58 protein-coding genes, 1 tRNA gene and 2 pseudogenes (1 of these 61 only partly in view) are annotated in these 57,671 nt (G+C 46.2%); 21 read left to right on the forward strand and 40 right to left on the reverse strand.

The genetic code is table 11. The features are described 5' to 3' along the window. Positions 1-70 precede the first annotated feature (70 nt). The 5 genes from MKY28_RS15770 (at position 71) to MKY28_RS15790 (ending at position 4,164) form a co-directional block, all read left to right on the forward strand. Positions 71-304: a hypothetical protein gene (locus MKY28_RS15770; protein ID WP_017689395.1), complete on the forward strand. Its 234-nt coding sequence runs from the start codon at positions 71-73 to the stop codon at positions 302-304. A 3-nt stretch (positions 305-307) separates the two neighbouring features. After that, positions 308-493 (forward strand): hypothetical protein, encoded by a 186-nt coding sequence (locus MKY28_RS15775; RefSeq protein WP_036609669.1) that lies wholly within the window; start codon positions 308-310, stop codon positions 491-493. A 213-nt stretch (positions 494-706) separates the two neighbouring features. Beyond that, positions 707-2,497: an oligoendopeptidase F gene (gene pepF / locus MKY28_RS15780; protein ID WP_036609671.1), complete on the forward strand. Its 1,791-nt coding sequence runs from the start codon at positions 707-709 to the stop codon at positions 2,495-2,497. 132 nt (positions 2,498-2,629) lie between these two features. Beyond that, the gene (locus tag MKY28_RS15785) at positions 2,630-3,010 is read left to right on the forward strand and encodes a LapA family protein (RefSeq protein ID WP_047842377.1); all 381 of its coding nucleotides are present in this window, start codon (positions 2,630-2,632) and stop codon (positions 3,008-3,010) included. Between the two features lie 113 nt (positions 3,011-3,123). Beyond that, a complete protein-coding gene (locus MKY28_RS15790; RefSeq protein WP_253507273.1) occupies positions 3,124-4,164 on the forward strand; it encodes a M42 family metallopeptidase in 1,041 nt (346 codons plus the stop codon). 121 nt (positions 4,165-4,285) lie between these two features. Here MKY28_RS15790 and MKY28_RS15795 read toward each other — a convergent pair whose 3' ends face one another. The 9 genes from MKY28_RS15795 to MKY28_RS15835 all read right to left on the reverse strand — a co-directional run bounded on the left by MKY28_RS15795 (position 4,286) and on the right by MKY28_RS15835 (position 13,735). Beyond that, positions 4,286-5,224, reverse strand: coding sequence for a hypothetical protein (locus tag MKY28_RS15795; RefSeq protein ID WP_036670128.1), 939 nt, complete (start codon positions 5,222-5,224; stop codon positions 4,286-4,288). Between the two features lie 163 nt (positions 5,225-5,387). Beyond that, positions 5,388-7,319 carry an ABC-F family ATP-binding cassette domain-containing protein gene (locus MKY28_RS15800; RefSeq protein ID WP_338708343.1) on the reverse strand — a complete coding sequence of 644 codons (1,932 nt, stop codon included), beginning with the start codon at positions 7,317-7,319 and terminating at the stop codon, positions 5,388-5,390. Positions 7,320-7,379: 60 nt separating this feature from the next. Then, complete coding sequence (locus MKY28_RS15805; RefSeq protein WP_036609680.1) at positions 7,380-7,958, reverse strand: TetR/AcrR family transcriptional regulator; 579 nt, start codon at positions 7,956-7,958, stop codon at positions 7,380-7,382. 12 nt (positions 7,959-7,970) lie between these two features. Beyond that, positions 7,971-8,780, reverse strand: coding sequence for a DUF92 domain-containing protein (locus MKY28_RS15810; protein ID WP_340937949.1), 810 nt, complete (start codon positions 8,778-8,780; stop codon positions 7,971-7,973). A gap of 227 nt (positions 8,781-9,007) precedes the next feature. After that, on the reverse strand, positions 9,008-9,781 hold the full coding sequence (locus MKY28_RS15815) for an ABC transporter permease (protein ID WP_076249908.1): 774 nt from the start codon (positions 9,779-9,781) through the stop codon (positions 9,008-9,010). Positions 9,782-9,798: 17 nt separating this feature from the next. Beyond that, entirely contained in the window at positions 9,799-10,575 is a 777-nt protein-coding gene (locus MKY28_RS15820; protein ID WP_076318414.1) for an ABC transporter ATP-binding protein, read from the reverse strand. 27 nt (positions 10,576-10,602) lie between these two features. Beyond that, entirely contained in the window at positions 10,603-11,658 is a 1,056-nt protein-coding gene (locus tag MKY28_RS15825) for an ABC transporter substrate-binding protein (RefSeq protein WP_340389977.1), read from the reverse strand. Between the two features lie 12 nt (positions 11,659-11,670). Continuing rightward, the gene (locus tag MKY28_RS15830; protein WP_076318412.1) at positions 11,671-13,119 is read right to left on the reverse strand and encodes an aryl-sulfate sulfotransferase; all 1,449 of its coding nucleotides are present in this window, start codon (positions 13,117-13,119) and stop codon (positions 11,671-11,673) included. A 58-nt stretch (positions 13,120-13,177) separates the two neighbouring features. Next, the gene (locus MKY28_RS15835; RefSeq protein ID WP_076318411.1) at positions 13,178-13,735 is read right to left on the reverse strand and encodes a MarR family winged helix-turn-helix transcriptional regulator; all 558 of its coding nucleotides are present in this window, start codon (positions 13,733-13,735) and stop codon (positions 13,178-13,180) included. A 389-nt stretch (positions 13,736-14,124) separates the two neighbouring features. On the opposite strand from MKY28_RS15835, the gene MKY28_RS15840 reads away from it, so the two are divergent. Further along, positions 14,125-14,532 (forward strand): hypothetical protein, encoded by a 408-nt coding sequence (locus MKY28_RS15840; RefSeq protein ID WP_074094439.1) that lies wholly within the window; start codon positions 14,125-14,127, stop codon positions 14,530-14,532. 122 nt (positions 14,533-14,654) lie between these two features. Here MKY28_RS15840 and MKY28_RS15845 read toward each other — a convergent pair whose 3' ends face one another. The 6 genes from MKY28_RS15845 to hemE form a co-directional block, all read right to left on the reverse strand. Next, entirely contained in the window at positions 14,655-15,287 is a 633-nt protein-coding gene (locus tag MKY28_RS15845) for a fumarylacetoacetate hydrolase family protein (protein ID WP_100529292.1), read from the reverse strand. 46 nt (positions 15,288-15,333) lie between these two features. Beyond that, on the reverse strand, positions 15,334-16,086 hold the full coding sequence (locus tag MKY28_RS15850; RefSeq protein WP_047842367.1) for a glycerophosphodiester phosphodiesterase: 753 nt from the start codon (positions 16,084-16,086) through the stop codon (positions 15,334-15,336). Between the two features lie 24 nt (positions 16,087-16,110). After that, positions 16,111-17,532 carry a CapA family protein gene (locus MKY28_RS15855; protein ID WP_340936356.1) on the reverse strand — a complete coding sequence of 474 codons (1,422 nt, stop codon included), beginning with the start codon at positions 17,530-17,532 and terminating at the stop codon, positions 16,111-16,113. A 184-nt stretch (positions 17,533-17,716) separates the two neighbouring features. Next, a complete protein-coding gene (hemY, locus tag MKY28_RS15860; RefSeq protein ID WP_340936357.1) occupies positions 17,717-19,141 on the reverse strand; it encodes a protoporphyrinogen oxidase in 1,425 nt (474 codons plus the stop codon). Continuing rightward, on the reverse strand, positions 19,141-20,091 hold the full coding sequence (gene hemH, locus MKY28_RS15865) for a ferrochelatase (protein ID WP_340936358.1): 951 nt from the start codon (positions 20,089-20,091) through the stop codon (positions 19,141-19,143). Before hemH ends, hemY begins: the two co-directional genes overlap by 1 nt. Next, on the reverse strand, positions 20,084-21,148 hold the full coding sequence (hemE, locus tag MKY28_RS15870) for a uroporphyrinogen decarboxylase (RefSeq protein WP_036609707.1): 1,065 nt from the start codon (positions 21,146-21,148) through the stop codon (positions 20,084-20,086). Before hemE ends, hemH begins: the two co-directional genes overlap by 8 nt. A gap of 204 nt (positions 21,149-21,352) precedes the next feature. Here hemE and MKY28_RS15875 point away from each other — a divergent pair, with 204 nt between their 5' ends. Then, positions 21,353-22,564 (forward strand): MFS transporter, encoded by a 1,212-nt coding sequence (locus MKY28_RS15875; protein WP_036670103.1) that lies wholly within the window; start codon positions 21,353-21,355, stop codon positions 22,562-22,564. A 106-nt stretch (positions 22,565-22,670) separates the two neighbouring features. Here MKY28_RS15875 and MKY28_RS15880 read toward each other — a convergent pair whose 3' ends face one another. Continuing rightward, positions 22,671-23,873 carry a cytochrome P450 gene (locus MKY28_RS15880; protein WP_076249917.1) on the reverse strand — a complete coding sequence of 401 codons (1,203 nt, stop codon included), beginning with the start codon at positions 23,871-23,873 and terminating at the stop codon, positions 22,671-22,673. 487 nt (positions 23,874-24,360) lie between these two features. On the opposite strand from MKY28_RS15880, the gene MKY28_RS15885 reads away from it, so the two are divergent. Then, on the forward strand, positions 24,361-25,572 hold the full coding sequence (locus MKY28_RS15885) for an asparaginase (RefSeq protein ID WP_047842361.1): 1,212 nt from the start codon (positions 24,361-24,363) through the stop codon (positions 25,570-25,572). A gap of 452 nt (positions 25,573-26,024) precedes the next feature. Here the strand turns inward: MKY28_RS15885 and MKY28_RS15890 are convergent, their stop codons facing one another. Further along, a complete protein-coding gene (locus MKY28_RS15890; protein WP_340936359.1) occupies positions 26,025-26,657 on the reverse strand; it encodes an O-methyltransferase in 633 nt (210 codons plus the stop codon). 239 nt (positions 26,658-26,896) lie between these two features. Between MKY28_RS15890 and MKY28_RS15895 the strand changes: the two genes are divergently transcribed. From MKY28_RS15895 to MKY28_RS15910, 4 genes and pseudogenes are all read left to right on the forward strand, one after another. Next, positions 26,897-28,051, forward strand: coding sequence for a THUMP domain-containing class I SAM-dependent RNA methyltransferase (locus tag MKY28_RS15895; protein ID WP_036609715.1), 1,155 nt, complete (start codon positions 26,897-26,899; stop codon positions 28,049-28,051). Between the two features lie 214 nt (positions 28,052-28,265). Beyond that, entirely contained in the window at positions 28,266-30,269 is a 2,004-nt protein-coding gene (locus MKY28_RS15900; RefSeq protein WP_340936360.1) for an LTA synthase family protein, read from the forward strand. A 75-nt stretch (positions 30,270-30,344) separates the two neighbouring features. After that, positions 30,345-30,778: pseudogene (locus MKY28_RS15905) on the forward strand (cytidine deaminase). An 81-nt stretch (positions 30,779-30,859) separates the two neighbouring features. Then, entirely contained in the window at positions 30,860-31,594 is a 735-nt protein-coding gene (locus MKY28_RS15910; RefSeq protein WP_340936362.1) for a DsbA family oxidoreductase, read from the forward strand. A 287-nt stretch (positions 31,595-31,881) separates the two neighbouring features. On the opposite strand, the gene MKY28_RS15915 is transcribed toward MKY28_RS15910, so the two are convergent. Together MKY28_RS15915 and MKY28_RS15920 are read right to left on the reverse strand one after the other, a co-directional pair. Then, on the reverse strand, positions 31,882-32,712 hold the full coding sequence (locus MKY28_RS15915) for an aldo/keto reductase (RefSeq protein ID WP_047842357.1): 831 nt from the start codon (positions 32,710-32,712) through the stop codon (positions 31,882-31,884). A gap of 174 nt (positions 32,713-32,886) precedes the next feature. Next, a complete protein-coding gene (locus MKY28_RS15920; RefSeq protein ID WP_047842356.1) occupies positions 32,887-33,168 on the reverse strand; it encodes a hypothetical protein in 282 nt (93 codons plus the stop codon). 149 nt (positions 33,169-33,317) lie between these two features. Between MKY28_RS15920 and MKY28_RS15925 the strand changes: the two genes are divergently transcribed. After that, entirely contained in the window at positions 33,318-33,716 is a 399-nt protein-coding gene (locus MKY28_RS15925) for a hypothetical protein (RefSeq protein WP_047842355.1), read from the forward strand. Positions 33,717-33,818: 102 nt separating this feature from the next. On the opposite strand, the gene MKY28_RS15930 is transcribed toward MKY28_RS15925, so the two are convergent. From MKY28_RS15930 to MKY28_RS15975, 10 genes and pseudogenes are all read right to left on the reverse strand, one after another. Then, a complete protein-coding gene (locus MKY28_RS15930; protein WP_017689421.1) occupies positions 33,819-34,040 on the reverse strand; it encodes a DUF1450 domain-containing protein in 222 nt (73 codons plus the stop codon). Positions 34,041-34,061: 21 nt separating this feature from the next. After that, complete coding sequence (locus MKY28_RS15935; protein WP_017689422.1) at positions 34,062-34,364, reverse strand: heme biosynthesis protein HemY; 303 nt, start codon at positions 34,362-34,364, stop codon at positions 34,062-34,064. A gap of 142 nt (positions 34,365-34,506) precedes the next feature. Continuing rightward, positions 34,507-34,764: a hypothetical protein gene (locus MKY28_RS15940; RefSeq protein WP_017689423.1), complete on the reverse strand. Its 258-nt coding sequence runs from the start codon at positions 34,762-34,764 to the stop codon at positions 34,507-34,509. A 196-nt stretch (positions 34,765-34,960) separates the two neighbouring features. Then, a complete protein-coding gene (locus tag MKY28_RS15945) occupies positions 34,961-36,172 on the reverse strand; it encodes a M14 family metallopeptidase (RefSeq protein ID WP_047842354.1) in 1,212 nt (403 codons plus the stop codon). A 228-nt stretch (positions 36,173-36,400) separates the two neighbouring features. After that, on the reverse strand, positions 36,401-37,210 hold the full coding sequence (gene racE / locus MKY28_RS15950) for a glutamate racemase (protein WP_036610949.1): 810 nt from the start codon (positions 37,208-37,210) through the stop codon (positions 36,401-36,403). Positions 37,211-37,431: 221 nt separating this feature from the next. Then, on the reverse strand, positions 37,432-37,809 hold the full coding sequence (locus tag MKY28_RS15955) for a YtxH domain-containing protein (protein ID WP_047842353.1): 378 nt from the start codon (positions 37,807-37,809) through the stop codon (positions 37,432-37,434). A 185-nt stretch (positions 37,810-37,994) separates the two neighbouring features. Beyond that, positions 37,995-38,909 carry a DUF4261 domain-containing protein gene (locus MKY28_RS15960; RefSeq protein WP_047842352.1) on the reverse strand — a complete coding sequence of 305 codons (915 nt, stop codon included), beginning with the start codon at positions 38,907-38,909 and terminating at the stop codon, positions 37,995-37,997. Between the two features lie 10 nt (positions 38,910-38,919). Continuing rightward, a complete protein-coding gene (locus MKY28_RS15965) occupies positions 38,920-39,381 on the reverse strand; it encodes a DUF86 domain-containing protein (protein WP_047842351.1) in 462 nt (153 codons plus the stop codon). Between the two features lie 173 nt (positions 39,382-39,554). Beyond that, positions 39,555-39,842: a Dabb family protein gene (locus MKY28_RS15970; protein WP_017689429.1), complete on the reverse strand. Its 288-nt coding sequence runs from the start codon at positions 39,840-39,842 to the stop codon at positions 39,555-39,557. A gap of 285 nt (positions 39,843-40,127) precedes the next feature. Continuing rightward, a pseudogene (locus tag MKY28_RS15975) lies at positions 40,128-40,511 on the reverse strand (phage holin family protein); the annotation flags it as partial. Between the two features lie 448 nt (positions 40,512-40,959). On the opposite strand from MKY28_RS15975, the gene MKY28_RS15980 reads away from it, so the two are divergent. Beyond that, the gene (locus tag MKY28_RS15980; RefSeq protein WP_017689431.1) at positions 40,960-41,556 is read left to right on the forward strand and encodes a helix-turn-helix domain-containing protein; all 597 of its coding nucleotides are present in this window, start codon (positions 40,960-40,962) and stop codon (positions 41,554-41,556) included. Between the two features lie 223 nt (positions 41,557-41,779). Here MKY28_RS15980 and MKY28_RS15985 read toward each other — a convergent pair whose 3' ends face one another. Continuing rightward, complete coding sequence (locus MKY28_RS15985; RefSeq protein WP_053061513.1) at positions 41,780-42,934, reverse strand: sn-glycerol-1-phosphate dehydrogenase; 1,155 nt, start codon at positions 42,932-42,934, stop codon at positions 41,780-41,782. A 158-nt stretch (positions 42,935-43,092) separates the two neighbouring features. Here MKY28_RS15985 and MKY28_RS15990 point away from each other — a divergent pair, with 158 nt between their 5' ends. Then, on the forward strand, positions 43,093-43,278 hold the full coding sequence (locus tag MKY28_RS15990; RefSeq protein WP_036609735.1) for a hypothetical protein: 186 nt from the start codon (positions 43,093-43,095) through the stop codon (positions 43,276-43,278). Between the two features lie 106 nt (positions 43,279-43,384). Here MKY28_RS15990 and MKY28_RS15995 read toward each other — a convergent pair. Next, a tRNA-Leu gene (locus tag MKY28_RS15995) sits at positions 43,385-43,468 on the reverse strand. Positions 43,469-43,693: 225 nt separating this feature from the next. Here MKY28_RS15995 and MKY28_RS16000 point away from each other — a divergent pair. Both MKY28_RS16000 and MKY28_RS16005 read left to right on the forward strand, forming a co-directional pair. After that, complete coding sequence (locus MKY28_RS16000; protein ID WP_047842350.1) at positions 43,694-44,686, forward strand: Gfo/Idh/MocA family protein; 993 nt, start codon at positions 43,694-43,696, stop codon at positions 44,684-44,686. A gap of 223 nt (positions 44,687-44,909) precedes the next feature. Then, a complete protein-coding gene (locus MKY28_RS16005; RefSeq protein ID WP_036609739.1) occupies positions 44,910-45,272 on the forward strand; it encodes a winged helix-turn-helix transcriptional regulator in 363 nt (120 codons plus the stop codon). A gap of 51 nt (positions 45,273-45,323) precedes the next feature. Here the strand turns inward: MKY28_RS16005 and MKY28_RS16010 are convergent, their stop codons facing one another. The 5 genes from MKY28_RS16010 to MKY28_RS16030 all read right to left on the reverse strand — a co-directional run bounded on the left by MKY28_RS16010 (position 45,324) and on the right by MKY28_RS16030 (position 49,939). Next, entirely contained in the window at positions 45,324-46,943 is a 1,620-nt protein-coding gene (locus MKY28_RS16010; RefSeq protein ID WP_047842349.1) for a sensor domain-containing diguanylate cyclase, read from the reverse strand. Positions 46,944-47,107: 164 nt separating this feature from the next. Beyond that, entirely contained in the window at positions 47,108-47,845 is a 738-nt protein-coding gene (locus tag MKY28_RS16015) for a spermidine synthase (RefSeq protein WP_340936365.1), read from the reverse strand. Positions 47,846-48,005: 160 nt separating this feature from the next. After that, the gene (locus MKY28_RS16020; protein ID WP_017689438.1) at positions 48,006-48,908 is read right to left on the reverse strand and encodes a LysR family transcriptional regulator; all 903 of its coding nucleotides are present in this window, start codon (positions 48,906-48,908) and stop codon (positions 48,006-48,008) included. Between the two features lie 59 nt (positions 48,909-48,967). Next, positions 48,968-49,705 (reverse strand): SDR family oxidoreductase, encoded by a 738-nt coding sequence (locus MKY28_RS16025; RefSeq protein WP_047842347.1) that lies wholly within the window; start codon positions 49,703-49,705, stop codon positions 48,968-48,970. 24 nt (positions 49,706-49,729) lie between these two features. After that, on the reverse strand, positions 49,730-49,939 hold the full coding sequence (locus tag MKY28_RS16030; protein WP_082219187.1) for an Atu4866 domain-containing protein: 210 nt from the start codon (positions 49,937-49,939) through the stop codon (positions 49,730-49,732). A 112-nt stretch (positions 49,940-50,051) separates the two neighbouring features. Between MKY28_RS16030 and MKY28_RS16035 the strand changes: the two genes are divergently transcribed. Continuing rightward, positions 50,052-50,987, forward strand: a complete 936-nt coding sequence (locus tag MKY28_RS16035) for an AraC family transcriptional regulator (RefSeq protein WP_340936366.1) — start codon at positions 50,052-50,054, stop codon at positions 50,985-50,987. A gap of 64 nt (positions 50,988-51,051) precedes the next feature. Here MKY28_RS16035 and MKY28_RS16040 read toward each other — a convergent pair whose 3' ends face one another. Further along, positions 51,052-51,486, reverse strand: coding sequence for a MerR family transcriptional regulator (locus MKY28_RS16040; protein ID WP_340936367.1), 435 nt, complete (start codon positions 51,484-51,486; stop codon positions 51,052-51,054). 171 nt (positions 51,487-51,657) lie between these two features. Between MKY28_RS16040 and MKY28_RS16045 the strand changes: the two genes are divergently transcribed. Next, on the forward strand, positions 51,658-52,506 hold the full coding sequence (locus tag MKY28_RS16045; protein ID WP_340936368.1) for an SDR family NAD(P)-dependent oxidoreductase: 849 nt from the start codon (positions 51,658-51,660) through the stop codon (positions 52,504-52,506). Between the two features lie 148 nt (positions 52,507-52,654). On the opposite strand, the gene tnpA is transcribed toward MKY28_RS16045, so the two are convergent. Beyond that, positions 52,655-53,128, reverse strand: coding sequence for an IS200/IS605 family transposase (tnpA, locus tag MKY28_RS16050; protein ID WP_100529447.1), 474 nt, complete (start codon positions 53,126-53,128; stop codon positions 52,655-52,657). A gap of 276 nt (positions 53,129-53,404) precedes the next feature. Between tnpA and MKY28_RS16055 the strand changes: the two genes are divergently transcribed. After that, the gene (locus MKY28_RS16055; protein WP_340936370.1) at positions 53,405-54,568 is read left to right on the forward strand and encodes an oxalate decarboxylase family bicupin; all 1,164 of its coding nucleotides are present in this window, start codon (positions 53,405-53,407) and stop codon (positions 54,566-54,568) included. Between the two features lie 79 nt (positions 54,569-54,647). Beyond that, positions 54,648-55,787 (forward strand): zinc-dependent alcohol dehydrogenase, encoded by a 1,140-nt coding sequence (locus tag MKY28_RS16060; RefSeq protein WP_340936371.1) that lies wholly within the window; start codon positions 54,648-54,650, stop codon positions 55,785-55,787. Positions 55,788-55,926: 139 nt separating this feature from the next. Here MKY28_RS16060 and MKY28_RS16065 read toward each other — a convergent pair whose 3' ends face one another. Next, positions 55,927-56,715 (reverse strand): class I SAM-dependent methyltransferase, encoded by a 789-nt coding sequence (locus MKY28_RS16065; RefSeq protein ID WP_047842341.1) that lies wholly within the window; start codon positions 56,713-56,715, stop codon positions 55,927-55,929. A 199-nt stretch (positions 56,716-56,914) separates the two neighbouring features. Further along, a protein-coding gene (locus tag MKY28_RS16070) for a PTS fructose transporter subunit IIABC (protein ID WP_340936372.1) crosses the window boundary here: on the reverse strand, positions 56,915-57,671 show its final stretch. 1,211 nt of this gene lie beyond the right edge of the window; only the last 757 of its 1,968 coding nucleotides appear in the window; its start codon lies off the right edge, out of view; the stop codon is at positions 56,915-56,917.

Here is a 57,671-nt window from a genome sequence, read left to right on the forward strand (position 1 = left end):
TCGAAAAAATTTGCTTTGAATCGTAGGGTACGGTATCATTTTACCAAAACCGTTAGTTTGGAGACTACCTATGATAAAAAAACATGAAATATACAAAACAGACAAGTGGAATATGATGACCGTAGAAGTTCAAGGCAAATATCTCGTACTGCGAGAAATTTCGGAAGAGTGGGGCGAAGAATGCCATACTTTCCTAAGTCGTCCTGCATTAATGCACTGGGCTGAACGCCGTTTTCCAAAAGCAGATTTTGAGAACCGTGAGGATGAATGGCGTCAATTGATGGCTGCCTTCAAAGGGGTCTAACCCATGCAGCTTGACTCAAGCAATGTCGTCATCTTTATTATCCTTGCCTTCTCCCTTGGTATTGTGCTTATACTGGGACGCAATTCCATCCCGGATCGATTAAGACGGGGAATGGCGCTTATTGCTACCCTGCTCATTTGTTTCGCCTTTTTCCTGATCGTTTATTTTCTGTATAACATGGGAGCCTAATCACGGGGACCCAGATGCTCAAATATTTCAACGTGCCTAAGGTCATACTATACGAGATTATTCGTATCGTAAGGAGGAAGGCCGTTGAAATACCAGAAATCGCTATCTGTTATCCTGGTACTTAGTCTGATTCCTTCGTCTCTCTCCGCACAGGCAAGCGAGACGAAGGCAGCTTCGTCCATACATTCATCAGATCATCAAAGGAGGATTTCCATGAGTCAATTATTGAAACGTTCCGAGGTGCCGGCTGAACATAGCTGGAAACTGGAAGATTTATTTGCCGATCAGAAAGCCTGGGATCAAGAATATGAAGAAGTATCGTCTTTGACCAAGAAGGCCTCCGAATTCCAAGGCAAACTGAATCAACCTGATGTACTCAAATCTTGCTTCGAATTCGAAGATGAGATCAGCCTCAAAATAGAACGCCTCTTTGTGTACGCACGTATGCATCAAGATGAAGACACAGCGAATCCTACATATCAAAACCTGTCCCAAAAAGCCCAGAAATTAGGCGTACGGGTTGGTGAAGCACTTTCTTTTGTCACACCGGAGATTCTTTCCCTGCCGGATGATCAGTTGGACGCATTTATTGCAAACGAAAAACTTTCTGCTTATACATTTACGCTGGAAGAGATGAAACGCGAAAAAGCCCACGTTCTTAGCCAAGCAGAAGAGGCTTTGCTTGCACAGGTAGGCAACCTTTCACAAGCACCACAGACAATCTTCAGCATGCTGAATAACGCCGATCTCAAGTTCCCAAGAATCAAGGATGAACATGGTAACGAAGTTGAGCTGACACACGGCAGCTACATTCAGTTCCTGGAGAACCCTAACCGTGAAGTTCGCGAACGTGCCTTCAAAGCGGTATACGAAACGTATGCCAAACAGAAGAACACAATTGCGGCTGCCTTGAATGCAAATGTAACCAAAAATATGTTCTATGCTAATGTTCGGAAGTACCCTTCCGTGATGGAAATGTCCCTATATGGAGATAACATCCCAACGGATGTGTATACCAATCTGGTAGACACCATTCACGAGAGCCTTCCGTTATTGCATCGTTATATGGACCTGCGCAAAAAGTTGTTGGGTGTGGATCAATTGCACATGTACGATCTGTTCGCTCCACTCGTAGACGAATACAAAATGGATATTACCTATGAGGAAGCGAAACAAACGGTTAAAGACGGTCTGAAACCACTCGGCAAGGACTATGCTGACGCATTGCAGACTGGATATGATAACCGTTGGATCGATATATATGAGAATGAAAATAAACGTTCAGGCGCATATGCCTGGGGCGCTTACGGCACTCACCCGTATGTCTTGTTGAATCACAAAGATAACCTGAACAGCATGTTCACACTCGCACATGAAATGGGTCACGCTCTGCATTCACATTACTCTGATACAACACTTCCGTATCGTGATGCCCAGTACACCATCTTCCTGGCTGAGGTTGCATCCACAACCAACGAAGCGTTGCTGATGGATTATCTGCTTAACAAATCAACAGATCCAAAGGAAAAATTGTATCTGTTGACCTATTATGCCGACCAATTCCGTACAACGGTATTCCGTCAGACCATGTTTGCTGAATTCGAGAAAATCATTCATGAACGTGCGGAACAAGGTGACGCATTAACACCACAATTGTTATCCGAGATCTATTATGATCTGAACGTTAAATATCACGGAGAAGGCATGGCTGTTGACAAAGAAATTGAAATGGAATGGGCTCGTATTCCCCACTTCTATAACAGCTTTTACGTTTACAAATATGCTACAGGCTTCTCCGCAGCAACAAGCTTTTCCAAGCAAATCCTGGAAGAAGGCCAACCGGCTGTTGACCGTTATCTTGGCTTCCTGAAGAGTGGTGGCAGTGATTACTCCATCAACATTCTGAAAAAAGCAGGTGTGGATATGTCTACACCACAGCCAATTCGTGAAGCTATGAGTGTCTTCAAGGAACTGATTGAACAGATGGAGCAACTAACCAAATAAGGTTGTCTTTCCATGTGACCTGCATCCCTTGCCCGTTTGGGCAGGGGATTTTATCATCATTGCAAGATGCAACATACCCGAATATGGGTAATGCATATCTAGTTCTCAATTGTTCAACAAGGAGGCAACACCATGAAAATGCAATGGGCACTCATAGCAGGTCTTGTTTTTGCACTGCTCACGGGAATCTTTGCGGTTATTAATGTGGATTCCGTACAAGTCAACCTGTTATTTAACACGGTACAAATCCCGCTGATCTTGCTGATTCTCGGCTGTACCCTGATCGGTGGAATTATTGTAGGGTCATATGGCATCTATCGCCAATACAGACTGCAACGCGAGAACAAACAATTGAAATTGCGTGTATCTGAATTGGAAAGTTCCGCGACAAGCAAATCTACGTTGGATTCTTTCAAATCGATGGATTCGCTTGACTCAAATGAATCCGACAGCCTATTGGAGAATGATTCGATCCAGAGTCAGCGCAAAGGAAACCCTACGGGAACACTGTAACCAATCAGAGACAGCCTGCTGGCGAGTCAGGAATGGTAGTATCACATTCTCTCCCCCAGACAGGCTGTATTTTGTTTCACACCATACCCATGATCCGAGGAGGAAATTACACAATGAGTTTTACAATTGATGAATCATACGTTCTGTCTTTTCTAAAAAAATTGTTGGATACACCAAGCCCAAGTGGTTACACACATCATATTATCGAGATGATCCGGAAGGAAGCAGCCGCACTGGGCATCGCTTGTGAGCTGAATAACAAGGGCGGTGCGGTGCTTACATTGCCCGGACAGGACTCTTCCAAGACAATCGCTTTAAGCGCTCACGTGGATACGCTAGGGGCCATGGTACGCTCGGTTACATCCTACGGCACATTGAAGCTTACCTCTGTCGGTGGCTTTTCGATGCAAAGTATTGAAAACGAATATTGCAGCATCCATACCCGGGATGGAAAAACATACACAGGCACCATTCTCTCCCTTCATCCGTCTGTCCACGTTTATCCGGATGCACGTACCTTTGAACGGTCCGAGAGCCATATGGAAGTTCGAATCGATGAGGTCGTCTCCTCCAAGGAAGATGTGTTGAAACTCGGGATCGCTGTCGGCGACTTTATCTCCTTTGATGCTCGCGCAGTCATCACGCCGAGTGGTTATATCAAATCACGTCATCTGGACGACAAAGCCAGCGTGGCTGCCCTCTTTGGCATCCTTGAGTCTGCACATCGTGAAGGCTGGAAACCATTACATAACGTCTCTCTGCTTATCTCGAACTATGAAGAAGTTGGACATGGCGCATCGTATATCCCTGCGGAAATTAGTGAAATGATCGCTGTAGACATGGGAGCCATGGGCGATGACCTGAGCTGTAAAGAAACCGACGTTTCCATATGTGCCAAAGATTCTTCTGGCCCGTATGATTACGATATGACCAGCCGTCTCATTGAACTGGCCAAACAAGATGGAATGGATTACGTCGTCGACATTTATCCCCACTATGGCTCAGATGGCAGTGCAGCTTTACGCGGAGGAAACAATATCCGTGCAGCACTGATCGGTCCTGGAGTTCATGCATCTCATTCCATGGAGCGTACACATAAGGATGCTGTCCTGAATACGGCACGATTGCTCGCAGCCTACATTACAACCAAGTAAAACAGAATCATTTTTCTACGAAATCATCATGGTGACATTCATATGTCTTGTCTAATCAAAAAGGCCCCTTCCAAGCACAACAATTCAGTGTGCTTGGAAGGGGCCTTTGTTTCCATGTCTTTTAATCTGCCTGTTCCACATATGCATGATATTTACGATCCAATATCTCTAACTCTGCCTTATGGTCACGCATTTCATTTCTTAACACATGCATGGTTTTCCGAACGGCACTCAGTCCATCCTTCACCTGACGTTCGGCTTTGCGAATTTTGTCCTGAACCATCCAATCTACGAAGAGGTTATCGAAGAAATAGTCTGCGAATGAAAGCAGACCTCCCAGATGCAGATCCGCGTGTACAGCCATCTCTACATCCTCCAGTTCCTTCTGAAAACGTCGTAGACGCTTACCTGCATCCATGATAGCGACCTGAGCATCATCCATTCGTCCTCGCTTGATATGTGTGGAGATCACCCCACCGCCCATCATGTCATATACACCCCAATTGCCTGCCGAAGCCAAAGCCTTCTCGGCACGTTCAAGGGCATAGAGCAGGTATTCCCCCTCCCGGAAAGCTTCATCCAGTTCCTGAAGCTCACTCGCCAGATGTTCCCGATTCTCAGCCATCTGTTGCAATTCCGCATCCTGGTCCAGCAGACGACCTTCCTTCTTCCCCCACAGCGCGTTGTAGTCGCTCTGCCAGTACTGATACTGCCGCCCGCCCTCCAACTCCTGCTCCACATGAATTCGTTGCTCCTGTACGTCTTGTAACATGCGACAAGCGGTGTCGTATGCAGCCTTGCTCTCCATGAGTTCCAGCTCTTCCTTCTCCAGACGCTCTGTCTTCTTGCCAATCAGTTGATAGAAAAATGCCGACAATGTCATACTGTTCAGTCGATCAACGTCCTTCTGCTCCTTCTGGAGATGCTCCAGACGACGTTTTACCTTTGCTTCCCATTCGCTTTCCTCCGTTTGAAGCTTCTCCAGACGTTTGGTCCATTTCTCGTAAATTCTCCCCTTTTCCTTGAGCGCTGCCAACTGTTGATTAATTTCTTTATACATAAGTGTGGTGTTCTCTCCCTTCTATGGAATTCTTTACTTATACAACGTAATGAACATACAGAACGTTTCACATAAAATCGCAAATTCGCAGACAAAAAAATCGCCCTTTTCTCCAATGCGACATAAAGTCACTGTAGAAGAAAGGGCGATGTTTAGTTATAAATCAAGACTTGCTCTGTTCAATCTGCTCTGCAAGTTCATTCAGAACGGTCCAGCGTTCCATCAATTCATCCAGATGACGCTCAGCCTCAACCTGCTCCGCCATCAACTCCTGCAGACGGGCAGAATCACTAAATGACTCTTCCATCTCTTTGTTAATCCGGACAAGATTGGCTTCAGCCTTCTCAATATTTTCATCAATCTGGTCGTATTCACGTTGCTCCTTAAAGCTGAATTTCAACTTCGGTTTAGCCGCTGACACAGCAGGCGTCGTTTTCTCCGATGACTGCTTCACCTTCGCTACTCCTGTATCACTCTCTTGATTAGTTCCAGGCGCATTTTTCAGCATCCATTCCGCATATTCACTGTAGTCGCCGACGTGTACACGTACAGCACCGTTGCCCTCAAAAGACAAAACTTTATCCACAGTACGATCAAGGAAATAGCGATCATGGGATACGACAAAAACAACACCAGGAAAATCGTCCAGATAGTCTTCAAGTACAGCGAGTGTCTGGATGTCCAGATCATTCGTCGGCTCATCCAGCAGCAATACATTTGGAGCAGCCATCAGCACACGCAGCAGATACAGACGACGCTTCTCTCCACCAGAAAGACGGGAGATTGGCGTCCACTGGGATGCCGGGGTAAACAGGAACCGCTCCAGCATCTGGGATGCTGTAATCAGAGAGCCATCGGCCGTTTTCACATTCTCGGCCACTTCCTTGATGTACTCAATCACACGAAGAGATTCGTCCATCTCCTGATGTTCCTGTGTGAAATAACCCAGATTGACCGTAGGACCAACGTCAACCACACCTGCATCAGGTTCCAGCTTGCCAGATATCATCTGTAGCAACGTGGACTTACCACTACCGTTCGGTCCGACAATCCCTACCCGATCTCCAGGTACGGCAATATAACTCAGATCTTCGATCAGCGTGCGGCCACCCACGGATTTGGAAAGATGCTCGATCTCCAGAATCTTTTTACCCAAACGAGTGGAGCCAACGGATACTTCCAATGAACCCGAGCGCTGGACTCCTTGTTGGTCTTTGAGTTGTTCGAAGCGATCAATTCTCGCTTTTTGTTTCGTCGTCCGTGCCTTGGCACCACGACGAATCCATGCAAGCTCCGTCCGAAGCAAGTTCTTACGCTTCTGTTCCGAAGAAGCTTCCCGTTCTTCGCGCTCCGCCTTCAGTTCCAGGAAACGTGTATAGTTCGCTTCGTATCGGAACAAACGTCCATGATCCAATTCCAGCATGACATTCGCCACACGATCCAGGAAATACCGATCATGCGTAATCATAAGCAGTGCGCCGCGGCGCTTCTGCAAGTACTGCTCCAACCAAACGACCGAATCATTATCAATATGGTTCGTAGGCTCATCCAGAATGAGCAGTTCACAAGGATGAATCAGTGCAGCAGCAAGTGCTACCCTTTTGCGTTGTCCACCAGACAATGTGCCCATCAGTGCATCGAATTGACGAATACCCAATTTGGACAAAATGCTCTTCGCTTCACTCTCCATCTGCCAGAGCTGAAGCTGCTCCATTTGCTGATTCAAACGTAATAACCGCTCTTGCAACGCTGGATCGGACGAATTCAGTTCCAATAATTCCATCGTTTCCGTATATTCACGCACGGTTCTCATTTCCATGCTGTCACCTTCGAATACTTGTTGCAGTACCGTATTATCCGGATTGAAGTCCGGATTTTGCGCCAGGAACTGAATACGTACGTCATTACCGATCGAGATCTGTCCCGCGTCTGCAGGTTCCATACCAGATATCACACGCAAAAACGTGGATTTACCGGTTCCATTTACCCCAACGACACCAATCTTGTCCTGATCAGCCATGCCAAATGAAGCATCCTTGAACAATATTTTTTCGCCATAACTTTTTGCAATTTGCTCTACCGTCATTATGTTCATTGCTCGTACCCACTTCTCTGTGAATTAAAATTCAATATTACGTACATCCGCGCACTTACTTTAAACTTGTAAAAAAGAACGGCATCCATCCAGAAACAATGCTGCTGCAAAAGCAATTCGTTTGTTCAGATGTTCCTCATTAAACTCTGGATTTAACATGATATCCATCTTCAGCCGGTCCAGAATTCCGATATATGCTTCAGCGAGCAATACAGGCTCAGGTACACTTGCACTCTCCAGTACCTCACACACCATACTCATGTATTGATTCATGAATGCCTTCATGAATTTCATCAGATCCGGATCATTATTGGGTGCCATAAAAAAGAGCTTGGTATGATTGCGACGCTCATAATAATACGTAAGGTGGGTCTTGGCTATTGCTCCAAGTTTATCACCTGTGTTCTCATACGAGTTCAAAGCATATTCAAGACGGCTGATAAAACTGTTACAATCCCGCTTGGATACTGCGATAAATAATTGTTCCTTGCTTTTGAAATATAAATAAATGGTGCCTTTTGCGATGCCGGCTTCGTCTGCAATATCAGACATTTTGGTCTCATAAAAACCTTTCGAGCCAAAAATACCATAGGCCGCATCCAAAATAGCCTCCGATTTGTCTCCCTGTACAGTGCTCAAATGTACTCCCCCTTACAACGCCAAAATGTTACCTAAACCAATCGCCACACATCCGCCGATCACCGAGCTAAGCACGTTCACCAGGTCGTTACTCATCCATGCCCAGCCACGAGCCCGCACCGTTGGATGCCCGCAATGTTCATGTACCTCAACTTCACGGCCACACACAGTACAACGATACATCATCTGCACCGTTGCGCCCAGATAGGAATCGGCAAAAGCCCCTGCCAACCCGCCTGCAAGACCGACAAAAGTCCAACTAAACAGACTAAGCCCTTCTATCCCGGCGATCCAGGAAAACAAGAATGCTCCCGCACCAATCAGAGCCCCGCCTACGGCTGCAGCCACGGTGCCAAGAAGTGAGACACCTCCTGAAGCACCTGCCGTAAGTACCTTCCACGTGAGAACAGAGCGTGGCGGCTTGCGACTGAGACTCCCAATTTCGGTTGCCCATGTATCCGATGTAACGGTAGCCATTACACCTATGAAAGCATACACCCATGCCGGATGTGGAAATATCCAGTATCCCAGACATAGGAACATACCCATTCCACCGTTAGCCATCACTTGCCCGGCATCCCGATTTCCTGACTTGGCATAGGATTTCTCCAGCTCCTGCTTCCGATCTTTACGAAACCTGGAGAGCAACGTTGAAGTAATGAAAAACAACAATAACGTGCCAAACCAGAACAGGTTACCCGCTCCGTAATATATCGTTCCCATCATGATGGCTGCCAGGCAGCCAGACAAGGTTAGCGACTTTTTCGCATAGGCAGCACCAGCCACCATAGAAGCGCATACGGCGCCAATAATCCAATCCATAATGTCTCCTGCATGCAGCGTATGTACAGCCCGCATGACGTTTATTGTATTTTTGAAATTCAATTATACCACGGTTTGATCCCAATGCCGAAACTCCTTACGCCAGCACACAAAAAACCTGTTTTGGCCTCGTGTAGAAGTGCCAAAACAGGTTATTGATCAAACGTTAAAACAAGATAACTTCCCTTTCAAGCAACGTCTGGAATTCGGTGTTCCCAGGTTCTGTTTCAGGCCCGCTTCGCTCCTCCAATGACCCCATATCGGTAGAGTACTCTGCGACCAAACCAGTTGAACAATCGATCCGTCAGGAATCCCATAAAACCCAGGGAAATCAGTCCGACAAAGATCCAATCTGTTCGGAAAAAGAGTCTGGAATTCCAGATTAAGTAACCCACCCCCTCATTCGAGGCAATCATCTCAGCACCGATTATGGCCATATACGAGGTTCCCATCGCCAGTCGCACACCTGTAAAGATATACGGGGTTGTCGCCGGAACAATCACATGCAGCAGAATCTGCCGTTCATTGGCTCCCATACTTCGGGCCGACCGGATTTTATCTTCTTCAACGGAGAGCACACCTGTCAGTGTATTCAATACAACAATGAAGAAAGTTGCGTACATAATAAGCGCAATCTTGGATTGCTCTCCAATTCCGAACCACACCAGAAATAAGGTAATAAAGGCGATCGGCGGGATAAAACGTATAAAGTTAAGGAACGGTTCCGCGAACAGCCGGATGAGATGAACTTTACCAATAATCAGCCCTACCGGAATAGCAATGATGCTTCCGAGTACCCAGCCTGCCAGTACACGTGTGAAGCTGATTCCGATATACTCCATTAGCGTACCGTCAGCAATCAGTTCGCGTGCTCCCAGGATCGTGTGCCACGGACCAGGGATTACGTCAGGCCCATAGATAAGGGCACCAAGCTGCCAGATTAAGATGACCGTTACCCATAGAAGCGGGATAGACACCCATTTTTTCTCCAACCATTTCATCTTGTATATCACCTCAATTATTCTTCAAAGTGGCCTTGAATTCGGTCATACAAAGTGTTGAACTCAGACGAGGCGATGTTCCTCGGGTAAGGTAACGTGTTGTGGTAAATATCCGTTATATTCGAAGACGGACCTACAGACATAATGCCTATGCGCTCACCAAGCAATAACGCCTCCTGAATATCGTGAGTGACAAAGATAACGGTTTTATGGGTTTCTTTCCAAATATTCACCAGTTCTTTCTGCATGGTCCGCCGCGTCATTGCGTCCAGCGCACCAAATGGCTCATCCATCAGCAAGATCGCCGAGTCATTCGCAAGTACCCGGGCCAATTGAACCCGCTGCTTCATGCCACCCGAGAGTTCTTTCGGAAATTTCCCCTCATGAGCACTCAGTCCCACAAGCTGGATGTATCGATCAGAGATCTCACGTCGTTTTGTCTTAGGCACCTTGGACATTCGAAGTCCGAATTCAACATTTTCCCTCACAGTTAACCATGGAAAGAGAGACGAATCCGCCTGCTGGAATACCATTGCCCGATCCCTGCCCGGTCTGTCGATCTCCTTGTTGTCTACCTTGAGCTGTCCACCCGACTTGGAGATAAAACCAGCGATCATGTTCAGCAGCGTTGACTTCCCACACCCACTGGGACCAAGCAGGACAAAGAACTCTCCTCCCTTGATAACCAGATCGACATCCTTAATGATATAATGCACATCCCCATTGGTCGGGGCATGATACGTTTTCCGTAGCTGTTCAATATGAATGGTATGCTGAGTTGCAGGTAAGGACATAACGGACACCTCCCATTTCCATAAGAATTATTTACTATATGTCACTTTATCCGGCAGAGCCTGCTGGAGAGAAGTCAGATCGAGTTTGGTGTTGAGATCAAAATCCTGTTCGATGATTCCGGTGTCCACCATATATTGCTTCTGACCTGCCAAACTATCATAAGCAGCCTGCGTAAATCCAACTTCCCATGGATTGATCGGAAGGTCTTTTAATGTGGCATCTTTAGGCTGTTTGGTCTCTTGATACATCAGATCTGCAACCTCTTCAGGATGCGCTTGAGCATACGTGGAAGCTTCATCCAGCGCCGCAAGGAAGTCACTGATCTTTTCAGGGTTTGCCTGGATGAATTCATTACTTGATACCAGTCCCATACCAAGGCGTATAGGCGTCTGAGACATATCCGTCAGCTGGTGTACTCCTTCGAGTGCATCGAATTTATCGGTTAACGCGGAACCTATGACCCAAGCGGCATCAAGGTCTCCCTGTTTCAGTGCGATGTAGGCCTCATCAAAAGCCCCCTGACCAATTTGCGTCACATCACTCAGCGCCACCCCCTGATCTTTCAAATATTCATCCCATAGATATGGAATAAATGTGCCTCGAATGAAACTCACTTTCTTGCCCTTCAAATCCGCTCCACTCTGAATATCCTCCTTTGCATACAGCTTCCAGGCGGCTGCCGCTTCATCCGTAGTCTGGCCTGCAGAAGCGATGACTGAATATTCCCCTTTAGACAAAGCATTTAATACAGGGAAGTCCGCCCCGTACGCAATATCTACCTGTTTGATAAATAGTGCATTTACACCTTCAGCCGGTGAGCCAAACGTAATACTCTCTGCATCAATGCCCCTGTTTTCAAAAAAACCTTTGGCAATGGCTACCCTGAACGTTGGGTTGGTACTTGTATCTGCGATTCGAATTTTTACATTATCGGTATTTTTACCGGTAGCGTCTTTTGCTCCAGATCCTGCTGCGTTTGAACTGCATCCGGATAATAGGAGTGCCGTTGCCAAGAATAATATCAATACGCCGGTTACTATGGATGGTTTTCTCACAATATACACCCCATTCGATCTAGTCATGATTCTTGACGCTTAACCGCCTGACTTGCCTTCATCCGACGTTGCCACACAGGCTGCACCCTCCACAAATGGAAGAGTTGTCTCTACGCTCACGATGGATGCAGAACCTTTGGGTGCTGCTCCCGGGACCCTGTAGGTGGAGACATCAATGGCTTCGATGGCAACTTCCTGCGGTTTCTCCAACTGTGGAACCCACTGATAAGGAACTCGATATGAGCGATAGACCATATTGGTATTCCGCCCATCCATGTAAGGGGAGACATACTCCCAGACCAGCTCATGCTCCGCAGTCACTTCGAACAATCTGCCATTGGAACCCTCGGTTATTAGGGTGTTGCCGTTAGGTAAACGCTGGGCGGAACTGATGTATGGGCTATAAAATTTATAAGAATCCGTCGGAACTGAGAAACCTGCTTCTGCCGATGTATACTGCCAGACAATCTCCAGAGTGACCGGGTTAATCTCCAGTACACGGGAGTGATCCCGAATCGCATGTTTCAATCCAAATGGAGAAGCCGGATTTGGAAGGCCGTAACCTGCCCAGCCGCCATTGTCGAATACGAGCAAGTTGCCTTCTCCTGGTAGACCTTGGGGAATGATATGTGCATGATGCTGTCCGATAATTGTGCCGATGTGTTTCGCTTCAGTTGAAGTATAGTCTGGCCCTAATCTCCACACGATCTTTCCACTCTGTCTGTCTGTAATGGCAATAATATTGGCCTCTCTGGCATCCCAGATAATATTGTCGGGGTGGAACCGTTCGTCTCCCTCTTCATAGAAACGGTTGGGTCCGACATAAGAGGCAGAATTAATATGTAACCAGTCACCAACGCCACCACCCAGATGACCGAAAGAACGTGTATTTGGATCACGGAACAGGACATTTCGAGCAGCTTCATCAAAACCTAATTCTTCAAAGTGTTCGTTAGGCAGCCACTCCCAGAGTACCTTCCCCTCCCAATCCACTTCGATAATGGCATCATCAAGCAATGGCTTATCTGAAATTTGCGGGTTACTCACATTTTTGTGAGCCAGAATAAGTGTTTTACCACTCTTCGTCTTTGGCGCAAGGCCAGGTGCATAATAACCTACCGGATTCCCCTCACGCTGATAATCATGATGCTGGCGGGCATACCATAGTGGCTCATACCCCGGATCTTCGATGTGTTCGTAGCTATTGTATTTCCATACAATGTTGCCGTCCCAATCCACTTGGACCAGATCGACATTATCCTGAATACCGAACTTCGGATCTCTCCGACCCGTGCTGCCCAGCACGTAGCCGCCAGGTAATATTTTGGCCGGAAAACCTAATAATCCTTTCCACAGGTGAACCTCCTTGCCATTCATATCGATCAATACTACGCCTTCTTCACCTGCCTGATAAACGGTATAACCGCCCCAAGCCTTATCCGGATTGTATAACGTCGCTCCAGTTGGATATATTGTTGAGTGTCCCATTGATCATCTCTCCCTAGAATGTTTGTGGTATATCAAATGTCGTTACATTGACCCAACCTCAATAACTGAGATAGTTCCTCTTCCCGGCATTGTCCCGCTGCTTCTGCTCAAGGTCACTTGTGGAGGACCGATCATGTTCTTGTATCCCGTTGCTCTCCGCCAATTCCAGCACCGTGTCCGAGAATCCCTCCAGATTCGCTACTACCCGCTCGTAGAATTGACTTTGCTGCTCCAGTTCCTCACTCGTAAAACCCTCAAACAGAAGCGTGATACATCGGGCACCGATGTTGCTGTTTCTCGCATACATCTCCCGCCCGCTGGATGTGATGTCCAGTAAAACCGTCCGGCGATCGTCTTCCTTTCGTCTGCGGATGGTGAGTCCCTTTTTTTCCAACTTATCGGTTAGAGCAGTAATGGCACCGGATGTAAAGTCCAACTGTTCTGCCAGATCTCCAAGCCGCTGTTCTCCCTCACGAATGATTTTGTGCAGGATAAGCATGCCTGGCAGGCTGATACCTTCTACAGAGATGCGATCCCGCTCTTTGACAAATCGTCTGACCATTTTGCGAAATAACCAATCCGTCCGCTCCAACGCTTCCCAGTCTCTATCACTCATTTCATAACCTCCTTGATCGTTTGAAGCTTCAATAAAGATACGAAAAAAGGCCCCCGAGGACATTCCTTAGAGGAGTAGTCCCGGGAGCCTTTGGTGGTCCAATCAGCTCAATGCAGTTTTCAGTTCAAATTAGTTCACTGTTCATTTAATGAGTATTAAAATAATTGAGATTATCATATAACCAACTAACCCAACCTGTCAAGTGTGAATTGTATTAGTGATCTTTTCTTGTTGCGGTCGTTCTCCGCTAGGTTGAAATTACTTATCCTGTTTTAAGTTTCACTTCAGGTTTCCCGTTTACACTATTCTCAGATCGAAACATCTACAACTACATCAACGACAAGCTACGATTCAGTTCGTACTCAACTACAGAAATGAGGATTATCCATATGAATATGAAAAGAGTCATTATTATAGGCACAATGATTGTCACCATGTCCTTCGCCGGAACAGCATGGGGCCAATCCGCCATCTCTCCCATACCTACTGCTAAATGGTCCATCGTTGACTTGGACACTCGTGAGGGAAGCAGTGATGAGCTGCTCGACGCTCTGAATCAGGCTTCAGAAGCGGATCTGTATCAGGAACTGTACAGCGGCAAATCACTGAGGACAATTACGGAAGAAAATAACGGGAATTTGGATGAGGTCATTGCTATACAAGTAAGACAGCTCAGAGAGCAGTTGGATGAACGGCTCGCAAATGGAAGTATCAGCTCGGAGCAACATGCTGCACAACAAGCTGAACTGGAAGAGTTGGTCACACAGAGCGCAAATACAGCATACAGCTTGGCGTAAATTAGTAGCGTATCCGTACGATGAAGGTATAAACATATATCCACGATAGCACGACAAAAAGGAGCGTATACACGCCCCTTTCTTGTAACCTATTCATTTCAAGCAGGTATGATGTGTAATCCTTATTGCACTGCCCCAATCGTGCAGGCACCCAAGGATTCGCCGTCCCATGCCAGTTCGAGCACATCTCCTGCTTGTGTTGGTCCAACACCTTCCGGTGTTCCTGTAAAAATGACATCGCCCGGCCCCAAGCCGTAATGATGACCTACATAATCCACAATATCCTGTAAACTAAAGATCATGTTACGAATATTACCACGCTGGACTTCCTCACCATTTTTGGTCAATGTAAAGTCTTTCTCCAGTAATGCTGCCGCACCCGGGAATGCCTGAAATGCAGTAACCGGAGCGGAATTTCTGAACCCTTTGGCCGCTGTCCACGGGTGGCCTTTTTTCTTAATCACGGTCTGTACGTCACGTAACGTAAAATCAATACCAAATGCATACGCATCCACCAGCTCATCTACCGCCATACCTGGCTCATAACTCCGGCCGATTTGCACGACCAATTCAGCTTCATAGTGAACTTCACCCTTGGTAGCAGGCAATCCAAGGGTTTCACCATTCAAGGGCACGACTGCATGGGAAGGTTTCATAAAGATCATTGGCTCATCCGGAACCGCGTTACCCAATTCTTCCGCATGAAGTTTATAATTGCGTCCTACACAGTATACATTGCGAATGTTAGTCAACATGGGTATATTACCACCTTTATCGGATTCATTAGTGCATATAGTAAAGTTAAGGTCTGAAAAATCGGCTGCTCGTCTCCTGAAATGCCAGCTCCCATACGTCAGGACGGTTCGTACATAACATGAGTTCTGGATCAACTGCCGCCAGTTTCTTCATAATGGTCTTGTCATCCACTGTCCAAGCCATCACCCGAATACCTGCACTCCGCATCTCGTTCATTAAGGATTTGTCTACATTGGTGTATCCAATCGATAGGAATGTACAATTCATCTGCCGCAACGCGGTTAACAGATCACCTGGTCGTGCATCGATAATTAGCCCCGTCTGGATCTCCGGTGCAAGTTTCTTCACTTCGATCAGAGCGGCTGGTTCAAATGAGGTGATCACAACATCATTTTGCATATGTCTTTTTCTCACTTCATGTATAACAGCCGCAGGCAGACCCGGGTACATGTCTCCCTGCGTTTTCAGTTCAATGTTCAAACGCACTCTGCCGCACGAGCGATCTAACAATTCACTTAGCGCCGGAATCCGTTCTCCTTTGTAAGACTTGTTTTTCCATGCTCCGGCATCCAGACGTTGCAGATCAGCCCAATCAGTTTCCCGAACCAGACCCTTGCCATTCGTCGTGCGATCCACTGTAAAATCATGAATGACCACTGGTACACCATCACGCGACAACTGCACATCCAGCTCCATCCACTGAACTTCAGGCCGCTCCATGGCCATCAGGAATGCAGCCATCGTATTCTCTGGTGCAATAGAAGAAAATCCACGGTGTGCTACACAAAGGTTGTTCATTCGATTCCCTCCTCAAAAAGGTTTTTAATTAGGCGAAGCGACTCCATTCCCATCATATCGAATACCCGGGGAGAGCTTAGCCATCTGTTCCAACAGCAGTTTGTTCGCCTCATCAATCATTGGAATGGCCTGACCTAGCCCGGCCTCATAAGGGATAACTTTCATGCTGCAAGCTGCATCTTGACTACAGCGAGCCTGAAATACCGCCGTTTTCCACGTCTCTTCGGTTGTTGATCTGGAGAAAATGAAATTTCCCGTACTGTATGCAATCCACTTCCCCTTATAGTACTCCAACCCTTGCAACACATGAGGATGACCACCTATGACCAGATCAGCGCCAGCATCTACAAACTCATGAGCCAATCGGGTCTGGTCACTATTTGGAGTACTTACACGTTCTTCTCCCCAATGTGCAACCACGATCACCAGATCAGCCTTCTTACGTGCCTCCTGGATCGCTTTGACTGCTCCTGTGGAATCATAGGCTTCAGCCACGCCAGCCCGATTGCCTTCAGCCTTCCAACTCGTTTCCGGTACAACTCGGGAGAACCCAAGCAATGCAATTTTCATGCCTTTGCGTTCCAGATATGCTGGTGCATAGGCCTCATCCCTGTTCATACCTGCCCCGGTGTGAGCTATGCCATATTCCTTAAGATAAGTTAACGTATCCACCAAGCCCTCTACGCCCTGATCCAGAATATGATTGTTTGCCAAATTGACAGCATCAAAACCGGCTGAAGCCATTGCCGCCAATGCTTTGGGCGATGATTTGTAGACATAGGTTTTATCAGTTGCACTGGTACCACCACGAGTTATTGGTGTCTCCAGGTTACCGATGGTAAGATCATCATCCTTGAATAATCTGCCGAGTTTGGCAAAGGGATAATCATAACCGTTTTTATCCAGCAGTTCAGCAACTTTGCCCGAAAATTGAATATCACCAACAAAGTTAATCGTGACATCCTTCGCTGAATTGGAAGGTTTCGACGTCCCTGATTGCTGATCCACACCTGCATTTCCCTTGGTGCTGGATGGTGTTGAAGTTGCCGTAGGTTTTTTCGTTCCGGATTCTACTTTCTCACTATTGGTATTGCTTGAAGTGTCAGGTGTCGCTACTCCAGATGTCTTATCTGCATCCGCTGTTGTCTCTTCATCCGTAGCTTCGTGTTCTTCTTCCGAAGTCTCATCGGATTCCGAGTCTGGATAAGTTACTTGATCGCCGCCTTTGGCATCGTCTCCAATGGAAGGCTGATCCTGATCGACGATTTCTTGTTTCACCGGCTGGTCTGCCTGTTGCTGACGTGTATTAATGACATAAAAAATGCCCACCAGACCAATTGCCATGATCAATACAATATTAACTGTCCAGATGATTGTGATTGTATTGCGGGTGCGTTTACTACCTTTTTTCTTCTTTACACTTCGCTCTGATCTTGGGGGATACATAAGCAACTCCTCTTCTTCTTCACAGCCATACATACCATTATATCAGGCATATTCTGGATTTCCATCATTCCTTGGAACTGTATCGATTGAAAGGGTATGAACTCAGTTAGCTTCCAGATCTTCACATAAAAAAGCCATCTCTCCAGTAGATAATTCTACGTTTGAGACAGCTCTCTTGCTGTACTTAATCTGCTGCAAGCTCTTGTGTAGCCTGAACAGACATTTCCTTCGCTTGTCTGATGCAATCAGGCAAGCCTACGCCCTCATAACCTGCACCTGCAATGTACACCCCAGGTAATTTGCTGCCAAGCTCCTCACGGAGGGCGGCAATATGTTGGAGGTGTCCAACTGGATACTGTGGCATGGATTTACGTAGCCTTGTAATCTCGGAGAAGATCGGCACTGCTTCGATACCCATGGTCTCTCTCAGATCCTTGAGAACGAGATTCGTCAGCGCTTCATCCGGAAGCTCTACGTTCTGTTCGTCACCGGAGCGACCAACATAACAGCGAAGCAGCACCTTATCATCCGGGCTCGTATGCAGCCATTTCGTCGATGTCCACGTGCAAGCCGTAATATTACGGCCCTCTTTCCGCGGAACGAGGAAACCCGACCCGTCGAATACATGCTCCACCTCTTTTTTCTCAAAAGCGAGCACTACATTGGCTACAGACACATAGTTAATCGCATCCAGTGCCGCTGTATCGACGTGAGGCTTCAGCAGCTCCGACGCAACATATGTTGGCACAGTAACCACTACATCATCCGCTTCTAGCTGTTCACCATTCTCCAGTTCAACACGGTATCTGGTCTCCGCTTCGTCAAGACGTTGCAACGACTTCACTGCGGTGTTCAGACGCTGATCCACATCCTGCAACTCATGGACGAGTGCATGAACAAGACTCTGGAGTCCCTGACGAAAGTTCAAAAAAGCACTTCGTTTTGTTCCCGTATGCGTCTCAGCCGGTTTCCGGCCAGTCATCATGCCCCGAATCAAACTGCCGTAATCGCGCTCTACTTCTCCGAACTGCGGGAAGGTAGCCTGGAGGCTCAATCGCCGCATATCACCTGCATAGATTCCTGCGAGCAGTGGTTCCGTCAAGTTCTCCAGCACTTCTGCTCCAAGACGGCGTTCAATCATATAACCGAGCGATTCATCCTCTGTTGTACGACGCGGCGGGATGAGAAAATCCATCAACGCCCGCAGTTTGCCTGCCGGAGAGACCAGACCACTTCTCAAGAATGGTCTTAGTTCTGTCGGGATACCGAGAACAAGTCCTGCTGGCATAGGATGAAGCTTGCCACGCTGCATGATATACGTTTTCTTCGACTCCGGATTCTGACTGACCAATTCATGATCAATCTCCAATTCTTTGGCAAGATCAATCATTGCTGTTTTGCGAGCCAGGAAAGAATCCGGCCCTTTTTCAATCACAAATCCATCCCGGTGCAGTGTCTCAATCATGCCTCCCATGGACGAGCTTTTCTCGACCAAAGTAATCACGGGTTCAACTCCTGCTTCCCGGTAATGCTTGCGGATATAAAATGCCGCGCTGAGGCCGGTAAGGCCACCGCCGACAACAACAACACGGCGTTTCTTATCACCCATTACTCATCCGACCCTTGCTGCCATTGGCTTATAATAACGTCGCTTAACGTCTCCATGTATAGAGGATCGCTATTGAGAGAATCAATACGCATCAGGCGCATGTCGATCTCTTTGGCAATCGATTTGGCCTCAATATCAAGATCATAGAGCACTTCGAGATGATCCGAGACAAACCCGATTGGTGCCACAAGCACATCCTCTACCTGTTCACGAGAAAGCTCCTGTAACGTATCCAGAATATCCGGTCCAAGCCAAGGCTCAGCTGTTCGTCCGGCACTCTGCCACGTAAATTGCCAATTGGTTATGCCTACCCGTGATGCAATCACTTCCGAAGTCTCCAGCAATTGTTGCGGGTATGGATCACCCATCTCCACAATACGCGCCGGCAGACTGTGCGCACTAAACAACACCTTAACATCTCCGCGTTTTGCTCCAGCTTCTTCGAACGCATCCAACTTGGCACTGACACGTGTGGACAACGCCTGAATTAACTTCGGATGCAGATGATAACTCTCAATAAAGGACATATGAACGCCCAGCTCTTCTGCTTTTTCACGCGCACGTTTGATATAACTGCCTACACTCATCGTGGAAAAATGAGGAGCCAGTACAATACCAATCGCTCTCTGAATTCCATCCTTCGCCATCTGCTCCACGCCATCCTCAATAAACGGATAGGCATGCTTCAGTCCTTGATAACAACGGAATTCCACATCAGTGCCACGCTCATCGCGGTTTAATGTCTCTTGAAGGGCCTTGACCTGATTGTCTGTGTTCTCCCGAAGTGGGAAAACACCGCCAACAATGGCTTCATAACGATCCGTCAGTTCTTTCAATTGCTCTGGTTCAGGCGGACGTCCTCTGCGGATATGTGTGTAATACGCTTCAACACTCTCCATATTTTCCGGTGTGCCATACGACATCACCAGTACACCTACAGTATTAGTCATTGGTTACCGTCACCCCACTCTTCATTGCTTCGGCAGAATATTCATGAATATACGCCGTTAGTTCTCTGAGCTTTTCTAGCGATGCTTCAGGAAATAATCCGTGTCCGAGGTTGAAAATATAACCCGGCTCCTTGATTCCTTCGTCAATAATCACTTTGGCTTGCTCTTTAATCAGTTCCATCGGGGCAGTCAGCAAATATGGGTCCAGGTTACCCTGTACTGCAAATTTGCCGCCAAGACGTTGACGCCCTTCCGAAATGGATACTCTCCAGTCCAGTCCAATCACATCGGCTTGCAAATTATGCAGTGCTGGCAACAACTCACCGGATGCAACACCAGGGAAATAAATCTTCGGTACATTCAAATCCGATAATTCGGTAAAGATACGGGTAATCGTAGGCAACACATATGTTCTGAAGTCTTTGGGAGAAAGTGCTCCAACCCAGCTGTCAAACAACTGGAATGCCTTACCGCCATTCGCAATATGCGCACGGACATATGTAATAACCATATCACCAAGCTTCTGCATCAACTTGTGCCACACCTCAGGCTCGCTGTACATCATCGTTTTGGTGCGGATATAACCTTTCGAAGGTCGTCCTTCAATCAGATAACTCGCAATCGTGAATGGTGCGCCCGCAAACGTAATAAGAGGCACATCAAGCTCCTTATCCAGAATTCGAATGGTTTCCAGAATATGTGACAGATCTCCTTCTACGTCGATGGGACGCAACCGATCCACATCTGCAGCGGACCGAATAGGATTATCGATAACTGGACCAATATTTTTTACAATGTCAAAATCAATGCCCAGAGAGGCAACCGGATTCATAATATCGGAATACAAAATAGCCGCATCTACACCAAGTTTGCGTACCGGCATGAGTGTAACTTCAGCCGCCAGCTCGGGTTGTTTGCAGATTTCTAGCAAGGAGTACTTTTCTTTAATTTTGCGATATTCAGGATCGTAACGTCCAGCTTGACGCATGTACCATACCGGGACACGGTCTACCTGTTGTTTGAAACTTGCCCGAATCAGTCGATCATTATAGCTCATGTAAGAAGCCTCCAATAGTTTTTGGACTCATAATTACCATTATGCCCTTTTTAAACAGCCGTAACAACCACATGCAGATGCGTTCTACGTGACAATACTATGACATTCCTTACACCCATCCCTCATATGCCAATTATGTTATAATGAAAGAATGGTGTTTTTTTGAGAATTACAGAAATATCTTTGAAAGGAAGTGAAAGCACTTTGAAAACGTGGAAAGTAAACCTCATTGTGCTTTGGTTCGGACAATTTTTGGTCAATTCGGGCATGACCATGATTACCCCATTTTTGTCTCTTTATCTCGCAAGAGATCTGGGCGTTGTTGGCGAACATGAAATTGGCATATGGGCGGGATTTATTTTTGCAGCCAATTTCCTCACCTCATTTTTGTTCCAACCGCTCTGGGGCAAGTTATCGGACAAGTATGGCCGTAAAGTTATGCTGCTGCGGTCGGGATTCGGGATGGCCATCGTAATTGCCCTTATGGGTCTGGCACAGAATCCTTGGCAGCTTCTCTTATTGCGTTTGCTTAACGGTACCATCTCCGGTTTCAATCCTGCAGCTGTTGCACTGATATCGGGTACCACTCCGAAAGACCGCATGGGTTTTGCCATGGGAATCAGTCAGTCCGGGCAGGTTGCCGGCACCATCCTGGGTCCACTCATTGGTGGCTTGTTAGCGGATGCGGTAGGCTTCCGCCCCATTTTCTACATTACAGGTGGATTGATCTTTGTTGCTTCCATGCTCGCCATGTTCCTGGTGAGAGAGAAGTTTGACCGTCAAGAAGCAGCCAAACTACCGGCACAATCCGTATTATCCGGTCTGAAGGAGTTGAACAAGTCACCTCAACTGCCCGCACTGTTTGCTGTGACGTTTCTGTTGCAGTTTGCGATGATTAGCCCCATGTCACTCTTGCCGCTGTATGTGCAAAAATTGCATGCTTCGGATGTAAACGTGGCCTTCTGGGCAGGACTTGTCGGTGCAGTTACGGGACTATCCAATATGGCCATGTCTCCGATTCTCGGGAAGCTGAGTGACCGGATTGGTCCTCACAAGGTGCTGACGTTCTCTCTCATAGGAACAGGACTCATGCTTATTCCGCAGGCATTTGTTCAGACCGTGTGGCAGCTCATTCTTGTTCGTTTCATGATGGGTGTGTTCATGGGTGGCTTGCTTCCGAGCGTAAATGCCCTGATCCGTTCCTATACATCCGATAGCATGATCAGCCGTGCATTCAGTTTTAATACGAGTACTCTGGCGCTGGGCAACATGCTTGGAGCGATCATTGGAGGATTTATGGCAGGATTCATCGGGATCGAAGGTCTGTTTATCGTCTCTGGCGGACTGCTGCTGCTTAATATGGTTTGGGTCCGATTCAAATTGTATAACAAACCTGCTTCTATTCGGGAATCCTGATTCCCTATCCATTTCTTAAATAGTCCATCTTAATTTTTCATTTGAAAAAGCCGCTTCCAGCGCCTAATTGGCCTGAGAGCGGCTTTTGTCATTCATGCGCCATTCATCATTTATTTATTAGATTGAATTCTATCGGATAATGTTTCACACCAAATACAAAAGCACTTTGTATCGGTTGCAGAGCCGTTCCAGACACAAGTTGAATGTTTCCCATGTGCTGAAGCAATGTATGAAGAACTACCCTTGCCTCCAATCGAGCGAGTGGTGCACCCAAACAAAAATGAATGCCAAAACCAAAGCCCATATGCCTGTTAGGTTTGCGATCAGAGATGAAGTCTTCCGGGTTTTCAAATTGGGCACTGTCCCGATTGGCTGCTCCAACCCAGGAAATCACCTGCTCTCCAGCTTGAATCGTCTGACCATTCAACTCTACAGTTTCCTTGGCGACCCGCCCAATCGCCACAATTGGCGGATAATATCTCAACGTCTCTTCAATCGCAGAAGTAATCCGCTCAGGATGTTCGCGCAACTCCTGTTGTAGCTCGGGTTGTTCAGACAGAATACGAACCGCATTGGTAATCAGGTTGGTTGTTGTTTCATTACCGGCAGCAAGTAAGAGAATACAGAAGCCTACCACTTCATCTGAAGTCAATTGCTGACCATCAATCTCCGCAGCAAGCAGTAATGAGATCAGATCATCTTTTGGCTGCAACCGACGTTCTTCCATAATGCCAGTGAAATAGATATGCAACTCCTGCATATTTCTTTTTTTCTCCTCCAATAACTCCTGGAAGGCCTGCTCACTATCATCACGCGCGCCTTTCACCAATACATCAGACCAGTCTTTGAACTTTTGACGATCCGTCGCAGGGACTCCGATCAATTCCGCAATGACAATGACGGGCAATGGTGTTGCAAGGTCATCAATAAGTTCCATATGTCCTTCTGACAGGTGTGGAGCAATTAACTCATCTGTGATTTCCTGAATACGCGGAGCCAATGCTTCAATTGCCTTGGGTGTAAACGCCTGGTTCACCAGATCACGCAGCTGTTTGTGTTTGGGAGGGTCTGTCGTCAACATGCTCGTATTGGCACGATCACGTGCAGAAGAGAATAGTTTCGGATTTTTCAGAACGTACTTCACATCTTCATAACCAAAAACATCCCAACATTCTCGATGCTCATCATAGCGGACTGGAGTGTTATCACGAAGTTCTGCATACACCTTGAAGGGAGATAACCTCTCTTCCAAAGTCTCCAGTTCCCGAATCGGAATGTAATTTGCATACTTTCTCGGTGCCTGTTTCATCGTTTCTCCTCCAATCAATATTATATATTTATTTACATATGTTGATCCCCCCTATTATAAACATAACTCTATTACGAAACCACTCTTTAGACCGTAATTGAGCCCCATTACCTAATATGTGTTACTATCATCCTCTCATTCTGTTACCTACTTCTGATATGAGTCCCAATTCGACATTTTTTTATTAAAACACTTCGTTTTATCAGGACAAAAGACTCATTATGTAATATTAACTAACATTAAAAGGGCTTATTTTCCTTCAAAAATACTAAAACCGCTTCTTTTCTATCTCTAATCAAAATGAATAATCTTTCGTAATTCCTTATAAATAATCATTTTACTCTCATTATCTATGAATGTAACCGATTACTCTATTGTTATCTATATTTGTCATATTACTTAACATAAAATACAATCAATTTGAAATGGTATACATATTCTTCTTAACAAACTTAACATCACACTTACTTGAAGGAGAGTGCTATTCATGAGTAAAACATCCAATCTTCGTCCCTGGGCCGTATGGAGTACCGCAGCTTTAACAGCATTGACCATCTCGTTGTCCCCCATTGGAACCTACGCCGCGCACGCAGCTACGGTAGAGGTGAAAGGCACAACAGGTGCTGTTCAGACAGCAACTACTACTCCGGCTCGCAATACTTCCATTCCTGCAATACCAGACTCTTCCAAACAATCTGCACTTCCTAATGTATTGGTGATTGGAACTGGCGGAACGATTGCCGGTCAATCCGAGGATGCCACCAGCTTCCAGAATTACAAGGCAGGTACACTTCCCATTGGAGAGATGGTAGACGCCTTACCGGATAAACAGAAGATTGCCGATGTTAGCACGCTCCAATTCGGAAACTCAGGTTCAGGTTCCTATAGCATGACCGACCTCTATGACTTGTCGCAGACGGTAGACAAAGCTCTAGCAACGTATGACAGTGTTGTCGTTACCACGGGTACAGATACAATGGAAGAAATCGCTTATTTCCTCGATATGACTGTTCAGAGTGACAAACCTGTCGTGATCACAGGCTCCATGCGTCCATGGACCGTCATCGGTTCTGACGCTCAAGCCAATCTGTACAACGCCATCAAACTTGCAGGCAGTGGTCGTACCACTTCATTTGGCACAGTACTCATGTTGAATGACACAATCCAGCTTGCTCGCGGTGTAACCAAGACAAATGATTATCGGACAGATACGTTTGAAACGCCGATGCTCGGCGCTGTAGGATATATTGATGAAGAAAATATCCGAATCTACCGTGCTCCTGCACGTGCCTTGAAACCTGAAGGCACAGCAAAGCCCGTATTTGATCTAAGTAAAATCACAAAGGCAGATCTGGCCAAAGTAGAAATTGCGATCTCGTATCAAGAAGCTGGCGGAGGAGCCATTGAAGGATTCGTGAGCAGCGGTGCCAAAGGAATTGTGACTTCCGGTACCGGAGCTGGCGGTATCTCCAGAGCTATGGGACAAGCTCGTACCAAAGCCATTGAAGAAGGTGTCATCTTTGTGACCACCACTCGGACGGGTTCAGGAAGTGTATATGGCGGTGGCAAAGGTATCATTGCAGGCGACAACCTGAGTCCACAACAAGCTCGTGTATTATTGATGCTGGGCCTGTCCTTCAGTGATGATTTTGACACCATCAAAAAATGGTTTGAAACTTACGGAACACCTGAAGTATAAATAAAACTACTACAACAATATCTGTAAATACAAAGAAAGAGACGATACTCCCTGTGATTCAAGGTGTGTCGTCTCTTCTTTGTGTGTTTTCAGATTTTATGATTATTTTTTTAGTTAAATAAAACCTAAACAGATAAACAACAAAGAAAACTAGGGTTGCAATAAGTACAATATAAACTGGCAGTATTAAAAAGGGCGTGTATACGTTAAGAAAATGAAATACGAAACCTGAGATCAGAAGCAAAGAAAGAAAAATAAATAAAGGTCTCAATTCAACACCTCCATATATAGAAATTTATAACTTCTTATATACAATATTACCATAAAATTACCTGAAAGTTAGTTATGATCTCTTCTTCACTAAAAAAACTCCGATGGAACACGCCCCCTCACAAATATAAAAGCGTGAGATCGTGTTTCATCGGAGTTTTATCTTTAGGAAATTTTCCCTTTCACTTCACCCAGGCAAGTACCAGCCCATCGTAATCCGGCAACATGGTCGTCACCAGGCGCGGGTCACTTGCCATCTGTTCATTGAAACGACGAACAGCAAGCACGGCCGGGCCCTGCTTGTCCGGATTCAGTGTACGACCACGCAGGAAACAGTTATCACCAACAATAACAGCACCTGGCCGAGCCAGCTTGATGGCATAATCGAGATATACCGGATAATTCTCCTTATCTGCATCAATAAAGAAGAAATCAAATGTGCGACCTTCCTGCTCCAATTGCTCCAGGCTGTCTGCCGCCGGGCCAATACGGTACTCTACCTTTTCGCCAAAACCGCCTTCCTCCAGATGACCACGCGCCATTGCCGCATATTCCTCTTTCAGTTCCAGCGAAGTCAGGGTTCCATTCTCACGCAAACCACGCGCAATGCAGATCCCACTGTAACCGCCCAGCACGCCGATTTCGAGCGCAGCTTCTGATTTGGATGTCTTCGCTAGAAACGTGAGCAATCGTCCATATGCCGCCGCAACCGAAACTTCCGGCATACCGTTCGAACGGATGGCCTCTTTCACTTTCAGCAAAAGCTCATCCTCTTGAAATAATTGATTTACATATTCATCAGGGGTCAGATTCACCACTAAAATCCTCCTTGGACACTTGGACTGCTTTCCATATGGATGCCAATGTTCTATAATAAATGTTTGTTATCAACACAGGCGGTTGACTGGTGTATCACCTCGAAAGAGGAATGCATACGTTCACCGCATTTCTCATTGTAAGTTTTTTCACGGAAAGCGGCAAGGCCGCACCGTCACTATACAGCAGAGAGAAGGATTTCCCTTCTCCAGCTTGAAATGGAGTTGAAATGAATCACATGGCTCAATTGCAATTGATTGCAACCTCGGCGATGGGACTCGAGGCTGTTGTTGCCCGGGAACTGAAACAACTGGGGTATGAAGATGTTACGATCGATAATGGCCGGGTTTTCTTCACAGGAGATTATATTGATATTTGCCGTTGTAATCTGTGGCTGAGAAGTTCGGATCGTGTATTGGTGAAAATGGGTGAATTCCCTGCCACGACTTTTGACGAATTGTTTGAAGGCACCAAAGCGTTGCCTTGGGAAGAGTGGATTCCAGCCGACGGCGAATTTCCTGTAGAGGGTCGTTCTCAAAAATCTCAATTAAGCAGTGTGCCTGCATCACAAGGGATCGTAAAGAAAGCAATCGTAGAGAAACTGAAGCTGACTTATGACACAGAGTGGTTCCCAGAGGATGGGTCTCGTTATGTGATTGAGGTCATTCTGCTGAACGATCGCGCCCTGCTTACTTTAGATACAACGGGACCAGGTTTGCATAAACGGGGTTATCGTAAACTCGTCACTGAAGCGCCACTGAAAGAAACGCTTGCTGCAGCTCTTATTCAGCTCAGTCGCTGGAATGTATCCCGTCCATTTTATGATCCATGCTGTGGATCAGGCACAATGCTGATCGAAGCCGCTATGATCGGCTGGAACATTGCACCAGGACTTCGTCGGACCTTCAACTCTGAGGACTGGGCTGTCATTCCTGAAGAATTGTGGGAACAGGCGCGCGAAGAAGCATTTGATGCTGTACGTGACGATGTCCCGTTACAGATTTCAGGTAGCGATATTGATCCTGAAGCGATTGAAGTTGCTATGGCAGCGATCAAAAGTGCTGGGTTCGCCAAAGATATTGAAGTCAGCGTCCTGCCCGCTCATCGCGCTAGACCACAGGGTGAATATGGTGTCATCATTACCAATCCCCCATATGGTGAACGTTTGAGTGAAGAAAAAGAAGTTCAGAAGTTGCTCCGCTCATTAGGGCGCAGTTACCTCGACATGCCAACATGGTCCTTTTTTGCAATCACGTCAACCAAAGCTTTTGAGGAGTATTTCGGTCATAAGGCAGACAAACGTCGCAAGTTGTTCAACGGACGAATTGAAACCCAGTACTATCAGTATTTGGGCCCACTGCCCCCACGAAATAAAACACCACAATCTTCATAATTATTTCGAATCTAAAGTGCTCCTGCCATCTATGGCCGGGGCGCTTTTTTTGTGCGCTTTTCTGGTCATAAGAATTCACCGACTTCGGTCTTCGGCTGGACAAGATTCAATTCTCCCTGAGGCATAGTTGAAAACACATGAGGCCACGCTATAATGGATGGAGCCCTATTTTACATTCCGATAACAAAACAACAAAAGCAAGGGGGACATACATATGGTTGTCACTCGGCCTACGCGCAGCTCCATGCCACGCGGGCTTTTAAATCATCCATTAACGTTATATCTTATTTTTCTTGTGCTCATGCTGCTCAAACTCATGTGGCTCCATCACAATCTTCACGCTTATAACATTACGATGGGACTGCTGGATAAAGTCATTGCTATTGGATCTTTACTACTCTTGTCCTTCTGGACCTGGTTGTTGCCACGTAGAGGAATGATCGTGTCTCTCGTGGTGCTTAACCTGCTGCTTACCGCACTAATCTACGCCGATATGGTGTATTATCGCTATTTCCAGGATTTCTTGACCATCCCGGTATTGTTGCAAGCCAGACAAGTTGACGCATTAGGGGACAGCATAGCTACACTAATCTACACAAGCGATCTCTGGTTCTTTGCTGATTGGCTTGTCGTTATTCCGTTCGCAGCTATCGTACTATTCAACAGACGTTACCGTTCGAAGCACACCAGTCCGTCTGTTCATGGCTATGGGAGGTATTCGTACAACGATGGCAAGGCACGGTTGCGCCGCCGTCTCACGGCTGGCAGCATAGCCCTTGTGCTGGGACTTGGCCTCGCGGTCGGCCCGATTTATTTCTACAGCAAAACATGGGCCAAAGGCCTGTTTGATAACAACTGGTGGAATGTATCCATGTATAATGTGACCGGACTGCTCGCTTTTCACGGTTATGATCTGTACAACTATGCCAAAGACCACATCGGCTCCGGGCCGCAGGCTGATCCCGCTGATGTTGAACAAGCAAAGGCGTTTTTCGCCGAAAGGCAAGGAACTGCCCCGCAGAATGATGCCTTGTTTGGCAAATATAAAGACAGCAATGTCATCATTGTTCAGGGTGAGGCTTTTATGAACTTCATGATTGGCCAGAGCATTGGCGGTCAGGAGATCACACCCCATTTTAATGAACTGATGAAGGAAAGTCAGTATTATAGTCACTTTTACCACCAGACCGGTCAGGGCAGAACGTCAGATGCCGATTTTGGCGCAAATATTTCCCTGCATCCACTTCCGGTTGGATCAGCCTTTGTACGATATGCAGACCATACGTATGATTCCCTTCCTTCCATCCTGAAGGATAACGGGTATAGCACCAACGTATTTCACGCTTATGAGAGTGGATTCTGGAATCGGTATACGATGTATCAGAACATGAATTATGACAAGTTTTATAGTAAAAATGATTTTGCACAGGATGACCCGCTTGGCTGGTCCCTGTCTGATGAATCCTTTTTCCGCCAATCCGTTGAGAAAATGAGTAGTGATGTGACCGAACCGTTCTATTCCTTCCTCATTACACTTAGCAGTCACCATCCATATGCCCTGCCTAAAGAGAAACAGCAACTGGATGTAGGAGAGTTCCAGGGGACCATGTTTGGTAACTATCTGCAATCCGTTCATTACGTGGATTCAGCACTCGGTAAGATGGTAGAAGATCTGAAAAATCGGGGATTATGGGAAAATACCATTTTTATGTTCTACGGAGACCACGACAACTCGATTAAGGAACAATCACAATACGAACAGTTCCTGGGACGTTCGCTGAACGAACTGGATATGGCACAGATCATGAACGAGGTCCCCCTGCTCGTGCATTTACCGGACGGAGCAGCTGCCGGAACCATCAACGAACCTTCGGGACAACTGGACATCACGCCTTCCGTATTGCATTTGCTAGGCTTATCCGACCAGTCCTATTATCACATGGGTAACGACGTATATGATGACGGGTCTGGGCGTACGGTTGTGCTGCGTAATGGCACATTCTCGGATGGTTCTGTATTCTATATTCCATCGGATGATTATATCTATGAGAGCGGTGCTTGTTATGACCTGTCCACACGCGACAAAACGGACATCAATGCTTGCCGCCCCAGTCATGATGAAGCAACCAAGCGATTGCAAGTCTCGGACACGGTCATTACTTATGATTTGATTCAGCACTTTCGAGAGGAAGACAATTCAACAGCAACATCACAATGAGCGATATCGTACTGACAAGCTAAACAAATACACGAAATGAATTGAATTGGATTTAAAAAGGAGAACTTGCATTACATGACATCACACACTGAACCACTCAATATTGAACAGCAATTGTTCAATGCAGCCGCAAAATTTGTGAAGCAACGATATCCTCAGGGATGGGGCGGGGCGGGGCGGGTGCCGTCTATACCGAAGCTGGCTCCCTGCTGATTAGTGTAGCTCCAGAGGTCATCAACGATGCCACGCATCTATGTATGGAAACAGGAGCTTATCTGGAAGCCCACAAATTGAACGAACGTGTCACCCACTCCCTCTGTATCGCTCGTGATGACGAGCATTCAGAATTCAAGGTCCTTGCACCTTGTGGTGTATGCCAGGAACGATTATTTTACTGGGGCGAAGAAGTCAAAGCTGCCGTATACGATCCTTCTGGTCAACTGCTCTTTAAGAGACTGGATGAGATTCAACCGTACCATTGGTCCAAGGCATATCGGGATAATAAGTAATCTCCTTGCGAATTATAGAAAGTGGCTTTATAATTGTAACTATATTAGTTTCAACTAAAAGGATAATGGAGGTTTAACATAATGAATATTGAGATATGGTCTGATTTTCTCTGCCCTTTCTGTTATATCGGTAAACGCCGCCTGGAGAATGTACTGGAACAGTTCCCACACCGTGATGAAGTGAAGCTGCAATTCAAAAGCTTCGAGCTTGATCCAAACGCTGCATTGAACCCAGGCAAAACCAATTCGGAATATCTGGCTGCCAAATATAATATGAGCGTGGAACAGGCCAAAGGTATGAATGCCCAGATGAATGCCAATGCTCGTACGGCAGGACTGGAATACAATATCGATGCCATGATCCCTACAAACTCCTTCTCAGCTCACCGCTTGACACACTGGGCAGATACACAAGGCAAAGCGCTTGAACTGAGTGAACGAATCTTCCAAGCTGTGTTTATTGAAGGTAAACACTCCGGCGACACTGAAGTGTTGGCTCAGTTAGCAGAAGAAGTCGGCTTGGATCGAGATGCAGCTACGGCAGTGCTGTCCAGTGATCAATTCACCGACAATGTCCGCGCTGACCAAGCAGAAGGTGAGCAACTCGGTATCCGCGGTGTACCTTTCTTTGTATTCGACCGCAAGTTCGCCGTATCGGGCGCTCAGCCTGACGAGGTGTTCCTGGATGCCATTCAAAAAGCATGGGACGACCGTTCCCCTTTCACCATGGTTGAATCCAACACAACAGAAACAGACGCCAGTGGCATCTGCACAGATGACGGATGCGAAGTCCCACCATACGATTCGAATAAATAACACACAAAGCAGCAGGATCAGGGGATACTCCCTGATCCTGCTGCTTTTTTTATATACTACACACCATTCTAGCTCATTGTATATATTTGTGTTTGATGAACAGTTACTGTGGAGGGGACGGAATCGATTCTGAAGAAGCGAAGCGTTCGCCTTTGTCTCCAAATTTTATCCTCTGAAAAGAGGAATCAAAAAAATTTGGAGACAACAGCGATCAAAAGAACGATTCCGTAACCGGAACAACCACCAGTAGTTCATCAAACAATTATATTCAATTAGCGTCTACCCACTTAATCCCAGAACAGTTGATCCGGATGTGGACCCGTCCGCTTATCGGAATCAAGTGCATCAATCTGTCTCAACTCATCCGGTGTCAATTCAAAGTCAAAGATGTCCGCATTCTCACGAATACGCTCCGGGGTAACCGACTTCGGAATCGTCACAATCTGATTCTGAATGTCCCAGCGCAGAATGATCTGTGCCGGTGTTTTCCCATATTTTTGGGCCAGTGCTTTGAGGGTGGACTCTTGGTTCAGCTTACCTTTCATGATCGGGCTCCAAGCCTCCAGTTGAATTCCCTGCGCCCCGCAGAAATCTTGCAGTTCTTGTTGGATCAGACCCGGATGCAGCTCTACCTGATTAACCGCAGGCACCGTGCCACCCTCATCTATGATATCTTGCAAATGATGTACTTGAAAATTACTCACACCAATCGCACGGATGCTTCCTTCGCTATATAGACGTTCGAATGCTCTCCACGTCTCCTTGTACTGATCTCTGCCAGGCCAGTGAATTAAATAAAGATCAATCACATTCAGTCCAAGTGCCTTCTGACTGACTTCAAACGCTCTCAACGTTGAATCAAACCCCTGATCCTCATTCCAGAGCTTGGTCGTCACAAACAGTTCGTTACGGGCAACACCACTGCTTGCAATAGCTTGTCCCACTTCTTCCTCATTGCCATAGATGGACGCGGTATCAATACTACGATATCCAACCTCCAAAGCGGTCTCAACCGCCTGTTGTACTTCCTTACCTTTTGCTTTATATGTTCCAATTCCTAGCCATGGCATCGTTACTCCGTTGTTCAGAATCGTACAATCTGTAATATGTTTTGTCATTCTGTACCTCCCGTATGGAATTTTGCCTGCTCTTGTTCTATTAACCTTCTCACAAAATTTTAAGCGACCATTCGACATACTGTCGGAGTAAACCCATGGACCCAGAGTCTTTGCAAAAGATATGAAAAACCCGCAAAGCATTGCTGCCCTGCGGGTTCTGATGTGACAGGAACGTTATAAATTCCCTTGACCGCGCTGACTCTGGATTGAATTCAATCTTCTCTTCTCCTCGATGAACATTTCCTCTGCCAACTCAACACCTTGCCCTCCGAGTGAAAGCTCTGCTTGTCGCATCGCCTGCTCCGTGTGTGCCAGACGTCGTTCCGCCTGTACAATGGTCTGTGCCGTCGGATGAGACATGGCCTGAGATACAGCATAATGAAGCTTGTTCACCGCATTTTGCGCCTGAGATACAGTGGTATCGGCTTGCAAACTGGAATCATAACGCTTCGGCATGAGTATTCCTCCTTGGGATTATCATGTTCCTGTTACCCCTTTAGGATGGATAACACAAGCCTTCCTTATTCTTCTTTTGTGTTTTTATCGTAACTTTAGTTGATCACGCTACGTTTATTAGATAATCATGTGAGTCGGGAGGAATTTAATTGAAGAAAATATTACTGACACTTTGCATGTTGCCCTTGCTCATTTGGGTACAAGGTTGCGCTCCTGCAACATACGAGATAGAAGGATATACAGCGTCATCCATGAACCCAGACATCCCGGTTCCAACCAATGCAAAACTTATTGAAAACATAGCTTATTCCGATCATCCCACTCTTAAAGAAGGTGTTAAGTATGAGCTGAAACATATTGGGGGTGAGCAAGGACTCTACCCGCCAATGGATTATTTTCAGAAGCTAGCGGATACAGGATGGGTGGAATTAGAGGAAGAACGGCTAGGACATGTACATTTTCTGAAAAAGGATACTACCGTCATTGCCATTGAAATTCGAGAAGATACCTTCCAAATTACTGAGTTGGTCAAAGGTGCTATGGAGTAACACATCCTTTCACTGCTACCCAAACGCAAAAAAAAGGAGAGGCACGTAGCCCCTCCTTTCTGATGTGTGGACAGTTTTCTCCACTCACCTTGTTATATCCTATTACTTCACGAACTTTGCGACTTTGGCGAGCACTTCTTCTTCTGTCGGCGCACTGATGTACCGACCGTTGATAAAGACAAACGCACGTTTCGCGCAAGGACCACAATAGGATTTGCACCCAATCTTGATCTCCGTGTCTGGAGCCATTTTTTGCAACTTGGGCACAATCGATTTCAGTCGGACATGATTACACTTTTCGCATACACGGATATCGTTAGCCATGAGTTCCCCTTCTTCGCGCCCTTAGTGGTCGCCGTGATTACCTTGGGACGGATTCGTAATAACAAATCCCTCTTCCGGGAAGTAGAGGTAGTCAATTTTAACACCGTTCAACAAAGGCTGATCATTCGCGAGAATGACATCAATCTCTTTATCGGTAGATACAACTGTATCATTTTCTTTTGGTGTGTCAATATCCAGGCCGTAGTGAGCATGGTCACCATGTGCATGTGTGATGACAACGCGCAGGTTTTTTCCTTCGTTCTCCGGCTTGTCCAATTCAAGCTTCAATACTTTAGCAGCATTACGCGTAATTTTGCAGTTCATTCTCTTCATCTCCTATATTGTAATTGCAGGTTTCAACAATTTCAGCATTCTTAAACTACAGCATCTATTGTAAAGAAAGTTACCGCTCTTCGCAATAACATTGATGCGAATTCATTGTTAAACCTCTCCATTTAGGCACAAATTAAGAAGGAGCCCCTTCCTGAAGCACAGGATATTTGCGTTCTGCCCGGCTTACAAACCAGTTCATCAGAATCAAAGTGACCCCGATATCATCGATGGGCATAAAGGGCATTACGTCAGGAAGTACCCAGTACAACAGCGCTGGAATAATAAACAACAGCTTTTCTCCCAAAGGAATCTGCGGAGCCCGGAGCAGCCGGGGGAGCCTTTTGAAAACTTGTGTCCATCGTTTGAACGACAGCAGTCTTCTCCACTTCATTTGAATCCCTCCGTATAATTATATATGTCGCCGAAAAGGCACATCCATCATTACCCGTTCGAAAACCATTCAGAACGAATGACGTAACATGCCATTATCAAAAATAATAAAAACGGAACGTCGCTCATGGCGTCCGTTCCTGTTATACGAATGATCTACTGTTAAGTTTCACACCTTCGTAATTCGGGGTCTTGCCTCATTGTCCATTGGATAAAAGTTCAGCCAGCAACATTCCCACTTCTATACAAATATCATCAAACTGTTCTACGGGAAGCGGATTAACACCCAATCCAACTTCTACCGTGAAGCCCGGTCTACCGAAATCTTGAATAAACCAGTCCTTGTATCCGGCATCACTGCCACCGAGCTTCACCGCCTTGTAGCCGGAAGCTTTGGCGAGTCTACGCGACAGCGGTCCACTCTCTCTGGGTTCCAGATCACGGTAGTTCCAATAGATCTCCTGTCCCTGACTATGCAGGGAGACAACCGCATCAAATGTATGTTGCTGCGTCCACTGCGCAAGCGCCTGTGCCTCCGGTTCTGTCAATGGCGCTGCCCCCGCATAATCCCTGGGGCCAGGTGAGGTTATACCTCTTCTCGCTGCTTCTTCATCCCAATGGGCTGGAAATTGATCATTCAGATCCACCCCTCTGATGTTGGCCTTCCAATGGGTAAAATGTGATCTGTTGGCATTCCAGGCCAACAACTGCTGTGCATGTGGATGCTGATTGACCACACCTTCCTGAACCAGTTCGACCCCGTCCGGATTAACCATCGGCACGGCCCAAAGTGTCGTCTCTTGCATCCAGCGTTCTGTCTGGTATTGATGCCATGTCCTATGCGAACTATACGCCTCGGCATACTCTTCGATAAACTTCATCAGAACTGCTGTTGTCAACCACTCATTCGCATGAACGGAAGCGTTAACATGGATATGTCTCGACCCTTGCCCAATACGCAAATAAGGCAGCGACTTCCCCATGACACTTGTTCCAATGGACCCTGTTTCAATAAACGGGTATTGATTCTCCAGCTTGTCTATATCCCTGATTAATTCTCCATAACCATACTCTCCCTGAATCTTTACAATAGTTTTTCCATTCGAAGCCGGAATATGAATACAGCGACCAACCCAGTCGGTTATATTGGTGATTTCGGGATTGGCCTGGCGCAACACCTCTTCGTCCAGACCAAATCTCCCTGCAATCTCCCCTACACGTTCTCCAGGCGGTACAGCGTATCTGCGACCTGTCCCGGGGGCAATACGCAGCATCTGACCTGCCAGCAAGTATGGCTGGGAAGCCACTTCCGGGTTTAGTGCAGCAAGGAACTCTTTGGTCATATGGTGTGCTGACGCAATTCGCGGCAACGTATCTCCCCGCTGAACAATAATCCACTGTAGATCCATGTTGTTCTCCTTTCCACAGGAAAAGACAGGTCTCCTGTCCAGTTCTGACCGATTTCGTGTCTGTACCATATGTATGCAGGTCAGGTTGTCCGTCATGTGACAAGAATCATGTTTATCTCCGGTTAATGCATAATGACGACAAAAAATCCCGGAACTTCACAGTTCCGGGATAGTCCACAACCAAAATACATTAATTAAAAGTCTTATTCATGCATAATTTGAGTATAACTATGATAATTGCGTTACCTGCCAGACAACAGGGGTCTTGGAGATCTGCTCCCCCAACCATCGACGGGTGATATTCTGGAACATTCTCGGGTCACCCGTGCAGAAAAATTGATGCACCGGAGTCTCATCCCCACTGGCCAGCTTTCGTTTGTCATATAAAATCGTACTGATTTCACGTGCCGTTTCATCTGCTGAACTGATTAACTTCACTTCCTGTCCCATAACTTCCTGAATCGTGTCCATGAGAAAGGGATAATGCGTACAACCCAGAATAAGACAATCGATTGGCTGTTGTTTGATCTCGCCCAATGATTGTTCCACCGTATGTGTCGTGTGCTCGGAACGAAATTCACCTTGTTCCACCAACGGCACCAGCGCCGGACAAGCCTGACTGACCACATCAATATAGGGGGACAACTGCTTGAGTGCCGATGTATAAGCCCCACTACCTATGGTACCCGTGGTACCAATCACACCAATACGTCCTGTACGTGTCGCTGTGATTGCGGCCCGCGCACCCGGATGTATAACACCAATGACCGGCATATTCACCTTGGCACGGATATACTCCAACGCTGCTGCTGTTGCTGTGTTACAGGCGATAACGATAACCTTCGGATCGAATTGGATCAAGAAATCAACGATTTGTTCCGTAAATTGTTTTACTTGTTCGGACGAACGGGGTCCGTACGGTGTCCGGGCAGTATCCCCAAAATAAATGATCTTTTCCCGCGGGAGCTGACGCATCACTTCCTTGGCGACGGTCAATCCCCCCACACCGGAGTCTAATATAGCGATTGCTTGCTGCACGAACACACCGCTTCCTTCTTCATTGAATTGGTTCTCAAAATGATTGTTTCTCAGAGCTTTCTTCCTACCGTATGAACATTCCGGCAAAAAGGTACCTACATCTTACCCGATTTCATCGCAGGGTTCAAATTAAATCCACGCGCTACGTCATCTATGTGTGGACACGCAACAAAGCAGGCTCTCCTCTAATTAGAGGAAAGCCTGCTTATCCCAAGCTTTGCTTAGTTGTCTTCCTTGGACTCATCCGCAGGAAGCTTCGCTACGATGTCAATTCCGGGTTCATCCACTGTTTTATCGATATCATTATCAACAATGGCTGCCGAGATGCGAATTTCTTTCCCTTCAGCGCAATTACGCCAGGATTGAATATCCTGAATCACAACATCTGCGGTCTCTTTAACTTTGGATACGATCTGCGAACTTTGTTCTCCCACGATACCAGCCAATTCCTGACCTTTCTCCGATACCTGACGAGCACCTTCTGTAATATCCTGACGAAGTTCACGCCCTGATTTCGGTGCCAGCAATAATGCCGTTACTGATCCAACCACGGAGCCAATAAGAGCTCCCCACAACAAACTTTTGTTAGAATCCTTCACGTCACATCTCTCCCTTTACTATTGTTTAAGTACCGGATCAGAAGCAACGGTCTGTCGCTCAGCCATCCGGGCGAATGCCTACTCTGTTGATGCATTATAAGCAGCACAGGCTTGACTTGACACTCCAGATGTTAAAAATAATCTGAACGCCGTTTTTGAAGGGATGCAAATGACTTGGCTTAAACTCAGTTCTGACGAGCCGGCTCGAGATCAGCCGCGGCATGCTCATCCCCCGGGTCCAAATCAATGACATATCGTCCAGGTGCAATCAATGCCGCCTGATGTTCACAACGCCAGCGACGTCCACCTGAAGAACCCAGCGTCTGTCCATCTTGCAGAACATCCCCCTGATCAAATATGTAATACGCTGCACCCAGTAAGGTCTGAGCCACCGTATCGGGATCAAGACCAACGAAGTGACACTGGACATCAGGTACACCCAGCGCAGATAATCCCACGGTATCCATGACCAACCCGCGCTGTTCCTCTGTACCTCCGGCTTGATACATTCGAACATTCATGGCTGCATACAGATGTTCCTCACGTTCCTGAGCTTGCGTATATGCTTCCGGTTCAACCAGCTTATCACTGCCATACCAATACAGCGCGTCACAGGTCACACTCTCCATGATTGCCAGTACAGTCTTCTGAAACAGCTCCAGGCGCTGTTTACGAGGCATGGCAGCCGTGAACATATCATGTATCCGAATGGAGTAACGCGCAGCTTCCACAGCTTGTCCCACTTCCGGCCAATGCCATGCTTGTTGCAGAGCACCGCCAAAGCGAGCACGATCTGCGATTTCATTCACAGGAAGCATGCAAGTCTGAGCAGGGATATCCCCTTCCTGGAAGGATACCTTGTGGTCCAGATGATAGAAGACAAGCATCTCATGCTTTTGCCCTCCGCTCTCTTGTTTCACATCCAGTCGGACTTGTCCTGTATGACGGATCATAGCTTCCTGCAAACGCAGGCGATCCACCTCTGGACGTTCCCGGAACAAAAGTTCAACCATATACACCGGATGGAATCCGGAAGGTGTTTCATTTGTTTCGTTACTTTCAGTATTTACTTCATTGAATTCTTTTGATTCATTTGTCATGCGATTTCCCTCATTCCTTACGCTGTCCCTCGGCCTGTGCCGTATTGAAAGGACCAAGTTCTTTTTCCACGTAGGCGCTAATCTGAGTAGTAAAATGTTCAAGTATACTCGGCAACTCTACGCTAAGCGGATGGAGCTCAGACCGCTCCCAAGTGTAATAATCCTGCACCAGTGGCTTGCGTAACGTGACAAGCTGACGCAATATCTCATAGGTCGGATTATCAAAAACCTTTTCTTCATAATTAATCTGAATAATATCATCATAGCTGCTTGCATCTCTCATGATGAAGCCGTCTATCAGATAACTTCCCACATCGGTAACAATCTCGATCGCCAGGTGAAGACAACGTTCCTGTACCATACCCAGCATGAGACTGCCATCCCAAGCTTCTGCTGCCCCGCGAAGCCCTTCAGCTACTTCCGGTACAGCAGCAAGCCGGCGGGCAATCTGTTCTCTGTTCACATAATACATTCGTTCACTTCCCGTTCAGTGAGTTATCGGTTCCGTTTCCCTCTTCGCTTAAGCCAGAATATCATCACAGGACAAGCGATTAGAAACACAACAAAAATATATAGAAATTCCATAACGTCTCTTAAATCGCTCATGCAGAGTCCCCTTTATCTCAACGTAGTTTGAATGAAAGATCAGATTTCGTAGTCCACTGCAATTGACTGTTCTCTGACTTCGTTCATGTACTTGATAACTTCCTGATGAAGCGGGTGTACCTGATACGCCTGGAGATCCTCCAGTGACGCAAACTCCGCTGTGAGTGAAATGTCGAACGATCTCTCCGAGCGAAGCACATCAATCCCGATTTCAAGTGAAACCAGGACATCAATTTTACCTTCCAGATTGCGAAGCACCTGAGCTGCAGCTTCAATGCTTTCTGCTGAGCGATCTTTCATTTTGAACAGGACAATATGTTTTATCATCTGGGCAAACACCTCGTTTAATATAATAGTAGAAATGAATGAATTTTCATGTATCCAAAATATATCATAACGTTCTCTATTACGAAAGGATACTTGGAAACGTTCTCTTGATAAGAAAAACTAATCCGAACCGTTTCCTTTCGATTCGGATTTCTTTTGCGATCCATCCTCCGTCTGTTTCGCGGAGTCATCCTGCAAAGTTTGTCCTGTTTCAGCCTGCTGTTTGATGTTGTCCGGGGTTTGCTGCGGTTTGGACCATTCACGATTCGTCAGATACTCCTGATCCTCCTGTTTCTTCAACACTGCAATGGCCTGTCTGAGCTTTGCAGGCAATGGAAGACCGATTTTGGCATAATTCTCGGTAATCGAAATGAGTTCATTCACCAGATAGAAATAAATAGCTCCGCCTTTGATAAAATCGGTTCCCATGATCAGATCAATTCGATGAGCAAGCAAAACAACCGTCAGCATGAGCCCTTTGCGAGCAATCCCCCAGAATCCAATGTTGCTATTCAAGCCGGTACCTGTTCTTACCGCCGCTGCCAAACCTGTTATATAATCCACAGCCATCGCGACCGCGAGCAGGCTCAGCAATTGATCCCATCCGCCAAAAGCAAACGTAACAAATGCTCCCGAGATGACAGCAAAGGTATTCACAGATAGATGCACGTTCCTCACCTCTCCTTTACACTTGAGTATCATACAATATATGTAAAAGTAAGAGATTTGACAGGTCACATGTCATGCTGAACACGCGGATTTATCATTTCAGATTTGTGCACATCCTCTTCGCAACAGGGGAACGAAAATCACATGCTTTTGGGGAATTCAGGGAAATAAACCGCATCATATCAACAAAAAACAGATAAAAGTTCTTTAGACCTAGTAATAAGTAATTAGAACTATATTATTTTTATTCCTGTTCAATTTCTCCCCTCATTTTTAGTGAAACATTGTAATCTAGGAATATACTAGGATGTGAATTGCGCATGGTCTAGTTCGTAGTTCCCTCTTTATCGTGAATTCACGCATTGATGCATTTGTAACCGGTAATCCCGGCACTTGAAAGTACCCCGTTGTTTATTGTAGTATTTGGTTAAAAAAAATCGGAGGAAATATGCCTAATCAACCAGAACAACATTCCATCCAGGCGTGGTCTCTGATCAACCGTAAATACTTGGGAAAAGGCGTCCGTGTTAAACGATTCCGAAAACCGACACGCTGTCAAATCCGCAATCGTGTTCTTCTTGCCGTGCTGATGGCCAATGATATCAAGTTGTCCCAGCTTGCTGAAGACCTCTCCATCTCTTCACGCAGTGTCAGTGCGTGGGTATATGAAGGACGGATACCCGGCAGTACCAATTTGGACAAGACTTGCCAATTACTCGGCTACCCGCGTCATATTCTCTTCAATGAAGAAGTTGTGCGTAATAGCCCTGTCATATGTCAACCCGAGTCATCTCGCTTCATGAAGCGTACGGTGACCCGTTCTCCGGTTAGTAACCGTATTTTGACAGGCTTGTGTATGGTCCATGATCTGTCGGTGACAGATGTCAGCCACTGGATCGGGGTTCATCCCGGCACTTTCCGCAAATGGCTGCATCAGGGAACACTGCCTTCTGCTGCATTTCAGGAACAAGCGGAGCAATTTTTCCGTATCCCGAAAACTATTTTGTTCGCAGATGTCATCTTGAAAGATCGTCGCAACAACTAAATAAGCGAACAGCCAAAAGGCTCTGATCTCCCCATAGGGAGGCCAGAGCCTTTTTTAAAATAAAATGTATGCCTTCTCTCTCGGATTTGAAGCACTGTTCTGGCTATTCCATCAGAAATGTCAGATAACCTTCCCTTTTTCGTCTTTTGCTCCCAAGGAGAGCCATTACAGCCCGCTACAAGCGAAGTTAATGCATTTCATCATGATCATTCTCTCTAAAATGTCATCCTAGTCTCGTGTTTAACACTTCATTGATATATCTCAATCCGGTATATCGAGGACGAAGCGTATGCGCTGTGTTGAATGCATGTTCCACCATCTCCGGGGTTACACCGAGTTGCTCAGTAGTCACAGGTCCACCTACTTGTTCCAACCATGCGATGAGCTGAGAAGCCTCCGGCAATTGGTCATATATCCCAAACACCGGTTCACCCGATGTCTGTGCAAGTTCTTTATATTTCACCGTAAGCAATGCACAAACTACGCCAACTTTGGCACCATGCAGAACCGGCCTTTCTCCCGCTTGCATCAGATCCATCTCCAAAATATGGGATAGATGATGCTCACCTCCGGATGCCGGACGGGAATGGTCAATGATCAGCATGGAGATACCGGAAACAATTAATGCGTCCATTAATACAGCTACTCCCTCTGCTCGCCCCTCCGCAATCGCTTGTACATGATCTATGCAGGTATTCAGCGCTTCTTCTGTCATCCGATAAGCAACCGGACAGAACGGTTCCCCGCCCAGATCACGAGAAACAATCCAATCTGCAAGGGAAGTATATTTGCCAAGCATATCTCCGAATCCGGCAGCCGTCATCACTTGGGGAGCTTGCTCCAGGATATTCATATCAGCAAAAATGGCTTCAGGCGGAACAGCCTGAAATGTCTGTTTGATTCCGCTTACAATTAAGGGTGCACCCGCAGAGGTAAAGCCATCTACTGAAGCCGCTGTCGGTATCGACAGAAAGGGCTTATTCATTTTGGAACAAACAAATCTCACCAGATCATGAATGGTACCTGAACCCACCGCAATTACAGCCTGACTTTCGAGTCTCACACCCAACATAACCTGCACAATAGCTGCTTCATCCGCAATGATATCCCCCGTGCGATTCTCCGGTAGAGCGATCTCATCCACATGCATTCCCGCTTTGCGAATACTACTCAGCACATCAGATCCGGCGGCCCGAAACGTATGTTGATCATAAACAACCGTCACCTGACGATATCTTTGCTCAGACAAATAACCCGGTAACCTCTGAATGGCCCCAGCTTCCAGATGTATCAGCATATCCACCACTCGGTGTTGATGACCGCAAGCACACTGCTGTGCTTCCTCATTCCATGCTGCAATTCGTTCGTTCATATTCATTCGCCCTTACCCTCCCATATGAGATATCATGCATAATTAACGGGTTAAAACCACAAGATAAAAAAGGAAATAAAATGTGATGATTTTCCTGATCACACTTTACTGCCTGTACCCAATATTTGCAAATCCATATCTCACTTTTCCAAGTAGGTGAAGCAATGAAATTAACAAAAGAATTAGGAATTTCGCTCGGTTTTCTCGCCGGAACCACTTTTGGCAGCGGTATCGCTTTTTTGTTTCGTCTCCAGTCGGTTGAAGTGGTTGCCAGTGTAACGCTATTTGGTATTGCAGGAGCCATTGCCGGGATCATCACGGCAGTCATTCTGCGCCAGCGGCAACATTAGCATTAGCATGCTGGTAGCAAAATGCAGGCTTCACACGAATGATCCACAAAATAAAAAAAGGTCCGTGAATTGCCCTAGAGCAACTCACGAACCTTTTTTTGTTAGATGCGGTCGAGAGGACTCGAACCTCCACGGGGGTTAGCCCACACGGACCTGAACCGTGCGCGTCTGCCAATTCCGCCACGACCGCATAATATGTATCTCCTCATCCATCGATGAAAAGCGTTCCGGTGAAACAATTCCTTGTTTTACCGTAATTCAGAGTATACATGCTCCAAAATAAAAATGCAACTTCTTTTTTATTCATTCAAGAAAAGGACATATGTCCTTTTTTCTCAACTTCAAACACCCTATCGTAGCATTAAACAACAAATATACCATCCATAAGAATGCAAAAATGAAGGAGAGATCCACCTTGAAAACAACCCATCTGTGCTTTATCGGTGCCGGGTTTCATGCGTCCACGAATATTTACCCTTCTGTTGTTGAAGCCGGAGCGCAGATCCAGGCCATTGCCACACGCAGTATGGAACGCTCTGAAGCAGCTCTGCTGCGATTTGGCAGCAACGGACAAGCGTATGATAATGCTCAGCTTATGTTGCAGCAGGAAATCTGTGACGGAGTCGTTGTGGTCGCCCAGCCTGTAGATCAGACCGCTCTTGTTCTCGAATGCATTCGGGCTGGCAAGAATGTATACGTGGATAAGCCGCTCGGATGGAACGCAGCGGAAGCCGCCACTGTAGCAGAAGCTGCCGAGCAGGCTGGCGTCGTTGTCATGGTCGGTTTTATGAAACGTTATGCCCCCATATACATGAAGCTGAAGGAGCTAATTGATAGTGGTTCGCTAGGTAATGTACGTTCATTCCAGATGAAATTCGCTGTAGACAGTACCCCATTTTGCAAGGATGAGGAACAGTTCATGAAGCTCGCTGCCATTCATATGGTCGATCTGATGCGTTACTTATTCGGAGAAGTAATACGAGTTACAGGTACAACCGTGAAGGATGGGGAACACATTAATCAAAGCATTTCCCTTGTATTTGAAAATAACGTAGTAGGTAGCGCTTATTTTACCGGCATGAGTGCTTGGTCACGGGAGAGTGAAAGTGTACTCGTCACCTTTGACAACGGATTTGCGTCAGCTGAAGAGATCAACATACTTACTGTTCATCAATCCCGGAGCTCGACCAGCCTTCCCTGGAAATCTCTCGAGGAGCAAGATATTGTATATACACCTTCCGGATCTCCCATGTCAGGAGCTTATCGTGACCTTTATCTACGCGGGTTTGTTGGTGAAATGGCGCACTTCATCGCGTGTTGCCAGAATCAGACTGTCCCACATTCCAGTGCCAAGGATAATATTGCAACGATGGCTCTATGTGACTCCATTCTATCGTCACTGAAGTAGCGTATATACGCTCATCATCATATTTTATACATCCAGCGAAGAGCCTGAAACCCGGGCTCTTTTTTATATTATAGACATCAGCACATCTGCCTTGCCCTAGAGTTAGGGTTTATAATCTGCATCATAAGTGATATGCTCATTCATGAACTATACGTACTTTATGTAATATAACCACCCAAATAGATACTATAGAAAATCACCGTAAAGTGGAGGTGTAGTTATAATGAAAAAGGACGCAACCAAGCTATGTCCCGCGCCATACGGCTGTTCCGTGGAAGTTACCCTCAGTGTGATCGGAGGCAAATGGAAAGGTGCCATTTTGTATCATTTATTCTCCGGTCCTTTGAGATTTAACGAGATCCGAAAATTGTTTCCTGACATTACCCAGCGTATGCTCACCCTGCAACTTCGAGAGTTGGAAAGCAGCGGAATTGTTCATCGTGAAATATACCCCCAGATCCCACCTAAAGTGGAGTATTCCCTCACACCATTTGGTGAAACGTTACGGCCGATTATCTTCAGCATGCGAGATTGGGGAGAAACGTATACAAATGAGGTTCTGGCCAGATCCTCACAAGAGGTATAGTACACAAAAGAAGCTGTCCCTGGTTTTTAAGGGAACAGCTTCTTTGCTTGCTTATTTAATAACCGATTGGATCGTAACCGTACGGTTACGTCCCTCTTCCTTCGCTTGATACAATGCATTATCCGCCAGGTGAAACAGTTCTGTGGATGTTGTGGAGTGCTTGGGATATTCAGCAATTCCAGCCGAGATGGTCACGGAACGATCTATAGGCAATACGCTTTCTTCGACCGTTATTCGGATACGTTCAGCAATCTCAAAAGCGACGTTAGACTCGGAATTTCTTAACAAGACTACAAATTCCTCTCCACCAAACCGGGCGCAGACATCTTCTGGTCGAACAGACAATTGAATGATATTGGCAATGTGTTTCAATACTTCATCCCCAGCATGATGCCCGAATGTATCATTAATGGACTTGAAGCGGTCGATATCCAGAACAATAATGGAGAATGGCGCCTCATCCTGAATCCATTCCTGAATGACTTCTTCGAAGGTTCTGCGATTGTTCATGCCTGTTAAAACATCTGTTCTGGCATCATAGACAAGTTGGTTTGTCTGTTTCCTAAAGTTCGCCAATGCGCCAACAACTGCTCTTGTTAGAAGGTCTGCCTCTCTATTCCAGTGAGGTTTCATCACAGGCAGTTCTACTTGTCCCTTATCGACCTGATTCACCAAATCAGCCAGCATAGCAAAAGGACTGGCCAGCTTGCGTGCAACCCGAACCACAATAAGGGTCAGGATCAGGAAAGGCACTGAGGTGTACAGTAACAACATACGGATATGATGATTCAACTGATCGTACACCGTTTGGGTTGGAGACACGATTACGACGCCCCAATCTGTTGATGGAACTTTGTAATAACCTGCAAGCGAATCCACACCTGCCAGGTTTTTGTATTGTTCTTTACCGTGCTTGTTTACTAGCAGCTTTTGCACCACTTCATTTTTACTGACATTTTCACCAATTCGGTTGGTGTTAGGGTGAAATAACAAAGTGCCCTTCTTATCCACAATAAAAAAGTAGGACCCATTACTTGTCTTGAGCTGACTGCCAAAAGACAGACTCAATATATTATTTTCCTGTAAAAAGATATTTCCACCAATCGTTCCTTGGTACTCCCCTGCCGAATCAAAGATCGGTTCACTGACAAATACAATTCTGCGTTTGGTTCTGGGTGTCTGGTACGCTTCGGAGATATACGAAGTCCTCAAGCTAACCGCTTCTTTTGCTGCATTGGAACTAACATGGTGACCTACGCTAGCCTGTGAGTAAGGTGAGGTAGACCTAACTACTCCCGCTTTATCTACCAAAGAAACGGAATTGAAAAAATTACTGCTATTGCGAACCAAATCCAATGTGGAATTCAACTCTTTTGTATTGGAGTGATCCATATCCGGGAAATAATTGGCTGCATATTTCAAGCTCTCCTGCATGGAATAAAAAAGCGAATCCAGCGTTTGGCTCATTTGCACAGCGCTTGCATAGTTTAGGGACAGGGTGTTATCAATGAGTGACTGTTTCTGAGATGTATAAGATGAGATGACCATGAGGGTCAATGTCATTATAACTGAAATAGTGACCAACCCGCCGAGTAAAGCCGTGAGGCTGATCTTCTTGATGTTTTTTATTTTTCTTCGTAATCTTCTAGATCTCTTGATCTGTGCAATCATCGTTTACTTCCCCCGGATTTTCATGAAAAAGCATATTCCTTCTATCTTATACGAAAGTTGTTAAGATCAAATAAAGAGACTGAGAAATCTTAACAATTACATCGTAAGATTGACGATTTAATGACATTTTACTTTCCCTGGAAGAATCACTGTTCAGGATCGCCCTAATCGACAATGATATATCCTTCTTCTGGCTCTTGTTCAACAAACCCTGCCATCTGACGAACCTGAAATTCGATCGGGTGATGACTACCCATTAAAATGCGATTTTGAACTTCATCCGCTGTTTCTGTAGGTAATGCGAATGCACGTGTATAGGAAAACTGTGCCTGAAGTGTCGTATAGATCGCATTGACAAGCCGATCGTTGCCCGCCCGTCCGAACACATTAAGGATGACAGCTCCGTCCGAGTCCAGCTTGTCCTTGACCATGGCAAAAAAATCACTGGATATAAACTGCTCGGGTGTACCCGTTGCCGTAAAGGCATCAATAATAATATAATCATATGACGCAGCAGGTTCCTGGCCCAATAATTCACGACCATCCCCAATGAGCACAGGCCTTCCCTCATAACCAAAAAAGGTCTGGCTCAACTCCACGACCTCTACGTCAAGCTCAGCCACTTTTAGCTGACGATCAGACAAGTAGGTTGGCAATGTGCCAATACCATGTCCCACCACAAATACGGTATCAAACTCAGGATCATTCCGTTCCATTAGATGCACCATCGCTCTTGGATACTCCAACACCATCCGGTTAGGCTCATCCAGATCCATGGCTCCCTGCACAGCTGCGTTGGAGAATTCTAATACACGAAACTGGCCCTTCTCTCCATAAAGCTTTTTGGTATCATATACCGTCAGCTCATGCTGTTCACTTTTATTCCGATACAGAACTCTCACTAACCGTTCTCCCTTCAATCTATTGCACACATTCGACATATACCTTCATTCTATTACACGGGATGACAACATACCACCCTATACTTTAAAGATCATAGTACAACAAAAAAACCGTTCCGACTCATTCGGAAACGGCCTTTTGATGAACCATTTAACACTTCTAAGACCCTATGGCCTCATGCAGAGCCTGGACATATGCTACACCCAGATTAGAGAGAGAAGTGCTCTTGTGGCTTATCCACCCTACATTAATGGACTCCTCACATTCCAGCGGAACAGGAATGATCTCGTCTCCGTTCAGATCAGCGCTAAGTACACCTGTAGAAATCGTATAACCATTCAGACCAATCAACAGGTTAAACAATGTTGCGCGGTCATTGACCTGTATGCTTTTGGGGTGAGATAACGTGCTCAGGATCTCTTCGGAAAAATGAAAGGAATTGTACTCTCCCTGATCAAATGACAAGTAGGGATAATCCTGCAGTTGCTCGATTGCAACCGACTCCTGCTTCGCCAGCGGGTTCTTCACACTGATAAAGATATGAGGCTTGGCTGTGAACAAACTGGTGAAAACCAGCCCCGCATCTTTTAACAATTTGTTAATTACCTTGGCATTGAACTCATTCAAATACAGGATGCCAATTTCACTGCGCAGGCTTTTCACGTCCTGAATAATCTCGTAGGTCTTTGTCTCCCGAAGCGCCAACTCGTATTCATCCTGACCATACTGCTGTACCAGACGAACAAAGGCATTCACTGCAAACGCATAATGCTGCGTCGATACAGAGAAGTGCTGCGGGGATGGCTTGGCGTTCAGATAACGATTCTCCAGCAATTCAGCTTGTTCTACCACCTGACGTGCATAACTCAGAAACTCAACGCCTTCTTTAGACAGAGATATTCCCTTATTGGTACGTTCAAAAATAGTAATTCGCAACTCCTGCTCCAGATCCCGAATGGCATTCGAAAGGCTGGGTTGCGAGATAAACAACCTTTTGGCTGCTTCATTCATGGAACCGCGCGTGGCAACTTCGATCACATATTTTAGTTGTTGTAATGTCACTGCACTATTCCTCTTTTCGTATCAATTGAATCTATTATATACCAAAAGAGGATCCGAACTTAAGCCATGCTTGCTGTCGGTCTCACTACAATCTCATTTACGTCCACCTCTGCCGGCTGGCTAATGGCGAACAATATACTTTGCGCAATCGCCGAGGCGGGAATGGATATGCGCCGATACTCTTTCATGAGATCACGTGCTTCTTCATCAGAAATCGTATCCGCGAGTTCCGATTCCGTCACGCCCGGTGATACAAGGGTTACACGGATATCTCCGCCTACTTCCTGTCGCAACCCCTCCGAGATGGCGCGGACCGCGTATTTGGTTGCACAATACACTGCTGCCGTTGGTGACACGGCATAGGCTCCAATAGAGGCGATATTAATAAACTGGCCGAAACCCTGCTTTTTCATGACGGGCAGTCCAGCCGCAATGCCATGCAGAACACCACGAATGTTAACATCTATCATGCGATTCCACTCATCTACTTTTAACGATTCAAGGGGAGATAGCGGCATAACTCCAGCGTTATTTAAAATAACATCGATACGTCCATAGCGAGTTTGAGCGAGGCCAACGATGGTTTGCATCTCTTCCAATCTGGTAACATCCAGCGAATGATACTCCACCGATCCGCCTTCCACACGAATGGAGGAGGCCAATGCCTCCAAACGTTCCATACGTCTAGCTCCAATAACTACATGTGCTCCATGCTGTGCAAGCAATCGAGCTGTTGACTCGCCAATTCCACTACTCGCACCGGTAATGACAACCACTTTCCCTTTTACATTGGACATATTAAATCACTCCTTATTTAGTTGTTATTGTACATTTTCTCTATACAAAACCATGCCTGCATGGTACAAAACGCCGTCCCTGAAGTCTCCATCCGCTGTAAATCCCGTATCATCCACGTATTCTATATGTTTCCCACATACGGGTGTTTTGGTTCTTGTTGGTCGCCCATTGAACTGCGCTCCATTGTCTCTCACTCCTCTCTGCTTCAAAAAGATTCCATTGCTTATCTCCATTATGTAGAGGATCAGTCGTTGTACGATAGAAAAATCCCGCAATATTCTTGCCTATTCCTCCAGAGCATTTTAAAATAATAGTAATCGTGGTTTACAAGGGGGGCTGTAATTCATGCTTATCAAAACAAATGAAACGGATACGAGCATCACGGAGCAGCAGCAACAATTGGCTCAACTTATTGAGCATTTCACCCCAAGTGACGGGATACATCCAACAGCAATTCCATCCCTTGCCTTAATCCGTGCCTCCGAGATCTCACAACCCATATATTCCGTTTATCAGCCTTCCCTCTGCATTGTCGCCCAAGGTTCCAAATTAGTTATACTCGGCCGCGAGAGCTACACCTACGACCTGTCACAATATTTGGTAGCTTCCGTAAACTTGCCTATTTCAGGGCAGGTTATAAAGGCTACAACCGAACATCCCTATCTATGTATTCGACTGGATTTTGATTCAGGGCAGATTTTCGATCTGATTCAGGATACGCCTTCTGCACAACCCAAACCTGACCATTCAACACAAAGAGGATTGTTTGTTAGCTCAACCAAACCTTCCCTTCTTGAAGCCGTGATCCGATTGGTTCGGCTGCTGGATACACCTGAAGACATTCCTGTCCTTGCCCCTCTGTTTATCCGCGAAATTCTATATCGTATTATTCAGGATGAACACGGACATTCCATCAAGCAGTTTGCTATTCAGGACAGTCATGCACAGCATATCGCCGAGGTGATCGAAGTCATCCAATCCGATTACGCTAAGCCACTTCGGATTGAGCAACTTGCTGCCATGATCAACATGAGTTCTTCCTCATTACATCATCATTTCAAAGCCATTACCGCCATGAGCCCTTTGCAATTCCAGAAACAAATTCGATTGCATGAAGCCCGGCGAATGCTGCTTGCAGGTTCAACCGATGCCGCCGACGCTGCGTTCCAGGTTGGCTATGAAAGTCCGTCTCAATTCAGCCGGGAGTATGCCCGCATGTATGGTCTCCCTCCCAAAAGCGATATCAAACGACTTCGTCATACACTCGATATTAAAAACTAGAAACAACAAAAAGACCCGCGTCATCATGACGTGGGTATTCGGATTCATATAGGCAGCAGTGCCATCAAGAGAATAGGTTTTGTTTTTCAAAAACAGACATCTGGTTCTCCCCGGTAATAGGACATTCATCAGGATACATACTTCGTTTCTCCAACTTCTCGTCGATAAAATCAACCACCTGCTGTAGCGAAGCAATCTGGGCTTCAACTTTCTTCCGGTGATTCACCAGCATCTCCCGTTCATCTGGGAAATCTGCGAGATCGGAATCCATGGACATTTGTAAATAAGGCTTCATTTCCTCCAGAGACATTCCTGTTTTTTTCAGGCAAGTGATCAACTTCATCGTATGGATATCCTCCGAGCGATATATACGATGGCGATTGGCCTTGCGTTCAGCTCGGGGGAGCAGCCCAATCTTCTCATAATAACGAATTGTATCTTCTGATAATCCGGCCTGTTCTGACGTTTCTTTAATGGAGAATACTTCATTCTCACTCATCATATGGGCCTCCTCCACATTCATTTCTCTCCATATTACAACTTGGAGCTGACTCCAAGTCAAGCATGATCCGTTCAATCCCAACACCCCTTGACTTGGAGTCGACTCCAAGTTATAGAATGAGCGCAGCATACAGATTCGTTCTGTAATCCCATTCTTCTGGAGGTATATATGAATATACAAAATCAACTTCGCACAGCTCTCATCACAGGGTCAACGTCAGGAATTGGTCTTGAACTGACACGCAAGTTACTGGCTGAAGGATGGCAGGTAATCGGTCTCAACCGTTCTGCTTTCCCATCCGAGGATACCGATATTGAGAACGCCTTACGTACAGGCCAGCTCCGTTGGGTTCAGGCTAATCTGACCAACTACGACAGTCTTAGAACTGCACTGGATCAGATTAAATCCGATACCAATTCGATCGATGTTTTGTTTAACAATGCCGGAGGCAGCGCTGCCGAACTTCGTTTCTCTGATCAGGGGCATGAACTACACTTTGAACTTCAGACGGTAGTCCCTTACATCATCTATATGGAATTAGTTGAGCTATTGCTCAAAGGACAGATGAAAACAGTTATTAATACTTCCACCACCTCGTTCAATATGGTCAGACAATTTGATCTGAACATCCTGGAACGTCCAGCCGAATTCAAAAAGCTGTTTGGTCCTTATGCCACCTCGAAGCTCGGCTTATCCCTATGGACACGCGAGGTTGCCAAGTCTCCCAATGCGGATGGCATGCAATTACTAAGCGTAGATCCCGGTGGAAATAATACGCTAAGGGGCAACAAAACATCCGGCCTGCCCTTCTATATCAAACCTATCATGAAATGGTTCTTTCCTCATCCAAGCCATGGCGCTTCGCTGCTCTACAATGCAGCCTTATCCCCAACCGGACACGAATCCGGTGCGTTCCTGGTTAAAAATAAAGCGACAGCGCTTCGTTTCACAGAGCAAGGCCCTGCTGTTTTAAAGCGGGTAAACGAGATCTACGAGCAGCGTTTTCGTACAATGTAGTCTGGAATCAGGACCACCCGTCCAACGGGTGGTTTGCTCTTGGGGTATAACCCCCTGTTGCCAAACTGCGCCTAAAGACGCTAGCCTGACAGCAGGGCTGTTCAGGCTCAGTGTTATTTGTCACTTTCACTCACCAGTTAAACTGGTTTTACTTCTTTTTGCTCCGATTACTGCTGAATGGATCTTCGTATTCTTTTACACTCAGCTTATCTAACGCTTGATCATGTGCTTCTTGTTCACGAATATACTTTCTTACCGTTGCTTCATTTAGACCCACTGTACTCACATAGTACCCTTCTGCCCAAAACTTTCGATTGCCGTATTTATACTTGAGCTGGGCATGCTTCTCGAATATCATTAGTGAACTTTTTCCCTTTAGATATCCCATGAACGTGGAGACTGCCATTTTCGGTGGAATCGCTACCAACATGTGAACATGATCGGGCATCATGTGACCTTCTATAATTTCTACTCCCTTGTACTTACACAGACGTTTGAAAATTTCGATTAAATCTTTTCTCACTTGATTATAGATTTCTTTCCGTCTATACTTCGGGGTAAATACAATGTGGTATTTGCACATCCACTTTGTGTGAGCTAGGCTATAGCTCTTGTTTGCCATCTAAGACCATTCCTTTCTTTTGAGCCTGAACATCTCAATTTTATCGGAATGGTCTTGGTGGTCAAACCCTCGATCCCTCCACCCGCATAGCGGGTGGTTTTTTGTTTCGCGCGTTTCACGCACTCAACTGGCTAAAGCCATAATAAAGACGTGACCGCATGCGGTCACGTTTTTTTGTCGTTTGTCCCTCATATTATCCAGGCCCTGATTCATAGGTGTAAACATAACGATACAATGTCGCGTGTGACATGTTATTGAATCTGGAGGGATTACGTAATGACCAAAGGACAGCAACCAAACGAAAAGCCGTTTATCATCCCGCAACCCATTCGCAGTGATGGCGCTGGTGGACCTGATCTGGGACCCAGAGACGTCATGAGAGATATACAAAACCCCGATATGCTGGTACCTCCGGCAACCGATAACGGGTTATTGCCCAATTTGAGAATGTCTTTTTCCGATACACATATGCAATTGAACCATGGGGGTTGGTCACGTGAAATCACCGTACGGGATCTCCCTATTGCCACTACACTGGCGGGTGTGAACATGAGCCTGACACCGGGAGGTGTAAGGGAATTGCACTGGCATCAACAATCCGAGTGGGCCTATATGATCTGGGGAACGGCAAGAATCACTTCGGTAGATCAGAACGGACGTAATTTTATTGCGGATGTCGGGCCTGGCGATCTCTGGTTTTTCCCCAAAGGTCTACCCCATTCCATTCAGGGACTGGAGGATGGTTGTGAATTTCTGCTTGTGTTTGATGACGGGTCCTTCTCCGATCTGAATACGTTATCGATATCTGATTGGTTTGCCCATACCCCACCAGAGGTATTGTCTGTCAATTTCGGCGTGCCCGAATCCGCTTTTCAGTCAATGCCGAAGGAACAGGTCTACATTTTCCAAGATAACGTCCCGGGTTCCATCGAGAGCCAAGAAGTTCAGTCGCCATATGGTACCGTTCCTCTCACATTCAAACACCGATTGCTGGCCCAGGAACCACTCATTACCCCCGGCGGAAGCGTGAGGATTGTCGACTCCACCAACTTCCCCATCTCAACTACCGTTGCAGCCGCACTCGTTGAGATCCGACCTGGCGCCATGCGTGAACTGCACTGGCATCCCAATGCAGATGAATGGCAATACTATCTGACAGGACAAGGGAGAATGACTGTCTTTGGAGGCAATGGCATTGCTCGCACATTTGACTATCGGGCTGGGGATGTCGGATATGTTCCTGTCGCAATGGGACACTATATACAAAATACCGGCACAGACACTTTATGGTTTTTGGAGATATTCCGAAGTGATCGATTCGAGGATGTATCGCTGAATCAGTGGATGGCGTTAACCCCGCGGGATCTGGTCCGTGACAATCTGAATGCGCCGCCTGAGTTGCTCGATGCCTTGCGTAAAGTAAAATGGCCTGTCGTTTAATTTAGTATGTATATCTATCATTTAAGCTGAAATGGGGTAATTGTCAGAGAATCCCACTATATAAGGAGGAATATGAAAGATGAGAGCCGTTACGTTTCAGGGAATCAAGGACATTCAAGTCAAAGAGGTTGAAGATCCCAAACTGCAACAGAAGGATGACATTATCGTTCGTATTACTTCCACAGCTATATGTGGATCGGATCTGCATATTTATCAGGGAGCCTTGCCTGCTGCCAAAGATTATGTTATCGGTCATGAACCGATGGGCATTGTAGAAGAAGTAGGTCCAGAAGTGACACGTGTGAAGAAGGGGGACCGTGTGGTCCTGCCTTTTAACATCGCTTGTGGTGAATGCTTCTATTGCAATCATGACATGGAGAGCCAGTGCGATAATTCCAATGGCAATCCGGATATTCATACAGGTGGATATTTTGGATTCACCGAACGTTACGGAAACCACCCCGGAGGTCAGGCAGAATTATTGCGTGTTCCCTACGGGAACTTCACTCCGTTTGTGATTCCTGAATCCTGTGAACTGGAAGATGAAGCTTTATTATTCCTGTCCGATGTTCTTCCAACCGCATATTGGAGCGTGGAGAATGCCGGAGTTAAACCGGGAGATACGGTCACTGTACTCGGTAGTGGACCCATTGGGCTGATGACGCAGAAGTTCGCCTGGATGAAAGGTGCCAAACGTGTTATTGCTGTGGATCGCCTGCCCTATCGACTGGAGAAAGCCAAACGTTTGAACGATGCAGAGATCTTTAATTTCGAAGATTACGATGATATGGGTGAGCACATTCGTGAGATTACACAAGGCGGAACCGACGTTGTTATCGACTGTGTAGGTATGGATGGTAAAAAAACCACGCTGGAGGAGATCGGACAGAAGCTGAAACTTCATGGCGGTTCACTGAGTGCGATCGAAATCGGCATGAAAGCGATCCGCAAATTCGGTACACTCCAACTTACGGGTGTATATGGCTCTTCCTACAACATGTTTCCGTTAGGTAATTTGTTTGAACGCAATATCAATCTTAAAATGGGACAAGCTCCTGTTATACATTACATGCCTGAATTGTTCCGCAAAATCACTGCTGGTGAATTTGATCCAACGGATATCATCTCCCATCGGATTTCACTGGAGAATGCAAGCGATGCATACCGCATTTTCAACGATCATGAAGACGAATGTACCAAAGTTATACTAAAACCCTGAACCGTCGCTTTGATTATAAATATGCAAAATAAAACAAGCAGAACTACCTGTTCAAGGTACTCTGCTTGTTTTATTTTATCGACATTCATCCTGTTACCGTTGCATAAACTGCTCAGCCAGCTAAATGGTCTGTACCTAATCAGACATGAGTCGGTTTAGTCGCTTGGATATACACACTTTCTCCTTGGAAGCTGTCGAGCTTCCCGTTCGTTGTCACTTCAAAATTGAAAAATTTTCTGATGATGGACGGTGCACTCAACATACTTGCTTCAAGTTCCCTTCTCTCCCGTTCCGGCAGTGCCGCACGGTTACACCACTCTTCAAACTTAAAGCGCTTCTGGAAGGAAACCATCGTTTCCATTCGGAAGCCCGCATACTCCAGCATATGAATCCATTCCGTCTTGCGCCATGCTCGAACATGGCTTGCATCCCGGCACTTCTCCACTTCATTGTAAAACTGGTCATTCTCATCACGTTCAGGTGCCACGTTGTCAATGAATAACAACCTTCCACCAGGCTTCATAACTCGTAATGCCTCATGAACAAACGAAGAAACATCCGGAAAATGGTGAGCAGCGATTCGGCAGGTTACAAGGTCATAGATATCATCATCGAATGGCAGCTTCTCTGCATCCCCGGCAACAAAATCTACATTACGGTGTCCATTGCCCTGGATAAATGCTTCAGCTACCTGAAGCATTTCTTCCGTTAGATCGAGGGCTGTCACCCGCTGAACAAGTGGAGCCAATGCATTAGCGACATGCCCTCCTCCAGTGGCGATATCCAGCACGTTCATATCCGGAGTGGCTTGAGATGAAGCCACGAGCAACGCGAGATCCTCACCTTTGGCATGCCCCGAACTCGTCACATATTTACCTGCATTTTTTGCAAACTGCTTCTGCACCTGACTTTTGATTACATCAGACATTCCAATTCCTCCTGCATAAGTTTCATTAGACGAAACATAGTTTCAAAATATAATTATATTTATTTTACCATAGATGAATGTAAAAGCTAAATAAGCATTTTACACAAATCCGGAGGCAACTTTCCACTACCTAACCAAAAAGCTGAAATAAAAAACATCCCCCAAGTGAATTTCACCCAGGAGATGTTTCTTATATTTATTACTTCACAAGCGTTGGTGACTTCTTCCACAGTCCCAGAATCAGACCGGAGATCACAGAACCAATCGCAACAGCGAGCAGGAACAATAATGCGTGGTTCGCCAGTGCTGCAACAAAGATCCCACCGTGCGGAGCCGGTACATTAATGCTCCACAGTTGTGTCAATCCGCCAGCAACAGCGGAACCCAGAATACAAGAAGTCAATACACGTAATGGATCAGCCGCAGCAAATGGAATTGCACCTTCTGTAATGAAAGAGAATCCAAGTACATAGTTAGTCAGGCCTGATTTGCGTTCTTGCTCTGTAAATTTGGATTTGAAGAATGTTGTTGCAAGTGCAATCGCCAGAGGAGGCACCATACCGCCTGCCATAACCGCTGCCATCCATGCACCGTCTGTGTTACCACTGGATGTGAATACCCCAATAGCGAATGTGTAAGCCGCTTTGTTGAACGGTCCACCCATATCGATGGACATCATACCGCCAAGCAGCAAGCCCAACAATACCGCATTACCTGTACCCAAGTTACCCAGTGCATCTACAAGCCATGTGTTCAGGGAACCAAAGATTGGATCAAAGACATAGAAACTGATGGCACCTACGATCAGCAAACCAAATACCGGATACAGCAAGATTGGTTTCAAGCCATCAATCGCTTTTGGCAATCCTTTGAACAACTTACGGAGACCAATAACTACATAACCCGCCAGGAAACCGGCAGCCAAACCACCAAGGAAACCGGCGTTTGAGTTAACC

It is taken from the genome of Paenibacillus sp. FSL R5-0473, assembly GCF_038004565.1.
Taxonomy (GTDB): Bacteria; Bacillota; Bacilli; order Paenibacillales; family Paenibacillaceae; genus Paenibacillus; species Paenibacillus amylolyticus.

Coding starts and splice junctions, on each gene's coding strand:
- hemE (WP_036609707.1), bottom strand. CDS start 21,148: ATGAGCTATAATGATCGACTGATTCGGGCAAGTTTCAAACAACAGGTA.
- MKY28_RS15900 (WP_340936360.1), top strand. CDS start 28,266: ATGGTTGTCACTCGGCCTACGCGCAGCTCCATGCCACGCGGGCTTTTA.
- tnpA (WP_100529447.1), bottom strand. CDS start 53,128: ATGGCAAACAAGAGCTATAGCCTAGCTCACACAAAGTGGATGTGCAAA.
- MKY28_RS16040 (WP_340936367.1), bottom strand. CDS start 51,486: ATGAGTGAGAATGAAGTATTCTCCATTAAAGAAACGTCAGAACAGGCC.
- MKY28_RS15825 (WP_340389977.1), bottom strand. CDS start 11,658: ATGACTAGATCGAATGGGGTGTATATTGTGAGAAAACCATCCATAGTA.
- MKY28_RS15775 (WP_036609669.1), top strand. CDS start 308: ATGCAGCTTGACTCAAGCAATGTCGTCATCTTTATTATCCTTGCCTTC.
- MKY28_RS16010 (WP_047842349.1), bottom strand. CDS start 46,943: ATGATTGCACAGATCAAGAGATCTAGAAGATTACGAAGAAAAATAAAA.
- MKY28_RS15980 (WP_017689431.1), top strand. CDS start 40,960: ATGCCTAATCAACCAGAACAACATTCCATCCAGGCGTGGTCTCTGATC.
- MKY28_RS15795 (WP_036670128.1), bottom strand. CDS start 5,224: ATGTATAAAGAAATTAATCAACAGTTGGCAGCGCTCAAGGAAAAGGGG.
- MKY28_RS15910 (WP_340936362.1), top strand. CDS start 30,860: ATGAATATTGAGATATGGTCTGATTTTCTCTGCCCTTTCTGTTATATC.
- MKY28_RS15830 (WP_076318412.1), bottom strand. CDS start 13,119: ATGGGACACTCAACAATATATCCAACTGGAGCGACGTTATACAATCCG.
- pepF (WP_036609671.1), top strand. CDS start 707: ATGAGTCAATTATTGAAACGTTCCGAGGTGCCGGCTGAACATAGCTGG.
- MKY28_RS16045 (WP_340936368.1), top strand. CDS start 51,658: ATGAATATACAAAATCAACTTCGCACAGCTCTCATCACAGGGTCAACG.
- MKY28_RS15850 (WP_047842367.1), bottom strand. CDS start 16,086: ATGAACAACCTTTGTGTAGCACACCGTGGATTTTCTTCTATTGCACCA.
- MKY28_RS16055 (WP_340936370.1), top strand. CDS start 53,405: ATGACCAAAGGACAGCAACCAAACGAAAAGCCGTTTATCATCCCGCAA.
- MKY28_RS15820 (WP_076318414.1), bottom strand. CDS start 10,575: ATGTCCTTACCTGCAACTCAGCATACCATTCATATTGAACAGCTACGG.
- MKY28_RS15930 (WP_017689421.1), bottom strand. CDS start 34,040: ATGGCTAACGATATCCGTGTATGCGAAAAGTGTAATCATGTCCGACTG.
- MKY28_RS15840 (WP_074094439.1), top strand. CDS start 14,125: ATGAATATGAAAAGAGTCATTATTATAGGCACAATGATTGTCACCATG.
- hemY (WP_340936357.1), bottom strand. CDS start 19,141: ATGGGTGATAAGAAACGCCGTGTTGTTGTTGTCGGCGGTGGCCTTACC.
- MKY28_RS15920 (WP_047842356.1), bottom strand. CDS start 33,168: ATGCCGAAGCGTTATGATTCCAGTTTGCAAGCCGATACCACTGTATCT.
- MKY28_RS15935 (WP_017689422.1), bottom strand. CDS start 34,364: ATGAACTGCAAAATTACGCGTAATGCTGCTAAAGTATTGAAGCTTGAA.
- MKY28_RS15845 (WP_100529292.1), bottom strand. CDS start 15,287: ATGTTGACTAACATTCGCAATGTATACTGTGTAGGACGCAATTATAAA.
- hemH (WP_340936358.1), bottom strand. CDS start 20,091: ATGACTAATACTGTAGGTGTACTGGTGATGTCGTATGGCACACCGGAA.
- MKY28_RS15965 (WP_047842351.1), bottom strand. CDS start 39,381: ATGTATTATGTGAACAGAGAACAGATTGCCCGCCGGCTTGCTGCTGTA.
- MKY28_RS15835 (WP_076318411.1), bottom strand. CDS start 13,735: ATGAGTGATAGAGACTGGGAAGCGTTGGAGCGGACGGATTGGTTATTT.
- MKY28_RS16025 (WP_047842347.1), bottom strand. CDS start 49,705: ATGTCCAATGTAAAAGGGAAAGTGGTTGTCATTACCGGTGCGAGTAGT.
- MKY28_RS15855 (WP_340936356.1), bottom strand. CDS start 17,532: ATGTATCCCCCAAGATCAGAGCGAAGTGTAAAGAAGAAAAAAGGTAGT.
- MKY28_RS15790 (WP_253507273.1), top strand. CDS start 3,124: ATGAGTTTTACAATTGATGAATCATACGTTCTGTCTTTTCTAAAAAAA.
- MKY28_RS16005 (WP_036609739.1), top strand. CDS start 44,910: ATGAAAAAGGACGCAACCAAGCTATGTCCCGCGCCATACGGCTGTTCC.
- MKY28_RS15815 (WP_076249908.1), bottom strand. CDS start 9,781: ATGAAATGGTTGGAGAAAAAATGGGTGTCTATCCCGCTTCTATGGGTA.
- MKY28_RS15970 (WP_017689429.1), bottom strand. CDS start 39,842: ATGATAAAACATATTGTCCTGTTCAAAATGAAAGATCGCTCAGCAGAA.
- MKY28_RS15770 (WP_017689395.1), top strand. CDS start 71: ATGATAAAAAAACATGAAATATACAAAACAGACAAGTGGAATATGATG.
- MKY28_RS15800 (WP_338708343.1), bottom strand. CDS start 7,319: ATGAACATAATGACGGTAGAGCAAATTGCAAAAAGTTATGGCGAAAAA.
- MKY28_RS15785 (WP_047842377.1), top strand. CDS start 2,630: ATGAAAATGCAATGGGCACTCATAGCAGGTCTTGTTTTTGCACTGCTC.
- MKY28_RS15885 (WP_047842361.1), top strand. CDS start 24,361: ATGAGTAAAACATCCAATCTTCGTCCCTGGGCCGTATGGAGTACCGCA.
- MKY28_RS15940 (WP_017689423.1), bottom strand. CDS start 34,764: ATGAAGTGGAGAAGACTGCTGTCGTTCAAACGATGGACACAAGTTTTC.
- MKY28_RS16030 (WP_082219187.1), bottom strand. CDS start 49,939: ATGGAGATAAGCAATGGAATCTTTTTGAAGCAGAGAGGAGTGAGAGAC.
- MKY28_RS15880 (WP_076249917.1), bottom strand. CDS start 23,873: ATGAAACAGGCACCGAGAAAGTATGCAAATTACATTCCGATTCGGGAA.
- MKY28_RS15985 (WP_053061513.1), bottom strand. CDS start 42,934: ATGAATATGAACGAACGAATTGCAGCATGGAATGAGGAAGCACAGCAG.
- MKY28_RS15990 (WP_036609735.1), top strand. CDS start 43,093: ATGAAATTAACAAAAGAATTAGGAATTTCGCTCGGTTTTCTCGCCGGA.
- MKY28_RS15945 (WP_047842354.1), bottom strand. CDS start 36,172: ATGGATCTACAGTGGATTATTGTTCAGCGGGGAGATACGTTGCCGCGA.
- MKY28_RS16035 (WP_340936366.1), top strand. CDS start 50,052: ATGCTTATCAAAACAAATGAAACGGATACGAGCATCACGGAGCAGCAG.
- MKY28_RS16060 (WP_340936371.1), top strand. CDS start 54,648: ATGAGAGCCGTTACGTTTCAGGGAATCAAGGACATTCAAGTCAAAGAG.
- MKY28_RS16065 (WP_047842341.1), bottom strand. CDS start 56,715: ATGTCTGATGTAATCAAAAGTCAGGTGCAGAAGCAGTTTGCAAAAAAT.
- MKY28_RS15915 (WP_047842357.1), bottom strand. CDS start 32,712: ATGACAAAACATATTACAGATTGTACGATTCTGAACAACGGAGTAACG.
- MKY28_RS15895 (WP_036609715.1), top strand. CDS start 26,897: ATGGCTCAATTGCAATTGATTGCAACCTCGGCGATGGGACTCGAGGCT.
- MKY28_RS15960 (WP_047842352.1), bottom strand. CDS start 38,909: ATGACAAATGAATCAAAAGAATTCAATGAAGTAAATACTGAAAGTAAC.
- MKY28_RS15810 (WP_340937949.1), bottom strand. CDS start 8,780: ATGGATTGGATTATTGGCGCCGTATGCGCTTCTATGGTGGCTGGTGCT.